The sequence below is a fragment of the Pleurocapsa sp. CCALA 161 genome, from assembly GCF_003003995.1.
GTDB lineage: Bacteria > Cyanobacteriota > Cyanobacteriia > Cyanobacteriales > Xenococcaceae > Waterburya.
In genome coordinates this window covers 1-57,671 of record NZ_PVWF01000011.1, presented here as the reverse complement: position 1 = coordinate 57,671, position 57,671 = coordinate 1, and the positions used below count along the sequence as shown (strand labels likewise).

Annotated in this window: 54 protein-coding genes (1 of these 54 running past the window's edge); 24 read left to right on the top strand and 30 right to left on the bottom strand. The window is 40.3% G+C overall.

Going from position 1 to position 57,671, the window contains the following annotated elements:
- Both C7B62_RS04785 and C7B62_RS04780 read left to right on the top strand, forming a co-directional pair.
- A protein-coding gene (locus C7B62_RS04785) for an AAA family ATPase (RefSeq protein WP_106233475.1) crosses the window boundary here: on the top strand, window positions 1-94 show its final stretch. 1,979 nt of this gene lie to the left of the window's left edge; the window shows 94 of its 2,073 coding nt (coding positions 1,980-2,073); the start codon falls outside the window, past its left edge; it ends in the stop codon at window positions 92-94.
- Window positions 95-195: 101 nt separating this feature from the next.
- Entirely contained in the window at window positions 196-825 is a 630-nt protein-coding gene (locus C7B62_RS04780; RefSeq protein WP_106233474.1) for a DEP domain-containing protein, read from the top strand.
- Window positions 826-932: 107 nt separating this feature from the next.
- On the opposite strand, the gene C7B62_RS04775 is transcribed toward C7B62_RS04780, so the two are convergent.
- From C7B62_RS04775 to C7B62_RS04760, 4 genes are all read right to left on the bottom strand, one after another.
- Window positions 933-2,156, bottom strand: coding sequence for a DUF1501 domain-containing protein (locus C7B62_RS04775; RefSeq protein ID WP_106233473.1), 1,224 nt, complete (start codon window positions 2,154-2,156; stop codon window positions 933-935).
- 51 nt (window positions 2,157-2,207) lie between these two features.
- The gene (locus C7B62_RS04770) at window positions 2,208-3,596 is read right to left on the bottom strand and encodes a DUF1800 domain-containing protein (protein ID WP_233219817.1); all 1,389 of its coding nucleotides are present in this window, start codon (window positions 3,594-3,596) and stop codon (window positions 2,208-2,210) included.
- Window positions 3,597-4,055: 459 nt separating this feature from the next.
- A complete protein-coding gene (locus tag C7B62_RS04765; protein ID WP_106233471.1) occupies window positions 4,056-5,297 on the bottom strand; it encodes a VWA domain-containing protein in 1,242 nt (413 codons plus the stop codon).
- A 249-nt stretch (window positions 5,298-5,546) separates the two neighbouring features.
- Window positions 5,547-6,335 (bottom strand): glutathione S-transferase family protein, encoded by a 789-nt coding sequence (locus C7B62_RS04760; RefSeq protein ID WP_106233470.1) that lies wholly within the window; start codon window positions 6,333-6,335, stop codon window positions 5,547-5,549.
- A gap of 220 nt (window positions 6,336-6,555) precedes the next feature.
- Between C7B62_RS04760 and C7B62_RS04755 the strand changes: the two genes are divergently transcribed.
- The 3 genes from C7B62_RS04755 (at window position 6,556) to C7B62_RS04745 (ending at window position 8,988) form a co-directional block, all read left to right on the top strand.
- Window positions 6,556-7,671 (top strand): succinylglutamate desuccinylase/aspartoacylase family protein, encoded by a 1,116-nt coding sequence (locus C7B62_RS04755; protein ID WP_106233469.1) that lies wholly within the window; start codon window positions 6,556-6,558, stop codon window positions 7,669-7,671.
- A 25-nt stretch (window positions 7,672-7,696) separates the two neighbouring features.
- On the top strand, window positions 7,697-8,653 hold the full coding sequence (gene era / locus C7B62_RS04750; RefSeq protein ID WP_106233468.1) for a GTPase Era: 957 nt from the start codon (window positions 7,697-7,699) through the stop codon (window positions 8,651-8,653).
- Between the two features lie 68 nt (window positions 8,654-8,721).
- Entirely contained in the window at window positions 8,722-8,988 is a 267-nt protein-coding gene (locus tag C7B62_RS04745; protein ID WP_106233487.1) for a MoaD/ThiS family protein, read from the top strand.
- A gap of 32 nt (window positions 8,989-9,020) precedes the next feature.
- On the opposite strand, the gene C7B62_RS04740 is transcribed toward C7B62_RS04745, so the two are convergent.
- Window positions 9,021-9,380 carry a DUF4864 domain-containing protein gene (locus tag C7B62_RS04740; RefSeq protein ID WP_106233467.1) on the bottom strand — a complete coding sequence of 120 codons (360 nt, stop codon included), beginning with the start codon at window positions 9,378-9,380 and terminating at the stop codon, window positions 9,021-9,023.
- 63 nt (window positions 9,381-9,443) lie between these two features.
- Window positions 9,444-10,226: a carbohydrate ABC transporter permease gene (locus tag C7B62_RS04735; RefSeq protein ID WP_370303777.1), complete on the bottom strand. Its 783-nt coding sequence runs from the start codon at window positions 10,224-10,226 to the stop codon at window positions 9,444-9,446.
- Window positions 10,227-10,470: 244 nt separating this feature from the next.
- Between C7B62_RS04735 and C7B62_RS04730 the strand changes: the two genes are divergently transcribed.
- Window positions 10,471-11,358: a DMT family transporter gene (locus C7B62_RS04730; RefSeq protein WP_106233465.1), complete on the top strand. Its 888-nt coding sequence runs from the start codon at window positions 10,471-10,473 to the stop codon at window positions 11,356-11,358.
- Window positions 11,359-11,413: 55 nt separating this feature from the next.
- Here the strand turns inward: C7B62_RS04730 and lipB are convergent, their stop codons facing one another.
- Complete coding sequence (gene lipB / locus C7B62_RS04725; protein ID WP_106233464.1) at window positions 11,414-12,088, bottom strand: lipoyl(octanoyl) transferase LipB; 675 nt, start codon at window positions 12,086-12,088, stop codon at window positions 11,414-11,416.
- Window positions 12,089-12,602: 514 nt separating this feature from the next.
- On the opposite strand from lipB, the gene hpf reads away from it, so the two are divergent.
- Entirely contained in the window at window positions 12,603-13,214 is a 612-nt protein-coding gene (gene hpf, locus C7B62_RS04720; protein ID WP_106233463.1) for a ribosome hibernation-promoting factor, HPF/YfiA family, read from the top strand.
- A gap of 62 nt (window positions 13,215-13,276) precedes the next feature.
- Here hpf and C7B62_RS04715 read toward each other — a convergent pair whose 3' ends face one another.
- The 4 genes from C7B62_RS04715 to C7B62_RS04700 are packed head-to-tail and all read right to left on the bottom strand — an operon-like array spanning window position 13,277 to window position 18,348.
- Entirely contained in the window at window positions 13,277-13,858 is a 582-nt protein-coding gene (locus tag C7B62_RS04715) for a hypothetical protein (protein ID WP_106233486.1), read from the bottom strand.
- A 46-nt stretch (window positions 13,859-13,904) separates the two neighbouring features.
- Window positions 13,905-15,119, bottom strand: coding sequence for a type II secretion system F family protein (locus C7B62_RS04710; protein ID WP_106233462.1), 1,215 nt, complete (start codon window positions 15,117-15,119; stop codon window positions 13,905-13,907).
- 55 nt (window positions 15,120-15,174) lie between these two features.
- Window positions 15,175-16,299, bottom strand: coding sequence for a type IV pilus twitching motility protein PilT (locus C7B62_RS04705; protein WP_106233461.1), 1,125 nt, complete (start codon window positions 16,297-16,299; stop codon window positions 15,175-15,177).
- Window positions 16,300-16,347: 48 nt separating this feature from the next.
- On the bottom strand, window positions 16,348-18,348 hold the full coding sequence (locus C7B62_RS04700; RefSeq protein WP_106233460.1) for a GspE/PulE family protein: 2,001 nt from the start codon (window positions 18,346-18,348) through the stop codon (window positions 16,348-16,350).
- Window positions 18,349-18,795: 447 nt separating this feature from the next.
- Here C7B62_RS04700 and grpE point away from each other — a divergent pair, with 447 nt between their 5' ends.
- From grpE to rsgA, 5 genes are all read left to right on the top strand, one after another.
- Window positions 18,796-19,506, top strand: a complete 711-nt coding sequence (grpE, locus tag C7B62_RS04695; RefSeq protein WP_106233459.1) for a nucleotide exchange factor GrpE — start codon at window positions 18,796-18,798, stop codon at window positions 19,504-19,506.
- Between the two features lie 148 nt (window positions 19,507-19,654).
- The gene (gene dnaK, locus C7B62_RS04690; protein WP_106233458.1) at window positions 19,655-21,649 is read left to right on the top strand and encodes a molecular chaperone DnaK; all 1,995 of its coding nucleotides are present in this window, start codon (window positions 19,655-19,657) and stop codon (window positions 21,647-21,649) included.
- 158 nt (window positions 21,650-21,807) lie between these two features.
- Window positions 21,808-22,947, top strand: coding sequence for a molecular chaperone DnaJ (gene dnaJ, locus C7B62_RS04685; RefSeq protein WP_106233457.1), 1,140 nt, complete (start codon window positions 21,808-21,810; stop codon window positions 22,945-22,947).
- Complete coding sequence (locus tag C7B62_RS04680) at window positions 22,944-23,216, top strand: sulfurtransferase TusA family protein (RefSeq protein WP_106233456.1); 273 nt, start codon at window positions 22,944-22,946, stop codon at window positions 23,214-23,216. Before dnaJ ends, C7B62_RS04680 begins: the two co-directional genes overlap by 4 nt.
- A 47-nt stretch (window positions 23,217-23,263) precedes the next feature.
- On the top strand, window positions 23,264-24,322 hold the full coding sequence (gene rsgA / locus C7B62_RS04675; RefSeq protein ID WP_233219814.1) for a small ribosomal subunit biogenesis GTPase RsgA: 1,059 nt from the start codon (window positions 23,264-23,266) through the stop codon (window positions 24,320-24,322).
- A 120-nt stretch (window positions 24,323-24,442) separates the two neighbouring features.
- On the opposite strand, the gene C7B62_RS04670 is transcribed toward rsgA, so the two are convergent.
- Window positions 24,443-25,357, bottom strand: a complete 915-nt coding sequence (locus C7B62_RS04670; RefSeq protein ID WP_106233455.1) for a lysophospholipid acyltransferase family protein — start codon at window positions 25,355-25,357, stop codon at window positions 24,443-24,445.
- Window positions 25,358-25,742: 385 nt separating this feature from the next.
- On the bottom strand, window positions 25,743-25,997 hold the full coding sequence (locus tag C7B62_RS04660; protein ID WP_106233454.1) for a type II toxin-antitoxin system Phd/YefM family antitoxin: 255 nt from the start codon (window positions 25,995-25,997) through the stop codon (window positions 25,743-25,745).
- Window positions 25,998-26,392: 395 nt separating this feature from the next.
- Here C7B62_RS04660 and C7B62_RS04655 point away from each other — a divergent pair, with 395 nt between their 5' ends.
- The 3 genes from C7B62_RS04655 (at window position 26,393) to C7B62_RS04645 (ending at window position 28,193) form a co-directional block, all read left to right on the top strand.
- On the top strand, window positions 26,393-26,791 hold the full coding sequence (locus tag C7B62_RS04655; RefSeq protein ID WP_146132043.1) for a hypothetical protein: 399 nt from the start codon (window positions 26,393-26,395) through the stop codon (window positions 26,789-26,791).
- Between the two features lie 59 nt (window positions 26,792-26,850).
- The gene (locus tag C7B62_RS04650; RefSeq protein WP_106233452.1) at window positions 26,851-27,489 is read left to right on the top strand and encodes an EcsC family protein; all 639 of its coding nucleotides are present in this window, start codon (window positions 26,851-26,853) and stop codon (window positions 27,487-27,489) included.
- An 80-nt stretch (window positions 27,490-27,569) separates the two neighbouring features.
- On the top strand, window positions 27,570-28,193 hold the full coding sequence (locus C7B62_RS04645; protein ID WP_106233451.1) for a hypothetical protein: 624 nt from the start codon (window positions 27,570-27,572) through the stop codon (window positions 28,191-28,193).
- Window positions 28,194-28,327: 134 nt separating this feature from the next.
- Here C7B62_RS04645 and C7B62_RS04640 read toward each other — a convergent pair whose 3' ends face one another.
- The gene (locus C7B62_RS04640) at window positions 28,328-28,693 is read right to left on the bottom strand and encodes an S-adenosylmethionine decarboxylase (RefSeq protein ID WP_106233450.1); all 366 of its coding nucleotides are present in this window, start codon (window positions 28,691-28,693) and stop codon (window positions 28,328-28,330) included.
- A gap of 241 nt (window positions 28,694-28,934) precedes the next feature.
- Between C7B62_RS04640 and C7B62_RS04635 the strand changes: the two genes are divergently transcribed.
- Complete coding sequence (locus tag C7B62_RS04635) at window positions 28,935-30,416, top strand: FAD-linked oxidase C-terminal domain-containing protein (RefSeq protein ID WP_106233449.1); 1,482 nt, start codon at window positions 28,935-28,937, stop codon at window positions 30,414-30,416.
- A gap of 76 nt (window positions 30,417-30,492) precedes the next feature.
- On the opposite strand, the gene C7B62_RS04630 is transcribed toward C7B62_RS04635, so the two are convergent.
- Entirely contained in the window at window positions 30,493-31,860 is a 1,368-nt protein-coding gene (locus tag C7B62_RS04630; RefSeq protein WP_106233448.1) for an NAD-dependent succinate-semialdehyde dehydrogenase, read from the bottom strand.
- Between the two features lie 189 nt (window positions 31,861-32,049).
- On the opposite strand from C7B62_RS04630, the gene C7B62_RS04625 reads away from it, so the two are divergent.
- On the top strand, window positions 32,050-32,841 hold the full coding sequence (locus tag C7B62_RS04625; protein ID WP_106233447.1) for a Crp/Fnr family transcriptional regulator: 792 nt from the start codon (window positions 32,050-32,052) through the stop codon (window positions 32,839-32,841).
- A gap of 31 nt (window positions 32,842-32,872) precedes the next feature.
- Here C7B62_RS04625 and C7B62_RS04620 read toward each other — a convergent pair whose 3' ends face one another.
- Together C7B62_RS04620 and C7B62_RS04615 are read right to left on the bottom strand one after the other, a co-directional pair.
- Window positions 32,873-33,637, bottom strand: coding sequence for a response regulator transcription factor (locus tag C7B62_RS04620; RefSeq protein ID WP_106233446.1), 765 nt, complete (start codon window positions 33,635-33,637; stop codon window positions 32,873-32,875).
- A gap of 35 nt (window positions 33,638-33,672) precedes the next feature.
- A complete protein-coding gene (locus tag C7B62_RS04615) occupies window positions 33,673-34,281 on the bottom strand; it encodes a DUF938 domain-containing protein (protein WP_106233445.1) in 609 nt (202 codons plus the stop codon).
- A 334-nt stretch (window positions 34,282-34,615) separates the two neighbouring features.
- Between C7B62_RS04615 and C7B62_RS04610 the strand changes: the two genes are divergently transcribed.
- The 3 genes from C7B62_RS04610 to C7B62_RS04600 all read left to right on the top strand — a co-directional run bounded on the left by C7B62_RS04610 (window position 34,616) and on the right by C7B62_RS04600 (window position 37,323).
- Entirely contained in the window at window positions 34,616-35,251 is a 636-nt protein-coding gene (locus C7B62_RS04610; RefSeq protein ID WP_106233444.1) for an L-threonylcarbamoyladenylate synthase, read from the top strand.
- A gap of 160 nt (window positions 35,252-35,411) precedes the next feature.
- On the top strand, window positions 35,412-35,672 hold the full coding sequence (locus C7B62_RS04605) for a hypothetical protein (RefSeq protein ID WP_106233443.1): 261 nt from the start codon (window positions 35,412-35,414) through the stop codon (window positions 35,670-35,672).
- Between the two features lie 193 nt (window positions 35,673-35,865).
- Complete coding sequence (locus C7B62_RS04600; protein ID WP_106233442.1) at window positions 35,866-37,323, top strand: DASH family cryptochrome; 1,458 nt, start codon at window positions 35,866-35,868, stop codon at window positions 37,321-37,323.
- Window positions 37,324-37,575: 252 nt separating this feature from the next.
- On the opposite strand, the gene smpB is transcribed toward C7B62_RS04600, so the two are convergent.
- From smpB to C7B62_RS04575, 5 genes are all read right to left on the bottom strand, one after another.
- Window positions 37,576-38,043: an SsrA-binding protein SmpB gene (gene smpB / locus C7B62_RS04595; RefSeq protein WP_106233441.1), complete on the bottom strand. Its 468-nt coding sequence runs from the start codon at window positions 38,041-38,043 to the stop codon at window positions 37,576-37,578.
- A gap of 586 nt (window positions 38,044-38,629) precedes the next feature.
- On the bottom strand, window positions 38,630-39,016 hold the full coding sequence (gene minE / locus C7B62_RS04590) for a cell division topological specificity factor MinE (protein WP_233219812.1): 387 nt from the start codon (window positions 39,014-39,016) through the stop codon (window positions 38,630-38,632).
- Window positions 39,017-39,096: 80 nt separating this feature from the next.
- Complete coding sequence (gene minD / locus C7B62_RS04585) at window positions 39,097-39,894, bottom strand: septum site-determining protein MinD (RefSeq protein ID WP_106233440.1); 798 nt, start codon at window positions 39,892-39,894, stop codon at window positions 39,097-39,099.
- Window positions 39,895-39,924: 30 nt separating this feature from the next.
- Window positions 39,925-40,758, bottom strand: a complete 834-nt coding sequence (gene minC, locus C7B62_RS04580) for a septum site-determining protein MinC (RefSeq protein WP_106233439.1) — start codon at window positions 40,756-40,758, stop codon at window positions 39,925-39,927.
- Window positions 40,759-40,857: 99 nt separating this feature from the next.
- On the bottom strand, window positions 40,858-42,180 hold the full coding sequence (locus tag C7B62_RS04575) for a four-carbon acid sugar kinase family protein (protein ID WP_106233438.1): 1,323 nt from the start codon (window positions 42,178-42,180) through the stop codon (window positions 40,858-40,860).
- A 240-nt stretch (window positions 42,181-42,420) separates the two neighbouring features.
- On the opposite strand from C7B62_RS04575, the gene C7B62_RS04570 reads away from it, so the two are divergent.
- Together C7B62_RS04570 and cysE are read left to right on the top strand one after the other, a co-directional pair.
- A complete protein-coding gene (locus tag C7B62_RS04570; protein WP_158260625.1) occupies window positions 42,421-44,739 on the top strand; it encodes an IMS domain-containing protein in 2,319 nt (772 codons plus the stop codon).
- A gap of 128 nt (window positions 44,740-44,867) precedes the next feature.
- A complete protein-coding gene (cysE, locus tag C7B62_RS04565; RefSeq protein WP_106233436.1) occupies window positions 44,868-45,644 on the top strand; it encodes a serine O-acetyltransferase in 777 nt (258 codons plus the stop codon).
- 65 nt (window positions 45,645-45,709) lie between these two features.
- Here the strand turns inward: cysE and C7B62_RS04560 are convergent, their stop codons facing one another.
- The 3 genes from C7B62_RS04560 to C7B62_RS04550 form a co-directional block, all read right to left on the bottom strand.
- Complete coding sequence (locus C7B62_RS04560; RefSeq protein WP_233219811.1) at window positions 45,710-47,122, bottom strand: TldD/PmbA family protein; 1,413 nt, start codon at window positions 47,120-47,122, stop codon at window positions 45,710-45,712.
- A gap of 173 nt (window positions 47,123-47,295) precedes the next feature.
- On the bottom strand, window positions 47,296-49,380 hold the full coding sequence (locus C7B62_RS04555) for a M3 family metallopeptidase (RefSeq protein ID WP_199194065.1): 2,085 nt from the start codon (window positions 49,378-49,380) through the stop codon (window positions 47,296-47,298).
- 197 nt (window positions 49,381-49,577) lie between these two features.
- On the bottom strand, window positions 49,578-50,360 hold the full coding sequence (locus C7B62_RS04550; protein WP_106233435.1) for a DUF1206 domain-containing protein: 783 nt from the start codon (window positions 50,358-50,360) through the stop codon (window positions 49,578-49,580).
- A gap of 408 nt (window positions 50,361-50,768) precedes the next feature.
- Between C7B62_RS04550 and C7B62_RS04545 the strand changes: the two genes are divergently transcribed.
- The gene (locus tag C7B62_RS04545) at window positions 50,769-51,335 is read left to right on the top strand and encodes an HPF/RaiA family ribosome-associated protein (RefSeq protein ID WP_106233434.1); all 567 of its coding nucleotides are present in this window, start codon (window positions 50,769-50,771) and stop codon (window positions 51,333-51,335) included.
- Between the two features lie 18 nt (window positions 51,336-51,353).
- Here the strand turns inward: C7B62_RS04545 and C7B62_RS04540 are convergent, their stop codons facing one another.
- From C7B62_RS04540 to C7B62_RS04530, 3 genes are all read right to left on the bottom strand, one after another.
- A complete protein-coding gene (locus tag C7B62_RS04540; RefSeq protein ID WP_106233433.1) occupies window positions 51,354-51,695 on the bottom strand; it encodes a histidine triad nucleotide-binding protein in 342 nt (113 codons plus the stop codon).
- A 135-nt stretch (window positions 51,696-51,830) separates the two neighbouring features.
- A complete protein-coding gene (locus C7B62_RS04535; RefSeq protein ID WP_106233432.1) occupies window positions 51,831-52,271 on the bottom strand; it encodes a DUF309 domain-containing protein in 441 nt (146 codons plus the stop codon).
- A gap of 83 nt (window positions 52,272-52,354) precedes the next feature.
- A complete protein-coding gene (locus C7B62_RS04530; RefSeq protein WP_106233431.1) occupies window positions 52,355-52,720 on the bottom strand; it encodes a ferredoxin-thioredoxin reductase catalytic domain-containing protein in 366 nt (121 codons plus the stop codon).
- A 420-nt stretch (window positions 52,721-53,140) separates the two neighbouring features.
- On the opposite strand from C7B62_RS04530, the gene C7B62_RS04525 reads away from it, so the two are divergent.
- On the top strand, window positions 53,141-55,432 hold the full coding sequence (locus C7B62_RS04525) for a response regulator (protein ID WP_106233430.1): 2,292 nt from the start codon (window positions 53,141-53,143) through the stop codon (window positions 55,430-55,432).
- Between the two features lie 75 nt (window positions 55,433-55,507).
- On the opposite strand, the gene C7B62_RS04520 is transcribed toward C7B62_RS04525, so the two are convergent.
- Together C7B62_RS04520 and C7B62_RS04515 are read right to left on the bottom strand one after the other, a co-directional pair.
- Window positions 55,508-56,299, bottom strand: coding sequence for a superoxide dismutase (locus C7B62_RS04520; protein ID WP_106233429.1), 792 nt, complete (start codon window positions 56,297-56,299; stop codon window positions 55,508-55,510).
- Window positions 56,300-56,453: 154 nt separating this feature from the next.
- The coding region (locus C7B62_RS04515) for an ABC transporter substrate-binding protein (protein WP_199194064.1) at window positions 56,454-57,671 on the bottom strand (1,218 nt) is incomplete at its 5' end.

Below are 57,671 nucleotides of genomic sequence, written 5' to 3'. Positions count from 1 at the left end.
CGAATTAAATCAACAAGATTATCTCTTGGTTAAACCCAGCTTGAATAATTTTGAATATACAAAAATCGTTCCCGTCAAAAGCATAGATCAATAACTGTTTTTCACTGTGATGACTGCAAAACTTAAGTTATAACTGTGTGTAAACAGATTGTTATTTTGCTTAGCTATAGGGGCAGATATAGGAGTGAGAAAAAAATGCTTTTCTTAGATCATACACAGGTACAGTATTGTAAAATACAAAGCGGAGATCAAACATTATCAGGCTTAATCTATAACAAAAATCTGTTTATTAGAGAAAAATCCTTCCCCAAGGAAGAAATAGAGGCTGCAATCAAAGAATGTCGTGAAGAATATCTAGACCATGAAGAGCGATCGCAGATTGCCACCTTACTAGTCAAAGGTAGGAACAGTGTAGGGATCTGGATGCAAAATAACAAGCATAAATCTAATATCATTCCAGGCTCTAGTGAGCAAACAACAGCTAAATCTCAACCCTCTGCTGATAGTTCTCAACCCAAAGGTAATGCTCAAAGAATTAGTCTCAGGCAGTTAGCGATTGAAATGCATTCAGAACGAGGGGTAGAAATTAAAACTCGACGACATAAATTAATGCTGTTTCAACGCTGTTTTTTGGGTAATGAAGCCGTCGATTGGCTTGTCAATCAGGTAAAAATATCCCGAGAAGATGCGATCGTTTTAGGTCAAAAAATGCTGGATAAAGGCATTTTTCAACATGTCACTAATGAGCATCAATTTAAAGATGAGCCTGTGTTCTATCGTTTTAATGAGGATCAGGGCAAAAGCATTTGGAATAGTTCAGTTTAATAAGTAGTCGTGCAAAATTAATTGGATAGTAAAAAAAAGTAGTAGGTAGAAACTAAAAACTAGAAACTAGAAACTAGAAACTAAATAAATATTTCTAGTCAAGAATCCTAAACCAAAAAATCGATTTTGTTAGTTAATTGAAAATTGGGAAAAACTTGATTTAGGCGATCGCCAGGAACAGATAGGTGCTGCTGTAGGATTGAGGAGAATACTTCTCTAAAATCGGTGGTAATAGGTAAATCTCGGTTTTGATATAGTGCCGAGTGATCTAATCCCAACCACTTACCGTAGACATTGCCTCCACGTACTGGGCCTCCTAGAAGCCACATGACGTTGCCGTAACCGTGATCTGTTCCTTTATTGCCGTTTTCTCGTACTGTTCTGCCAAACTCAGACATCACCACAATGACAGTATCGGCAAAAATTGGTTTGAGCCCATGAGCTAAAGTGGCTAGACCTTCACCTAAAGAAGGTAATAAACGGTCTAACAGAGGATTTTGATTCACATGGGTATCCCAACCGCCAATTTCCATAAAGGCTAATTGCGTCTTAGCGTTGCCTACCATCAATTTTGCCACCTCAGCAGCATCATCAACAAAGGCGTTAACGCTTTTTGCTCCCCGTGAAGCCTCGCTCATTTCTTGCCCCAACTCCGCTGTTATTATATCTCTAGCTTTACTGCCAGTTTGATATGCCTTACTCAAAGGATCGCTGCCACTATACAACTTACTAAAAGCTGCTCGAATCAGAGGACGATCTGTGGCAATTGGTGCTGCGGAATTTTTACCTGGTTTGAGACTAGCGATCGCCATTTTACCCTTAAGAATATAAGGGGTAGTTACCCCAACATTAATAGCCTGAGTGGGTGTATCTTGAGGTAATTGGGCTAACAGTCGATTCAGCCAGCCATCAGGGGTATTCTTGACTCCTGGAGTCCCATTTTCTAGATAATCTTGAGCCTGAAAATGAGAACGCTCCAGTACAGGAGAACCGCTAGCATGTACAAACGCCAATTGCTTATTCTGCCAGAAAGGTATCAGTTCTTTGAGTTGGGGATGTAAACCAAAAAAGCCATCGAGATCGATTGTCCCATTGGGCTGCTGTGGATAGGGTACGGCGATCGTTGGTCTGGCTTCATAGTATTCTGCTGCTTGATGGGGAATGACAATATTCAAGCCATCAACTGCACCTCTAAGAAACACCACCACCAAACGCTTGCGGTTATTAGGTTTATTAGTAGTTGGTTGCGCCACCCAGCTATTACACCCGATTGGCAATAACATTCCTCCCGTTGCTAAACTTGCCGCCGTTAAAAAACTTCTTCTTTTCATATATTTTCATATATTATTTTATATATATTTTTTATTTCCTACTGACCTAGTTTAGCGATACATTGCTTCTGGACTGCCCATCATTAAGGCAGTACGTAGCTTGACTGGCGTTTGTTCAATCACCTGTTTTGTCCGCGAAGAAACTACGCCCAAATTTTGTTCTAGTTGTTGCATCTCAACTCGACTGTTTTTATTCAAAACTCCGTTGGCGATCGCCGTAGCTAAACCTGTCCGTTGTAGCATTGCTTGAGGATTTAACCAAACTGATTGAGCATTGCTATACCCGTTAGGGGCTATACATCCATAGGTGGGCATTGATAGCTGAAATAGCATTCCGCGTAATCTCTTGAGGTTAGGCTGTTGAATCTCTCCCCATCGCACCAAGGAGATTAAATATTGGTAAGGGGTTTTAAACTTTTGTCCAAAATATTGGGGATTGTTAAATTCTTGGCTGTGAATCAAAGCATCCATAACTAGCTGGATGTTACCCCTACTATCAAGAAAAATCTTAGCTAGATGATTAACCAAAGATTCGGGGGGGCGATCGGCAACAAAATATTGCGCTAGCTGATAACTAATGTGATGGGCAGTTGCAGGATGATTTGCCAGGATTTTTAGAGCCTTTTCGCCTTCTTCAATACCACTAGCAGAAATTTGGTGTCCTAAAAATAGTTTATTTTGGCGATCGTGACGACTAGCAAAAAAGTAAAAACCTTTTTGTTCTCCTTTTTTCCCCGAACGATCCATACTCCAACCTGTAAATATTCGAGCCAGAACGATGACATCGTCCTGACTATAGCCTCCGTCTACTCCTAAAGTATGTAACTCCATTAATTCGCGAGCATAGTTTTCATTTAGACCCCTGTTGTGCTTTTTGCCCGCAGGGCTATCTGGCGCAGTATTCATTTGATTATCTAAATACATGAGCATCGCTGGATGTTTTGCGGTTGCTAACAACAAATCATAGAAGCTGCCTAAAGCATGAGTCCGAATTTGATTTTCGTATTCGTATAACCAGAACTTGACTGCGTCTTTTTGAGCGTAAACATTAAAATGATTAAACCAAAAATCGACCATCACTTCCTGTAGCTGACGATTAGAGTAAATTGCTCTGAGCAGATGAGCATCCTCAGCTTGATTTACCATTGCAATAGCTAATTTTCTGCTGTCTTGCTGAATTTCTTGCTGCTGTTCACTCGATAGTTGTGAATTTTGCAGCTTTTTGCGCAAAGCAGTAGCCTCTTGATTTAGTTCGATTGGGTTTCGGTTAATTAAATCAAGCTGGTATAAATAATTTTCTAGTTGGGAAGATTCATTAATAGATTGAGGCTCAAGCTGAGACTGTATATAAGCTTCAATTCCAATTTGGGCAACCTGTTTTAGCTCTGTTGAAGTTGTGCCAAAGCTCAATTTGGACAAAATATGTTTTTGGTTTAGCAATTCACTAACTCCGACATTATTGATAAAAAGCGGATCGCAAAATCATTGAGTTAGACGAAGTTCTATGAACAAAAGTTGCAATTATGAGTTTTTTTGATAAATCAAACTAATTATTAGATACTATTCAGATAGATACAAAATCAATTAGAAGCTATTTTTTATAAGTTGTGCTTGATCCCTAATTACCATCGCTAAATTCTGTAGTTTCTAATCAATAGCTGTATTGCGTAATCTAACAACAATATTTAGGAAAAATTTAGGAAAATTAAGCTCATGAAAGTTTCTTCAGATTTAAGTCAATCAATTATATTCGCTTTACTTCTTGCTTTTAGCAGCGTAGCTGTAATTTTACTAATGTCGCTGGTTGGCGGTTAGAACTAACGATTTTTAGAATGTATCCAGATATATCCAGATAAAATATTTGCTTAAAACACTGTGATTAAATCATTTCGCAGTGTTTTAATTTTTTAAAATTGTTTTAGATACCAGTCGCGTCTTTTTGCGATCGCCCTCAGATAAATCTTTGCCGATCTGTAGTCGAGTTGCGTTGGTTTGCAGGATCGTTGCCCCTGAGCGATCTCCTAATTGTAGAGCAGTTTTAGCAGCAGTTTGTAACATCGTAGCTGCTCCAGCGCGATCGCCATCTTTTAATTTAGTTTCAGCAATTTGGGTTTGACGATATTTAGCTAAAGTCAAAATATGATTTTGGACTTCGTCGCTGGGATTAGCCTGATATGAATCTTGAGATTCTAATTCAATCGCCAAAACATCGGAATGGAGATTTTCTTGATTAGTACTAGGATCGTCGTACTTTAGCTGCACTGCTGCAATTTTATGAGTACCTGGGGACAACTGGTTGATATAAAAATTGATTAAAATTACCCGTGGTCGATCCATCATCAGATCTCCCAAACGAACCGTAAAGTAATTACCTTCTAAATGAATTGGTAGTTCAATTGTTTCAGGGGCTACTTGTGCCACTGGTTTTAATTCAGCTAGACGAACTTTAGGCATTAACTCCATCGTTAAAGAGCTATTGGTTAAACCTACAGACTGGGCGCGGGTAAACAGAAGCTCAAACTCAGTCACTGCCTGATTTGGCTGTTCAATATAGGCTATAGTTCCTTGGGCTAAATCGGCAATTTGTTCCAGAATATCCTGATTCCAATGCTCGCCAAAACCTAACGTATCGATGGTTACGTTATATTCTGACGCTAGTTCTGCCAATTTCAGACAACGATTATTGTCGCCGTGTTCATTTTCTCCATCGGTTAATAAAAAAATGCGGGATACACAGTGCAGATTTTGGGACGCTATTTCTTTCAATCCCAAGCGTAGTCCTTCATCAATAGCAGTCCCCCCATCAGCAACCATCAGCTGAATTTTCTGTTTAATAGACTCAATATCAGTTACTGCTTGGTTCGGCACAATTACTTTTGCCCGATGATCGAAGGCGATTACGCTTAGGCGATCTTTTGGCTTGAGTTTTTCGATCAGATTAATCGCAGCTTCTTTCACCATTTCCAGAGGTTTTCCAGACATCGAACCGCTGCGATCTAAAACTAAGCAGAGATTGAGGGGTAGATCTGTTGTCTGATCGTCAGCAATAGCGGAGATTGCCAGAGAAAGTTGACGCTGGCTATTGTTTATCCGAGCATCAAGATGATGATCGCTAAGGTAAGACTGTAGACCGACTCTCATAGCTGTAAGGAAATATAAAACTTATAAAAATTATGACTCTATAATATTGATTATGTTTGTTTTAGGTAATAGTTGCAGGTTGAGAATTAGCTATAGGGTCTGAAATTTCAGCTATCAACTCGAAAATACAGAGGTTTTGATTGAATTAATTAACTTAGTTAAGCTAGTTAAGCTGAATTAAATATTGTTACAGAAAAAAGTAGGGGCATCAATACCCCTAATTATTAATAACTAATAAATAGTCCAAATTTAATCAATGCTGATGGAAGTAGGTGCAGAACTACTAGGAGGAATACTAGAACCTCGGCGAAAATCTGCATAAAGGCGATCGCGCCAGGCAAAGAAAGGCTCAAAAGTAATATTATCAGCTAATCCAGGAATACCTTTTCCTTTAAGAGGATCGGGAATATCCAGATAAGAGCCTGCGGGAAACTTCAGATAAATACTTAATCCCGCCACAGCGAAATCGGCTAAAGTTGGACTGTCTCCTGTCAGATAAGGTTGGTTCTGCAAAATTAGACATAAAGCTTCTAAATCTTGAGTCAAGCTTTTTTTTGCTTCCTTAACAGCACCTCCACCAAAACCCACTCCAGTTCCTAATACCTCTAATACTTCTCCAGGAATAGCTCCCACGGCAGTTTTGACCAAATCAGGAGTGTTAGCTGGTAACAAAGAAGTGCGGAAATTTTGATTTTGATTTAAAGCACCGATAAAAGCCTTGCGTGCCTTTGAACCAATTGAAACATCTGCCCATTCTTCCATCAACAAACACTGTCCCTTTGCCAAAGAATCTGTGGGTAAAATTGGGCGTTCAGGGTACTTGCGTTCCAAATATAAAGCAATTTCTGTAGAGTCAGAAACATAAGTACTACCGTCTTTGAGGACTGGTACTTGACGACTGCCTGACTTTTGCATCAGCTCAATCTGACCCACACCAGGAGTAACTTCAATTTTACGATACTCTAACTGTTTGTAATCTAAAATTAGACGAACTTTTTCGCAATAGTGAGATAGCTCAAATTGATATAGCTCTAGCATTAAAACTCCTTATAATCAGATCAATTTTGATCCTTAATTTACCTTGTTCTTACAATTGATGACATCATTCTCAAGTCTAGGCATTTTGACTTAAATCAGCGTAAAATCTCCTAATTGTCTTTAGATAATCGGGGATCTTAGCTTCCTCAGTTTGAGTAGCATAGTTAGGGTTAATCAAGATAAACTAGGCACTCCAAGGATGCTCAATCAAAGGAGACAGATGATTCCGCAGATTTCTACCATTGATTTACTAAAGTTAGCTTCTGGTGATGTATTATCCCTACAAATCTACAAATTTCAAGGCAATTTCCCTGGCAAAAAAGCCTATATTCAGGCAAACCTTCATGGGGCGGAAATTGTTGGTAATGCGGTAATTCAGCAGCTAATTGAATATTTAACAGCTTTAGATGCTGACCAGCTAGAGGGAGAAATTTGGTTAGTACCTGTCTGTAATCCGTTGGGAGTTAACCAGCGATCGCATTTTTTTTCTACAGGTCGGTTTAATAGCTACGATGGTAAAAACTGGAATCGGATTTTTTGGGACTATGAAAAAGAGGCAGTAGGTTTAACTGAGTTTGCTCAATCTCAGCTTAATAAACCTGTAGCAGAGATTCGCCGTAATTATCTAGAAACCATCAAGCAAGCTTGGACAGCAGAATTAGAGTGCATTAACTCACCTCGCAGCGTTCCCCTGAGTCGACAATATCGCTACCAGCTACAGTCTTTATGTTTGGATGCTAATTATGTGATTGATATTCATAGTTCTAGTAATCAGGCGATCGATTATACTTTTGGTTTTCGAGAAAGAATTGAGAGCATCAAATATCTCTTGTTAGACTATGGCGTGTTAATGGATCAGTATGATGGTGATGCTTTTGATGAGGCATTTCTTAAGCCTTGGCTAGCCTTAGAACAGGAGTTGGCTAACTTAGGTCAAAAAGTTCAGTTCGATCTTGAAGCCTGGACTCTAGAACTGGGTGGGGGAATGATCATCAATCCCGATTCCGTCGCGAGGGGATTGAGAGGAATTAAAAACTACCTTGCCTATAAACAAATGTTGCCTGGGGTAATCCACACGACAAAAACCACCTTAGTATCAAAACAGAACATAAATAGTTACTATGCCCCGACAGGGGGAATGATACAGTCTAGATTACCCTTAGCAACTAGAGTAAAGTCTGGAGAACAAATTTATCAGCTACTCAGCTTTAACAAACAAGGAACGACTCCAGAAATTATTAACGTCCATGCCGAAACATCGGGGATAGTCTTTGATATCTCTACTAACCAATGTGTTAACCAAGGAGAATACGTAATAGACATTCTCGATTGCTAACTCACCTCTTACCTTTTACCTCTTCATGGATTCTCCAGAAAACACAGAAAACATAGAAAACCTTTTCACAACTATTCCCATCGCCCTACCTGATTTTAAATCGGGTTTTATTGCGATCGTTGGTAGACCAAATGTGGGCAAGTCCACTTTAATGAATCATTTGATTGGACAAAAAATTGCCATCACTTCTCCTGTGGCGCAAACTACTCGCAATCGTTTGCGGGGAATCTTAACCACCCCCGATGCGCAAATTATTTTTGTGGATACCCCAGGGATTCATAAACCCCATCATGAATTAGGTAAAGTACTCGTACAGAATGCTAAAACAGCGATTAAGTCGGTAGATTTAGTTTTGTTTGTCGTAGATGGTTCTAGTGAGGCAGGAACGGGCGATCGCTTTATTTTTGATATCCTTAAACGTATTGATACTCCCGTGGTGCTAGGTCTAAATAAGGTCGATCTCCAGCCCAGCAATTATCAGTTTATTGATGATACCTACGCCGATTTAATCGCCGCTACTAATTGGTCTACGGTTAAGTTTTCTGCGACTACGGGAGTCGGCACTCAAGACTTGCAGCAGGCTTTGATCAATCGGCTCGAAACTGGTCCTTATTACTATCCTCCAGATTTAGTCACAGATCAACCAGAACGCTTTATCATTGCTGAATTAATCAGAGAACAAATTTTGCTCCACACCCGTCAAGAAATTCCCCATTCAGTAGCCATTACCATCGAAAAAATTGTCGAGATGCCTAAAATCACCAAAGTAAATGCAGCAATTAATATTGAACGTAGTTCTCAAAAAGGGATTTTAATTGGCAAGCAAGGTACTATGCTCAAAACCATTGGTACAGAAGCTCGTCAGCAGATTCAAAAGCTAATTGCGGGCAAGGTTCATTTAGAATTGTTTGTTAAAGTTGAACCTAAATGGCGACAGTCAAGATTACGCTTGGCAGAGTTTGGTTATCAAGTTGAAGAGTAGGGGCGAATGGCATTCGCCCGTAAAAATTAGGAGCGACTTCGTGAAGCACCCTTGTGAGGGTAATGATCATGATTGAGGACAATCAAAAAATTCAAATTAAAGTTAAGCTGTTTGCGGTCTATCAGGAGGTGTTTGGCACACCAGAATTAGATCTAGTGTTATTACCAGAAACCACTGTAGACCAGCTTTTAACATCTTTGATTGAACAGCAACCCAAATTAACTAAGTGGCGAGATCTCACCCGCTTTGGGGTAAATTTGCAGTTTGTCGAGTCAACTACGGTGCTGCATGAGGGAGATGAAGTAGTTTTAATTCCTCCTGTGAGCGGTGGTTAGTGATGACACGAGCAAAAACACGGGTCTATTATTCACACGATCTTCTCATTAATACCCGCCAGCTCGTAACCATGAACGCGCCAGCTATAGTCCTGTTGATGCTGCACGATAAATATAACTTTAACTAAATTACCTTCTCGATCCATAATCATCGCAATTAAGGCAGGAAAATTATTGACGAGGGTAAAACCACGAAACATAACCGAGCGAGGTTTGAGGAGCGCACCATATTTATCGCTGATGATCTGGCTAAACTCTGGTGGGGTAAATTCATGTTGAATCTTAGGACTAGTCAAAGATAAAGCTGTTGCTAAATCGTTTGCTTGAAATGCCTGTAGTTGATTTTCGATTAGCTGACGAATCAGCATCTTGTCATGTTCAGATATATACATTGGAAACTACTGCAAAAACTAAAAACTACTTTGAAGGCGGTAACTTTAGTAAAGATTGTGAGCTTAACCTTTAACCGCACCTGCGGTTAACCCTTGAACGATCTGACGTTGAAAAACTAGAACGAGAATCACCAATGGTAGAGTACCCAAAACTGTGGCAGCAGCAATAGGACCATAGGGAATATCAAAAAGACTTGCTCCTCCTATTTGAGCAGTAGCTACGGGAATCGTTTTTTTTGCTTCTTCCGTAATAAAGGTTAGGGCAAAAATATATTCATTCCAGGCAAAAATGAAGGTTAAAATCCCAGTGGTTGCCAAAGCAGGTAAAGTCATTGGCAGTAAAATATTTACCAGCATGCCCCAAGTTTTATAGCCGTCCATCTTCGCTGCATCTTCTAAATCCTGGGGAAGTTGCTGAAAAAAGCTTCTCATGACAAGAATGGTCAAGGGTAGGTTAATTGCTGTGTAAGGAATAATTAAAGCCAAGTAGTTATTGCCTAAACCCATCGCCTTAACTAATTCTAGCAATCCTAGAAACAACAGCACGTAGGGAAATAGAGTAATAATCAAAATTCCCGCCAGGATCAATTTTTCTCCTGGCAAATTCATCCTAGTGAGGGTATAGGCAGCAGGAGAACCCAGTACTAAGCACAAAATAGTAGATATGCTGGCTACTAAAGCACTATTAAAGATATAGGTTAAAAATGGACGACGGCTAAATAGCTGAGTGTAATGTTCAAAAGTAAACTCACTGGGTAAATAGACGTTGGGAATGGCGGAAATGTCTTCATTTAACTTAACCGCAGTAAGTATCTGCCAGAGAATCGGCGCCAGAAAAAAAATCATGATTGTCACGACTGCTGACCACAACCAGAATTTGGCAAATAAAACTTTTGGTTTCTGTTCTTTAGGCTTGGCTATCGACATAGAACTGCCTGAATCAAGGTTACCACTGAAACTATGTTACATTTTTTGGGTACAAAATTATTTTTTAATACACAGGACATAAACTTATATATCTTACAGTGTATTTATTTAGAGCAGCTAAAAATTAAGACCTAAAAACAGACATCTTGACAGGGCTGGTTCTATGATTCTTACTAATTATATCGGCGAGATAGCTGCTTTAAGTGCTGCGCTGCTTTGGACTTTATCTTCTTTGGTTTATAGTCGCCTGGGGTTAAAGATTCCTCCGCTACAACTTAATCTCTATAAAGGTATAATTGCGATCGCTTTGATTGTTATTACTCTACTAATCCAGGGTTCAGCTTTTAGTAATTTATCTACTTCAACTGTAGCTTTACTAACTATTAGCGGTGCGATCGGTATTGGTTTAGGAGACACTGCCTACTTTTTAGCTTTAAATAGTTTGGGTGCAAGACGCACTCTTTTGTTAGAAACTTTATCTCCCCCAATGGGTGCATTACTAGCATTAATTTTTATTGGCGAACAGCTAGCCTCTAGTTCTTGGTACGGTATTATATTAACTATTCTGGGGATAGCCTGGGTCATTAGTGAACGTAATCCTGTAGATAATATCAGCATCTCGCGAAAAGGCCTTATTTGGGGGATTCTTGCGGCGATCGCTCAAGCATTAGGGGCAGTCATTTCTAGATATGCTCTAACACAATCGGCTATTAGTTCTCTTGAAAGTACTTTAATTCGCTTAATCGGCGGTACGATAATTGTCATCGGCTTAATGTTTTTACCTGTTGCCAAACAAATTCATCTTCAATGGCAACTATCTAGACGTAGTTTAGGCATAATTGCGATCGCTGCTTTTGGCAGTACTTATCTTGGTATTTGGTTACAGCAAATATCTCTTAAATTTGCGCCGACGGGAATTGCTCAAACCTTCTTGGCCACTAGTCCTTTATTTATCTTGCCGATAGTGGCGTTGCAGGGAGAAAAAATCAGTTTTAGATCAATACTAGGAGTCATAGTTTCTTTAGCTGGAATTGCTCTAATGTTTATCTAATTAAAAACTGCGGTACTTTTTTAATTAGATAGACTACGTGGTTGATTGACTAGTATTAGTTTAAAATATTTTCTTCAACTAATTTTAGTTTAAATACGGAGGCAAAAGCTTGCGCCACATCGACCCGAACTCGCTCTACTGTAAGATCAAGTACAAATTCTTGTAGACTACCGACTGGCTTGTCGGCAATTCCGCAGGGGACTATCTGTTTAAACCCACTCAGATCAGGACAAACATTAATGGCAAAACCGTGCATTGTAATCCAACGTTTAACTTTAATGCCGATCGCAGCAATTTTCTTTCCTTCTACCCAAACCCCCGTCAAATTTGGAACACGATAGGCAGACAAACCATAGTTAGCCACAGTATTAATAATCACCGTTTCTAATTGCCTCAGATACCAATGCAAATCCTGTTGATAGTAGCGCAGATTAAGAATCGGATAGCCTACCAACTGGCCAGGACAATGATAGGTCACTTCTCCCCCTCGCTCAATCCGATGAACTTCAAATTCTCCTGCTTGGGGATCGAAATTAAGAAAATCTAGACTTGAACCTGTGCCTAAAGTATAAACAGGGGGATGTTCTACTAAAATTAAAACATCATTTAAACTGGGATTATTAACTCTTGCTTTTACTAGCGATCGCTGATAGTCCCAAGCTTGGCTATAATCGACTATTCCTTGATTATTTAACCCACAAACTCTACTAACTCGACTATTTTGTGACATAAACTACAGTCTACTTAAAAAAATGTCAACCAATGTAACGTAACATAAAAAAACTGAATGTTTTGCTGTTTTTTAGCAGTTAAAGTGTTAGTCTTGTAGCTATAAAGCTAGAGTAAAGATACAACTGCTTGAGGAAATTGCCAAAATAAATTAAAACTGCAAGCTATCTCAAAGATAAAAATTAAAGTGTAGCAGTTTTGTGATTTGAACAGACCGAATCTCGATTGATAAATTAGTATTGATAGCTCACTCTATGTTAAATAAGAGTATCATGCTAGCACTTTTATGCATTACTAATAAAAAAAGCAAGGCATAGTAATTTATGTGTTGTATATTTGGGTAATGATAATAGTGAAATAATTTATTTTGAACTAAAACATAATTCTGTTTATTTACTACACCATAGTAATAACCAATTTTAAGTTCAAAAGATTCGTATATATAATGACAATTTTCTAGCAAAATCAGATCTTAACTATATGGCCTTAAAACTGTAGATTATGGAGTAGCAAGTATGAAACTTTTGATCCAAGGAAATAACATTGCAGTCACAGAATCAATTCATGATTACGTCGAACAGAAGTTAGAAAAGGCAGTTAAACATTTTCAGAATATAACTAGCAAAGTGGATGTCCACTTATCTGTAGCTCGCAATTCTCGGATCGAAAGAAAACATAAGGCGGAAGTAACGGTATTTGCCAATGGGACGGTAATTCGCGCCCAAGAAGGTAGCGACAATCTTTATGCAAGTATCGACATGGTGGCAGATAAAATTGCGCGTCAGCTACGCAGATATAAAGAAAAGCATTTAGCTAAAAATGCTCATGCTCATATAAGACAAGAAGAAATAGTTGAGGGTGAAGAACTAGTTAAAGTTGATGAATTAAATAGCGATCGCCTTCCTGAATTACCTGCCACAGTAGTCAGAAGTAAATATTTTGCCATGCCGCCCATGACAACGGAAGAAGCATTAGCACAACTCCAGCTCATAGATCATGACTTTTATATGTTTCACAACAGTGAATCAAATGAGATTAACGTAATTTATAGTCGTAATCATGGAGGTTATGGTTTAATTCAGCCTCGTTCAGATAGTAACGCTCGTCAAGGTGATTATTCTCATTAAAAATCGTAGAGGCGATTCGCCCTAAAGGACTAGCTTCGCGTCGCGAATCGCCCCTACTACGATCAAGTCGAAAATGCTTCTGTCTCTGGCTCGATCTCTGGCTCGATTAAAAAATCAAGATCCTGAACAATATAAGGAAAGCCAGCACCAGCCAAACCTTGCTTAATGCGATCGCTTGTTCCGTCAAAAACTACAAATAGAGGATTAATTGCCTCTGCTGCTTCACTAATCATGTGCTGTTCAGTCGGCGGCATTAACCATTCATAGTCTTGATCGAGATAAACCTGAGTTTTACGCCAGCGATTGATCAGATCGGAGAAATCTTCTTCAGGACGATGAATAAAAACAATAATTTCGGCACCCATCTTAATCTTCCATTCTGGGTCACACATCAAAATACCTAAATCACAGGGAAGAGAAGTGGCCACCCGAGGAGTTTTAGTGGTTAAAGGGTCATGAGAATATAGTTCTGGTCGGCGGATGCGAACTACAGGCAGAGGAATCGTAATCAAACTTTGTTCAGGACGACGAATGCTGGGTAATGCCTCAAGGTAAGGGCGATATTGCTTGAGTAAAGCGATCGCCCCGCTACGAGTGCTATACTCTGCCAACAATGTCTCATAGTCAGTTTTTTTGACGGATATCATAAAATTCTTAATGTAGGCAAAACGCTAGTTATAAAATCAACCATTAAGCCAACTGATCGAAGATCGAGAACATTGGTAAATACATCGACATCAAAATCGTACCTACCATCAAAGCAATACCCACCATCATAATTGGTTCAATCATACTAGTAAGAGCTTTAACTGACTGTTCCACTTCATCTTCATAGAAATCAGCCACTTTTTCCATCATGCCGTCTAGTTCTCCAGTTTCTTCCCCGATACTAATCATTTGAATTGCCAAGGCAGGGAAGACATTTTCTTTTTGAATTGCCAAGGAAATCATCCCACCCTGTTGAATATCGCGTTTTGCCGCCTGCACAGCGTTCACTAATACTTGGTTACCAATCGTGTCACAAACGATATCAAAACATTGCAATACGGGAACACCAGAACGAGTTAAAGTACCAAAAATACGACAAAAGCGAGCTACGGCAATTTTTTCGTTCAAGTCTCCAAACAGTGGCATCTTCAGCATAAAGCCATCAATTTGGAGACGACCAGGAGGAGTTTTATAGTAGGTACGAATTAAGAAACTTAGTCCAGTAAATGCAACAATCGGAATTAAAACTTTCCAGCTACGAAGAATACCACTGATATTCAGCATGATGCGAGTTAACAAAGGTAATTCAGCTCCCAATTGTTCAAAAATTCCACCAAATACAGGAATTAGAAAGATTGTCATCCCTAAAAAGGCAATTACAGCAAAAATTCCTACTGTTACTGGATAAGCCATCGCCGATTTGATTTGGTTCTGTAACTTGGCCATGTCTTCCAATAGTTTAGAAAGTCGCATCAGTACTTCATCTAGAACTCCCCCCGCTTCCCCAGCTTCAACCATCGAAACATAGAGGTTATTGAAACATTCAGGGTAGTCTTTCATTGATTCCGACAAACTAGTACCCTGCTGTACTTCTGCACTAATGCCTAATAATGCTCTTTTGAGTTTAGGATTAGGTGCTTGATCCGCTAGAATACCCAACGCCCGAATGATTGCCACCCCGGCATTGACCATTACGGAAAACTGGCGCGAAAATACTGCCTTATCTTTGACCGTTACTTTAGCTAAGGCTAACTGTAATGGTTCTAAATTAATTTCAAAACCAGCTTTATTGATTTTGCCGACTGCCACATATCTGTTTTTGAGTACTAAACGAGCTTGTTCAACCGAAGCAGCATCAATTTTTTGATTAAAGACTTTTCCTGAATGGTCTTTGACTTTTGCTATATAGGTAGACATAAGTAAATTAAATAGTTGAAATTAGTGATTGCAAAATAATTAGTTTAAATAGTAATTAACTGCGTTTAGCGCCTGCTTTAGCATTAGCCATCATCCCCACATCTCCCGCAGCACTACCTACAAGACGCTGTAGTTCATCTGGTCGAGAACTTTTAGCTAACCCTTCTTCCATGCTGACAATGCCTTTTTTAATCAAATCAGCCAAAGCCTGTTCCATAGTTTGCATCTCCATCTTGGCTCCCGTTTGAATCGCTGAATAGACCATGGCAGCCTTACCTTCGCGAATCAAATTAGAAATTGCTGGAGTGACAATCATGATTTCCTGCGCCATTACTCGACCAAATTCGCCTGGTTTGGGACTTTTCTTTTTAACCAAAGTTTGACTAAAAACAGCAATCAACGAATTGGACAGCATGGCTCTAATTTGTGCCTGTTGACCAGCGGGAAAAACGTCAATTATTCGATCCACCGTTCCCGATGCCGAATTGGTGTGGAGAGTTCCAAATACTAAGTGACCTGTTTCAGCAGCGGAAATTGCCAAGGAAATTGTTTCCAAATCTCGCATTTCTCCCACCAGAATAATATCTGGATCTTCTCGCAGTGCAGCTTTGAGGGCATTAGCAAAGCTTTTAGTATCTTCTCCTTTTTGGCGCTGGTGAAACAAACTTTTCTCGTTTTCAAAGACGTATTCAATCGGGTCTTCTACCGTTAAAATGTGTTCCCCCCGACTGCGGTTAATTAAGTCCAACATCGCTGCTAAAGTTGTAGTCTTACCCGAACCTGTTGGGCCTGTGACCAAAACTAGTCCCCTTGGTCTTTCAGTGGTTCTTCTGATGACATCAGGTAAACCTAGCTGATCGAAATTAGGAATCTTGGAAGATAATGCTCGTAAACAAGCAGCAAAACAGCCACGCTCTTTATAAACATTGACCCGAAACCGAGCTAATCCTTTTACCCCATAAGAGCAATCTAGTTCCCAGTGCTGTTCCAGCTCTTTTCTTTGAGTATTGTTAAGCATACTAAAGATTAAGCGTTGACACTCTTGGGGACTTAGCTCATCCCCAATGGGTGTTAATTTACCGCTAATCCGAAAGTAAACTGGTGCGCCAGCTTGGATGTGCATATCAGAGCCACCCATTTCTACTAGGCGCTCCATCATATCTTCGATCATTAAATCCATAATCTGTTCCTGAAATTTTTGAAATTTTTTAACTGTTACAATCTTGATTTAAAAACGGGGAGTCATACAATAAGGGCAATCCAACCACTCAGGCAGCAATTCAGCACTACAGGTGCGACAGACTAAACCACTCTTGCGTTTTGCTTTGAGTTCTGCTTCTAAACCTGAGTCGGTAAATGTTACCCGTTCGACTTCTTCTAAAGTAGTGTGACCTTCTTTAACTAGATTGAGACTATATGCCAGGATTGTAATCATGCCTTCTTCTACGGCAGTTTCTTTGATGCGATCGGTATTTGCCCCTTCGTTGATCAAAGTCTGTAGTTTTTCCGAGTTACGCATTACTTCGTAAACTCCAATTCGTCCTTTGTAGCCTACCCCCAGGCACTTGGAACAGAGGGTACCGTTGGCTTTTGCTTGAGAAAGCTGTTCTACATCAAGCTTATGAGCTTTGTAAAAAATAACCTCTTCCCCTACTGCTGCTGATAAACCGAATCTAGCTAACTCCTCGTGGGTGGGATTATAAGCAATCCGACATTCACTGCAAACTTTGCGCATTAATCTTTGAGCCAAAACTCCGACTAATGCTCCTGAGATCATAAATGGTTCGACACCCATCTCATCTAAACGAGCGATCGCTCCAGCTGCATCATTGGTGTGGAGGGTAGTTAGTACCAAGTGACCTGTTAAAGCTGCTTCAATTGCTGTTTTTGCCGTTTCTGAGTCTCTAGTCTCACCTACCAGAATTACGTCAGGATCTTGTCTTAAGAAAGCTCGCAGGATCGAAGCGAAATCCATCCCCTTTTCGCGAATTACCTGTACCTGAGTAATCCCGTCTAGTGAATATTCAATCGGGTCTTCAGCAGTACAAATATTAATATCAGGACTGTTTCTTTCGGCTAATACTGAATAAAGACTGGTAGATTTACCCGACCCTGTAGGACCTGTAACTAAAATAATCCCAAAAGGTCGTTTTGCCATGTCTCGGACTATTTCCAACGTTCCCTCGTGGGAAATCAGCTTATCTAGACCTAGTTGAGTTGCCGAATTATCGAGAATCCGTAAAACAACCTTTTCTCCATAGCGACTAGGTAGAGTATTGACCCGAAAATCCACCTTTCTTCCCTGAAACATCCGACGGATTTTGCCATCTTGAGGCAAGCGCTTTTCAGCAATATCTAGCTCTGCCATAATCTTAAATCGAGCAATTACCGCTGGGATAATTTTTTTCGGCATCCGATCGAAAGGCTGCTGCAACACACCATCTTTGCGATAACGAATTTTCAACCCTTCTTCCTGGGGTTCGACGTGAATATCAGAAACACCGTCTTGTAGGGCTTTAGCCAGAATTTTATTGACCAAGGTAATAATTGGTGCTGCTTGAGCTTCGTTGGCTGCACCTAAGTCATCGGCAAGTTCATCCTCACCTTCTTCTAAATTAAAGTCAAAGTTATCTAACTCTAAAGAAACATCAACGTTAACCTCTTGTTTCTTGGCAGTTTCTTGTTTGACCTGATCATCCAAAAACCGATCGATTAATTGTTGATAATCGCTTTGAGTTATGACCTGTCGTTCAATGCCAATTCCTTTAGGTCTAAGAATTCGATTGAGATCATCCTGGGCTTCCAGGTTCTCTGGATCGACCATCGCTACCACTAAAATAGGATTGTCTCCATCTTTTTTGTATAGCGGAATTAAACGATAGCGACGACAAAGATCGAGGGGAATTAGGGAATTAATTAATTCCCCCATTTGATTGTTACTAAATTTTTCGGTTTCGATTTCAGGATCGGCCGATTCCACCCCATAAAGGACTTTTAGCTCAAATAAATGGTGTTTTTTATATTGGCGCAATAAATCTGGCGGTAGCTGTTTACCTGTAGCTGATTCTAATACGTCGATCAGCGAATGCCCTGTTTTGCGACTCTCCGCCAAAGCCTTTTGCATTTTATCGCCATCAATAAAACCTTTTTGTACCAATTGATTACCAAAAGGCGACAAATTATTACGTACGGCGATCGCTCGATTTTTTTTAGAGGAAGAATAAGCCATAAAATAGAAAAAATATCTCCTGACGATAGCTAGTGTTCCCTAAACTTGGCGTAAAATTCCTACTGCCCAAAATTAACTATTCCAATTACGATTAAGTAGTTTAATTTTTAAGTACCACAACTAATCTTGAGCGAGAGAAAAATATCTTATGATGACTGTACTATAAGGTTGATGAGGCGATCGCCCTCAAGGACTAGCCGAGCAACGCCGTCTTAGGTCAAGCCCAAGTATGGCGATCTCCGAAGGTGTACCATTTGCGAAGCTTATCCTTTAGGACAAGGGCATAACATATCCTTTAGGACTGCTTGAAGCAGCTTCGCACAGTAGCGAAGTCGATCCCTTGCTAGTTAGCAAGGTAGTTTTAATCAGCTAAAAAAAATTAAAACTGTTAATTCCTTAGCTGAATGCCATATTCTATATTTTGTACGTAAAGAGACAAACATTCCTATGACTGAAGAGCAAAAACAACCTGAAAATCCTGTCGAAAATCCTGAAGTTGCCGTTGATACTTCTTTAGAAAACCAAAATTCTGTGCCAGAATCTGCTGTGGAGCTAGATGAAACTACAGAAATAAATTCAGAGGATCATCAAACTGCTGAAAATGAAGAAATTTTTGCTGCATTCCAGCAAGAAAATGCCAATCTGAAGCAACTTTTAGACGAAAAGAGCCAACAGGCAGATCTAGCCAAGGCGCAATATGCTCGCTTGGCAGCAGATTTTGAGAATTTTCGCCGCCGAACTACCAAAGAAAAAGAAAATTTAGAAGCGCAGACGAAGAAAAACGTCATTGCTGAATTACTACCTGTTATCGATAACTTTGAGCGAGCCAGAACCCAGCTAAAACCAGAGAGCGAAGGCGAAAAAACAATTCATTCTAGCTATCAGGGAGTATACAAAACTTTAGTGGAATGTCTCAAAAAAATGGGAGTTTCAGCTATGCGACCTGAAGGACAAGAATTTGATCCCAATTATCATGAAGCTATGTTGCGCGAACCCACCAATGAATATCCTGAAGGAACCGTGATTGAGCAACTGATGCGAGGTTACACTATTGGCGACACAATTTTGCGTCATGCCATGGTTAAAGTTGCTGTTCCTCAAGAACCTGTGATAACTTCGGAACAGAAAACGACAGAAAACGAAGAAAATGATCATTAAGTAACTGCCTAGTTTCAAACGACTATTAAGTTTGAAACTTTATCGGGGATTTATTAGCTCGGCATTGCAGTATGCCGATGAATACCATTAGCTTCTCTGTCAACATCTTTGTAATTTATACATACATGAAAGTTACTGCCTAAGCACTATGGCAAAAGTTATCGGTATTGATCTGGGAACTACTAACAGTTGCGTTGCTGTACTGGAGGGGGGCAAGCCCATAATTATTGCTAATTCAGAGGGGGCGCGGACAACTCCTAGTATGGTAGCGTTTGCCAAGGGGGATACTCGTTTAGTCGGTCAGTTGGCAAAAAGGCAATCAGTTACCAACGCGCAAAATACAATTCATAGCATCAAACGCTTTATTGGTCGTCGTTGGGAAGACACAGAAGAAGAGCGATCGCGCACGCCTTACAAATGTATTCCAGGTCGAGATGATACTGTTGATGTTCAGATCAAAAACAGGAATTATACTCCTCAGGAGATTTCTGCCATGATTTTGCAAAAGTTAAAGGCAGATGCCGAAAGCTTTTTGGGAGAACCTGTCAAAGAGGTCGTAATTACGGTACCTGCCTATTTTACTGATGCCCAGCGACAGGCTACCAAAGATGCCGGTACGATTGCTGGACTTGAGGTGTTACGTATTGTCAATGAGCCTACTGCTGCTGCTTTAGCTTATGGCTTGGACAAACAAGACCGAGAAGAACACATTCTCGTTTTTGACTTGGGGGGCGGAACTTTTGATGTTTCTGTCCTGCAATTGGGCAATGGTGTATTTGAAGTAAAGTCTACAGCAGGGAATAATCATCTTGGTGGTGATGATTTTGATAACGTAATCGTACGTTGGCTGATCAAAACTTTTTATGCTCAAGAAGAAATTGATCTTAGAACGGATAAGATGGCGTTGCAACGGATGAGAGAGGCTGCGGAAAAAGCCAAAATTGAGCTTTCGGCTACTCCAACTACATCAATTAACCTGCCTTTTATCACTGCCGATGAAACAGGGCCTAAACATATTGAATTAGAGCTAAGTCGAGCTAAATTTGAAGAATTAGCTAAGGATTTAATCCAAAAAACTCTAGACCCAGTTAAGTTAGCTTTAAAAGATTCTGACTTGGAGCCTCATGAGATTGATCGCATTATCTTAGTTGGCGGTTCTACGCGCATTCCCGCAGTCCAGGCAGCGATTAAAACCATCTTTGATGGAATGCAAATAGACCGCTCAGTTAATCCAGATGAAGCAGTGGCAGCAGGGGCAGCGATTCAAGCCGGTGTTTTAGGTGGGGAAGTTGAAGATGTTTTGCTGCTTGATATTACTCCTCTATCACTGGGGATCGAAACTTTGGGGGAGGTTTTTACCAAGATCATTGAAAAGAATACAACCGTTCCTACCAGCAAATCGCAGATCTTTTCTACTGCTGCTGATGGTCAGACAACCGTGGAGATTCATGCCCTTCAAGGGGAAAGAGCCATGGCAAAAGACAATAAAAGCTTAGGCAAGTTTCTTTTAACAGGAATTCCTGTTGCTCCTAGAGGAATGCCTCAGATTGAAGTTGCCTTTGAAATTGACGTCAACGGTATTTTGCAGGTTTCGGCTCAAGATAAGGGTACTGGTAAACAGCAAAGTATCACTATTAGCAATACAGGAGGATTAAGCTCTAGCGAAGTTGAGCGAATGCGTCAAGAAGCAGATAGTTTTGCCGACCAAGATCGCCGTCATGTTGAATTAGTCAAGTTGAAAAACCAAGCTGAGAATTTAATTTACAATTACGATTCAACTGTTAGTGAACAAGGAGACTTGATTCGCGATGAATATAAAGCAAAAATTGCCCGCATTAAAGAGGAGTTTAAGATCGCTTGCAATAATCCTCATACCAGCATCAAAGATATTAGCGATATTTTAGAAAGCTTGCGTCAAACGCTGCTGGAAATTGGTACGGACGTTTATCAACAAAGAAATGTTAACCCTAATGATTCTTTCGTCTTTGATGACTTTGAGGATGACGAGTTGGCTAGCGCTAAAACTGAGATGGATTTAGCGGGCGGCAATAACGTCAAAGCAGTTGTTAGTATATCTAACAATGCCAACGTTGAAGGAGGTGTTGATTTTGGTTTAGACGATGATTATGAATCAGTTGATTAAGTGAATATAGACTGAATTTATGTGGTTGACTATTAAGTAGAGCAAATTACTTAGGGTAAATTTAAAATAATTAGTTCTTAGTAGTAACCGTACTATATTTACTGGTTCTGATTTTGCTACAGTACAATCTATAAACCATAGGAAAAAATTAAGATTTTATGGCAGAGGACTACTATCAAATCCTGGGCGTATCCCGCGATGTAGATAAAGATGAACTAAAGCGCGCTTATCGCCGACTAGCGCGCCAATATCATCCCGATGTCAACAAAGAACCAGGAGCAGAAGAAAAATTTAAAGAAATTAATCGCGCTTACGAAGTTCTTTCTGAACCAGACACTCGCGGTAGATATGACCGCTTTGGCGAAGCTGGAGTAGGTGGTGCTGGCGGGGGTGCGTCAGGATTCGACTATAACGACATGGGTGGTTTTGCCGATATTTTTGAAACTATTTTTAGCGGTTTTGGCGGTGGTACTGGTACTAGCCAGGGGCAGTCTCGTCGTCGTAATGGACCTGTAAGGGGAGACGATCTGCGCTTAGACCTCAAGCTAGACTTTAGAGAAGCTGTTTTTGGTGGCGAAAAGCAAATTAAGATTCCCCATTTAGAATCTTGTCAAACCTGTAGTGGTAGTGGAGCTAAACCAGGCACAGGAGTTAAAACCTGTAGTGTCTGTAGTGGGAGTGGTCAAGTGCGTCGTGCTACTCGAACTCCTTTTGGTAGTTTTGCACAGGTTTCAGCTTGCACTAATTGTAACGGCACAGGACAGGTAATAGAAGAGAAATGTAGCACTTGTCATGGCGCAGGTCGTCTGCAAGAAACTAAGAATCTTAAAATTACTATTCCTCCTGGTGTGGATAATGGTACTCGTCTAAGAGTTTCAGGAGAGGGTGATGCTGGTGTTCGCAACGGTACACCAGGAGACCTATACGTATATCTATTTGTGGAATCTGATAAAGAGTTCACTCGTGAAGGGATTAATGTTAGATCGGAAATTTCGATTAGTTATTTACAGGCTATTTTAGGCTGTAACCTACAAGTTAATACGGTTGATGGTAAGGAAGAATTGACTATTCCCTCTGGCACTCAACCAAATACGGTGCTAACCCTAGAAAACAAAGGGGTGCCTAAACTTGGTAATCCTGTAAGTCGGGGAAACCATCTAATTACCGTTAAGATCAATATTCCCACTAAAGTTAATTCTGAAGAGAGAGAACTCTTAGAAAAGCTAGCGGGAGTTCGAGGTGAAACTGTAAGTAAAGCTAGCAAAGAAGGTTTCTTAGGAGGTTTGTTCCAAAAATGAGCGATCTTCAAAGCTTAAATAGTGATATCTCAAACTGCGCAGATGCTCATTTAGATTTGCGTGGTACTCCTTGTCCGATTAATTTTGTGAGAACCAAGTTGCGTTTGGAGCAAATGCCCCCAGGTACACTTTTAGAAGTCTGGCTCGATCCTGGTGAGCCGATTGAACAAGTGCCTGATAGTCTAAAAATGGAAGGTTATCAGGTTGAGGCGTTGGCCCAACAGCAAGATTTCTTTTCTTTGTTAGTTCGTCGTCCTGTAACTTCGTGAGGGAAGAAGATCATGTCGATGGATTGCTGAATACTGCGACTCGAAATTTGAATCAGTTGTGGGGAACAGTGGTCGCTGTTCAAGCTAATTTTTATCAGGTAAAGTTAGCCAATAATCCAGCAGCTAAGTCTTTACTTTGTACTAGACGTACTCGCCTAAAAAAAATTGGGCAGAGTGTAATGGTCGGCGATCGCGTTTTGATCGAAGAACCCGATTGGCAGGATGCTAGAGGAGCTATAAGTAGAGTAGAACCCCGTCTTACCGAGCTACAGCGACCTCCTGTGGCTAATGCAGAGCTTACTTTGTTAGTTTTTGCTATGGCAGAACCAATCCTCGATCCTTGGCAACTGAGTCGCTTTTTGGTTAAGGCTGAGTCAACAGCCTTGAAACTTTGTTTGTGTCTCAATAAGTGCGATCTAATTACTCCACAACAACAGCAGCAGTGGCAAGAACGTCTATCTACATGGGGATATGATGCTAGCTATATCAGCGTGGCGCAAGGAATCGGTCTTGATGAATTGTCAGCTCGTTTAGAAGGCAAAATTACCGTTGTGGCAGGTCCTAGCGGTGTGGGCAAATCAAGCTTGATTGATGCTTTGATTCCTTCGATTAAATTGCGCGTAGGAGAAGTTTCTGGCAAACTACAGCGAGGTCGTCATACGACTCGCCATGTAGAGTTATTTGAGCTTCCAGGAGGTGGTTTACTGGCCGATAGTCCAGGATTTAATCAGCCCGATCTAGACTGTATTCCCAGCAATTTAGCGCAGTATTTTCCTGAAGCTAGAGCCAGATTACAACAGGCAAACTGCCAGTTTAGCAACTGTCTTCATCGTGATGAGCCAAATTGCGTTGTGCGGGGAGACTGGGAAAGATACGAATATTATCTAGATTTTTTAAATAAAGCGATCGCTCATCAAATAGCATTGCAGCAAAAACCAGACGAAGAATCTAACCTTAAACTAAAAGTTAAGCGATCTGGAAAAAGTCAATATGAACCCAAGCTGCAAACTAAAAAATATCGTCGCACTGCTCGCAATGTTAAACACCAGAATTTGCAAGACATCTACGCCAGACAGCTAGAAGAAGAAATTGAAGATCGGTTTTGAATATAAGATAAATAGGCAGACAGAAAAGCTCTCCAGCATAGTATCTTACTGACAGTGCAACCCGATCTTAGTTCTTTTTTCCTACTAAATAATCGAGTTGAATTTAACTGACTCTAGACTTTAACGCTCTTTTTCTTGAACTAATTGATCTAGTTGCTGCTGCATCTGTTGGCAAACTCGATCGTAGCATTGTTCGACGTATTCGCGATCGCGACTGGCTTCTTGACCATACCGCTCAAAGAGAATCGGTGAACAGACTCTAGTGTGCAGGGGAATAGGCAGAGGAATATTGGGCAAAGGGCCTACTCCAAGACCCCAAGGTAAGCCCAGATAAATAGGAAACACCCCAGGGTCAAAACCTCCCAGCCAGGGCATTCCCCACTTGTGTAGTTGCTGTACTTGAGGATAAATATCGGCTAACACAATTAAGGTTGAATGGGCTCCATGAGAAATAAAAGGAACAATTGGCGCTTTTTCCTGCAAAGCTAATTTGATAAATCCTTTGTGACCATGAAAATAAATTTTGTTGCGCATCGAGTGGGGGCGAAACACATCTTTAGCTCCCCCTGGATAGATTAAAACCGCAGCATCTCGACGCAAAGCAGCCCTGACTAAATCTGGATGGGGTTGAATAGCACCTACTTGTGCCGCTAAACGAGCTAATCCTGGTAAAGCTTGCCAGACTTTGGGTTCCATCAAAGCATAGGCTAAGCGATCTGTACCAAATTGTCGAAACCAATCATAGGTCATCATCACTGTATCAGGAGCAGCCAAACCGCCATTATGAGAACCAATCAGCAGCACTTTACCAGTTGGAGGAATATTTTCCCAGCCATCAGTTTGCACTCGAAAATAATTGTGATACAACCAGCTAACAAACGGCATCAGCTGTTCAATGATCTGAGGGTTACGATCATCTAACGACCAGCCAGTTAGAGTATTAACGTTTGCTACGGATGCTTTAAGAAATAATTCTGCAAGAACTTTCGCTGATTTAATCGTCGAAACTGGATCTTGAGTCTGTCGATAATTCATTAATTGACTGAAAGCTGAACATATCTATTTTACTTTGATGGCAGTATCGCGATCGCGATTTAGCGATTTTGGAGTAAAAGCGCGATCGCATTTTCTAGATTTATGCTGTATATATTGTTCTCACCTATTCTCCGTAATGAGTTCTAGCCGTAATAATTAAAACAGTCTTGTCTTTTTCGTAAATCTCATACAAAACTCGCTCTTGGCGATTCAATCTATAAGAATTTAAACCTTTTAACTTGCCCTTTAAGGCTTTTCCACGATGAGGATTAACAGCAATAACTTGTTCTAAAATTTGCTTGGCTTGGTTTTTTGTTTCTCAGTTAATTCTGCAATATCTTTCTGAGCTTTTTTGCTAAATCGAACTTGATACTTAGGAGTGTCTTCAACCAAATATATCCTCCATGGTTAAAGTTTCTTGCTGTTGATATTCTTTTCTTGCTTGCGATACATCTGTCAATATGTCAGGAAGTTGAAGCAATTCAGCAGTTTCAATCAAGGCTTCTAATTCTTCTTGATCGATTAGTACAAAGCTTTGATTGTCTTTGACTATTGTTACTCCTTCGGCTTCAATCTTGGCTCGTTGAATAATTTCATTAAAGTTTTTACGGGCATAGTCTGCTGTAACGTGATATGACATGGGAGTTTTTTGTTTCTTGCTTAGTTAATTATATGCTGTCTCCAAAAGCACATCTTTTTCATCTATAGACTGTAAGCTGGTTTTGAATGCGATCGCATTTTCTAGATTTAGCGATTTTGGGGTAAAAGCTGAAAATTAGCCGATATTCTGGGATTTATAGATCTGGCGATCGCACTTTGAGATGGCGAATACAATTACGATTGCTGTAGAAAAGGTTGCGAATATGAGCGATTAATTAAGCAATAGAAAAACAAATATGGATTCCACTTATTCAGCTAATACATATTTGTAAATTTTTATTAGTTTTACTTTTTAATCAAATAGAACTGATTCAAATCACTGCTTAATTTAATATTTACAATGAAAATATGATTAATGTATTTGGTTTAAAGATTATGGAATTAACTAAAAAATTTGCTGACTCAGTTGTTAAAGGATTTGAAACTAAAGGTGTAGGAAATAAAGTGGCTTTAAGCTTAACATCTCCTTTATGGTTTACAGGTTTAGTTGTTTCAGGAACACTAGAAGGTGTTATGGATATTGGAAAAGGTGCTGTTGATGCTGTAGGTAATATTAGTGGAACTGTTGGTGAATGCACTTTTAAAAAACTGAAAAATCTTGAAAAAGCGAGAGCAGCTTTAAACTGCCAAGGTGCAGAAATAATGGTGGAGTTTGAAAAAGAAACCTACAAATTTGATGCTACCGTAGATTTGATTAAAAGTAAAATTTTGAGCGCAAAGCAAGAAGAAAATTTATTACAAAACATGGCTATAGCTATTGCCAAGTCTCAATAAATTTATAACAATTACTGTCGTTTTTGTAAACTATTAACTAAGAAATATACTTTAATCTTATGGTTTCAACTAACATAGACAACGATAAAAGCAATCTGATACAGACAACTCTTGAGTGGATTGCCGACGCTGGAATTAATGGGTTGGGAATTTTGCCATCTGCCAAGCAGGTTGCAGAAGACCACTTGAGTAAATCAGCTAGCGTTGAGGAGGCCATTAATTCAGTTATTGCTTGGAGAACTACGTATGCTGCGGGTACTGGTTTTATTGCTGGATTAGGCGGTATTGCTGCAATGCCCATTACCATTCCAGCAGGTGTAGCTACGTCTTACGCGCTAGCAGCTAATACTGTTGCTACAATAGCTTACCTTCGAGGATATGACATTCATTCGGAACAAGTAAGAACAATGATTCTGTTATGCCTGATAGGTGAAGCTGGTGAAGAGATTCTTAAAAATGCAGGAATTGCGATTGGTACAAAGATGTGCCAAAACCTAATCAAGCAAATACCTGGTAAGGTTCTAATTGAAATTAATAAAAAGATTGGATTTCGACTAATTACAAAAGCTGGTGAAAAAGGTGCTGTAAATCTCATGAAAATGGTGCCTTTAGTTGGAGGTGTTGTTGGAGGGACTTTTGATGGCATATTTGTGAATAGCTGTGGAAAAACTGCCAAAAAATTATTTAAAGCTTCGTAAAAAAAAATTACTTGACAATATAAATGCTCAAAATGCTCGCGTGTCAATATCAATAACTATGATTAATAAGGTAACCAAATATGAGTATATTTAACAGACTTAAAACAACGGTTCAAGAATCAAAACAAATTCTTACAGAAATGATCAAAGAGTATATTTTATTTAGTCCAGAAAGTAAGCAATTGATATTAAAGAAAAAAACCGTTTTACTCTTTTGTCAACAAGCTGTTTCTAAGGTTGAACAATTAAAAAGTTTAGAACCTGATTTATCAGAAGGACTAATTGCCACAGTAGAACATAAAAAAGTTCAAGTAAAAATACATTTTACTCCTGAAAAAATAACTCTTAATGAGAATAGTATTGAAGGGGAACTTCGTTTATTAACACCTCCTGAATTTTACACCGATTCTATTATTTACCGTTATCTGATCGCTGGTTGGCAGAACTTTTTAGGTAGCAAAATTCCTAATGGGAAATTACCAGAAGGTGTTAGAGTTGAAGCAGATAAAGTTTACTATGCTCTTCCTAGAAATCAATCACAGCTTATAGAAGCTCTTTTTTCTAGTTTGAAAAATGAGTCAACATTGATAACTAGCCTAAAACAGGGAGAATTAATGATTGAAACTTCAGTTGCTTTGAGTTGGAATGATTTTGATCTGCAAAAACTGTTCCAGCTTTTTAATCAAAAATCGGCTCAAAAATAAAGAAAGTTGTTGTATGGCGATCGCTAGCTGAAATACCCAATTCTTTGAAGACCAATACTCAAACTAACGCGATCGCATTTTGTTCAAGTTGTTTTCTATTCTGATGGCTAGGATGCGATCGCAAATCTATCTAATTAAAAGGAGACACTGGCTATTTCACTAGATACAGCAAAATATTCTCTGGTAAAACCAATTGCTGCTTGCTCATTAAAACCCTTGCAGGTGTATATAACAATTGAAAAAAACTTAGCCTCGCTCCAAAAATAGGTTGAGATGCCAGAGTCAATCAAGGGAATAAATGCATCGTATCCCGTATTTTCCTTTTTACCCATACCTGAAGCAGGCGCAAAGATGATCGGGTTGCCATACGTCTTTAACCCTAAATGTTCGGCGACATTAAAGAGATATTTCTCTATACTCTTTTTGTCAACATCTATAGTGTAGAAACCTTCGATTAGTAATCGCTGTCGAAAAATATTTGGCGCAAGATTCTTGATCATATTTGTGTCAAGGAATTAATAGTTCCTTAACTATAGATAAATTAATCTCAACTATAAATCATCATGATCATCATGAAAAAATTAGAGCAGTTACATATAGTCCTGATAGTTAAATATTAGCTACTGGATGTAATCAAGGAAATATTAGATTATTAAAGCATGAATCAAAATCGCTTGATTCTCTTCAAAAATCATTAAACTGAGGTAAGTAGGGGTAAATTCAGATAATGCAGCAATGGCGATGAGATTAAACAAGCTTTTTTCAGGTACTCAAGACAAATGGCAACCGATTATTAAACAGTTAGAAACTATAGTTAGTAAGGATGGTGTTGTTCGCCGTAGGGAAGAACTGCTGACATATGAATGCGATGGTTTGGCAAGCTATCGTCAGCGTCCTGCCGTGGTAGTTTTACCCCGTACTACAGAAGAAGTGGCTGCTGCGGTTAAATTGTGCCATGACAACAATATACCGTGGGTTGCTAGAGGTGCAGGGACAGGTTTATCTGGGGGTGCCTTGCCTCACGGGGAGGGGGTGCTAATTGTGACAGCGAGAATGAATCAAATCATCGCTCAAGACTTAGATAATCACTGTATTACTGTGCAACCAGGGGTAATTAACAACTGGGTAACTCAGGCGGTAAGTGGAGCAGGTTTTTACTACGCTCCCGATCCTTCAAGTCAGATTATTTGTTCGATTGGCGGGAATGTGGCGGAAAACTCTGGGGGAGTTCATTGTCTCAAGTATGGTGTAACTACTAACCATGTTTTAGGTTTGAAGCTAGTCACTACCGAAGGAGAGATTATTGATGTCGGAGGCATGATCGGTGAGATGCCTGGATACGATCTAACAGGTCTATTTGTCGGCTCTGAGGGGACTTTGGGTATTGCTACTGAAATTACGCTAAGAATCCTCAAGCGCCCTGAATCGGTATTTGTCTTATTGGCGAACTTTCCGACTGTGGAAGATTCGGGGGCTGCGGTAGCCGAAATTATTAGTTCGGGTATTATTCCAGCGGGGATGGAAATTATGGATAACCTGAGCATTAATGCTGTGGAGGATATTGTCAATACAGGTTGCTATGATCGCCAAGCGGCAGCAGTATTATTAGTTGAATTAGACGGTTTAAAAGTAGAGGTGGAAGCTTATCGCACCAGAGTTGAGGCGATCTGCCAAAAACACAATGCTACAGGTATTACTAGTGCCGAAGATCTTGATACTCGCGCCAAACTATGGAAGGGAAGAAAGGCTGCTTTTGCAGCAGCGGGACATATGAGTCCTGATTATTTTGTTCAGGATGGAGTGATTCCCCGTACCAAGCTGGTAGAAGTGCTAGCAGAAATTAATGCCTTAAGCGATCGCTATGGTTATAAAATCGCCAATGTATTTCATGCAGGAGACGGTAATCTTCATCCGTTGATTCTTTACGATAACGCTGTGCCAGGAGCTTTTGCTACGGTAGAGGAAATTGGGGGAGAGATCCTCAAGCTGTGTGTGGATGCAGGAGGAAGTCTATCGGGAGAGCATGGTATTGGTGCAGATAAAAACTGCTATATGCCCTATATGTTCAACTCTACCGATCTAGAAACCATGCAGTATGTACGCACGGCACTAAACAAAAAAGGACTGGCTAATCCAGATAAAATCTTTCCCACTCCTCGTAGTTGTGGAGAAGCAGCTAATGCCCAGAAGATTCAGCAGTTTAAAGATGCGGAACTCTATTAACTTACTCGCATCTTTTACCAAAACAAGCTCTTAGCTCCTTAAGATTACTTAAGTAAATAGCTAGGGCAAAAGCCCTTTACTTAATCCAAACAGTCTTAATATTGACAAATTCGTGAATACCCTGGCTGCTTAATTCTCTACCATAGCCCGAGCGCTTGATACCACCAAAAGGTAAACGAGGATCGGATTTAACCATTCCGTTGATAAATACTGCTCCTGCTTCGATTTCGGCAACTAAACGCTGGCTTTCCTCTGAATTGTTTGTCCAGGCACTAGCACCCAAACCAAAGGGAATATGATTGGCTAAAGCGATCGCTTCATCCAGATTCTGAACCCGAAATAATAACGCCACTGGGCCAAAAAACTCTTCCTGTGCCGTAGCCGAATCAACAGGAATATCTGTCAAAATTGTGGGGGGATAATAATTGCCTGGGCGATCTGTAATTGGCTCTCCACCAGTTAAAATCTTGGCTCCCTGCTTGACTGCTGTTTTGACCTGCTGGTCTAATTCAGCGCGAATAGTTTCTGTGGCTAAAGGGCCAAGATCGGTATCTTTGTGCATTGGATCGCCAATAGTCAAAGCTTGAAACTGCTTTAATAATTGTTCTTGAAAGCTGTCTGCAACACTTTCGGCTACGATAAACCGTTTAGCAGCAATACAAGACTGTCCGTTATTCAACATCCTAGCTTTAACTGCCGTAGTTACCGCCTCTTCGATGTCGGCGCTTTCCATGACAATAAACGGATCGCTACCGCCTAATTCCAAGACTACCTTTTTAATCTGTTGTCCCGCAGCCGAGGCTAAGGCTGCCCCTGCTGGCTCGCTTCCCGTCAAAGTTGCTGCCTTGACGCGATCGTCTTCAATAATCGATTTAACCTGACTTGCACCAATTAATAAGGTTTGAAATGCCCCTGGGGGAAATCCAGCCTGGGAGATAATCGACTCGATCGCCAAAGCACACTGAGGCACATTAGAAGCGTGTTTCAGCAGCCCTACATTACCCGCCATCAAAGCGGGAGCAGCAAAGCGAAATACCTGCCAGAAAGGGAAATTCCAGGGCATTACTGCCAAAATTGCTCCTAAAGGCTGATATGCCACATAACTGTGGCTAGCATCACTCTCTATTGCCACATCTGCTAAGAATTCAGGCGCTTTTTCGGCATAGAAACGACAAACTTTAGCGCACTTTTCTACTTCGGCGATCGCACTAGAAAGCGTCTTGCCCATTTCCGTGGTCATAATCTGGGCAAACTTGAGGGTATCTTGTTCTAAGATCTCTGCTGCTTGGTTCAACCACTGACTACGTTGAGTAAAGCTTGTCTGACGATATGACTCAAAGGTTGATTGCGCTAAATCCAGTTTGCTTTCTATTTCAGAATTACTTAGAGGAGTAAAAGTCTTGAGAGTTTCCCCTGTTGCGGGGTTAATAGTTGCGATCGCCATATGTCTTTTTCTTGGTAGCTATATTGTTTAATCCTACTTTGTGCGGTTTAGTATTACGCAGCTTTTCCTCAGCAGGCAGATATCTCATTATAAAATTTCAAATGTATTAAAATTAAATTTTGAATTACTCAAGGATGATCACAAAGTTGTTTAAACTTTTAAGACAATAGGTCGATAGTAGTCAATTTTATGAAAAAAGTTAATCAGCAATCATCAAATTCAGAGTCAGCAGATAACCTAGAAAATTTAATCAAGCATAATTTTTTATTCAAAGATTTAGATTCAGCTCTAATTACCAAGCATCTTGACTCCCAGCAGCTTGTGGCTGAAAAACTTTATTCTAGTCGTCCTGTTTATACAGCATTCAAGCCTGATTCTAGTTTGGAGCATCTCTATGTAATCATTGATGGTGGTCCTATTATCGTCCGTAGCACTCCCTTAGACCGCATTATTGCCATTACCTACTGCAATAGTTGTTTTGGAATGCAAAATCTTGCCTTCAGCTACGGCAAATTTTCTCGCGCTTTTCCTAGCTTGGTAGAGGCTTATAAAACCACTGACGTAATCAAAATTCCCCTAGAAACTATCCGCTTAATCCATCAAGAATCCGAAGTATTTCGCCAACGCTATGGATTAATGTTTGAGCTACAGGAAAAGTTTCAATATCATCTGCTGAACTGTAGTACTTATCCTCCTCAAGCGGTGGCAGCTTTGCTGCGGGCTTTAATTTATCAAGAAAGAGAATTAGGTAATCAGCCTCAAGGAAATATGTTTGTTTTCGATTTGCCAGTAGAAGTTATTGCTAAGGCTTGTCAATTAAACAACCGCACAGTAGAACAGGTGCTAAAGGGGTTAACCAAAGCGGGAATGTTGAAATCCCACAAGGTGCAAAACGATTTGGTAACAGTAGTGAATCCTGAAGAGTTAAAGGTAGTGTATGGAGCAACTAGGGACAAAGTTGATTGGTGGCCTTTAAAGTAAGTAGTAAAGTAAATTTAAAGTTGAAAAAAGTTTAAAAGACAATGATTGATAAGACAAAGCTGGCGATCGCTATAAGCATTAACATAATGATTTTAAGATAAGCTTGGCGGTTAAATTGTGGTTGACTATAAAATCGGTTATTTGGAAATTTTGATTGATAGAACAAGGAAATGTCTTGAGTTGCAGGAAGATCGAAAATGGGAGCTAAACTAGTCTTATTGATGACAGGGTTGACTGAATTGCGAACTAAAATATTGATAGTATTGGTAGAATTTTGCTGAAGCTTGGAGCGTTGGCTTTTGAGGGCTGGTTGATAAATACTTTTACGATATTTTTGCAGATAAACGCTCTTTTTTTGATATTTAATCATACTTACTATTGGTCTGCGTTTAACTGTTTTGACAGATAGTTTGGCTTCAACGTAGTTAGAACCCTGACCCAGAGAACGAATTGTCCGCTTAAGATCTTCAACTAAACTATCTTTTAAGAGATATGCTGATGCACCTGCCTGTAAAGCCTGTGTAATGTAACTCGGTTGTTTATGACTGGTCAACACAATTACTCTAGTATCGGGCATATATTTGCAAATATATTTTGTCGCAACAATGCCGTTCATTTTGGGCATTTCAAGATCAATTAAAACCAGATCGGGCTGTAATTTGATCACTTGATCGATCGCACTATGACCATCTTGAGCTGTACCCACTATCTCTATTTCTGGCTCGTGTTTTAAAATTGCCTTGATGCCTTCTAACATGAGATATTGATCGTCAGCTAGAAAAAGTTTGATCTTCATAAAATCTGATTGGGCGATAAATTGAAATATTCTATTCAGCGACTAAAGATAACGGATAAATTATTAGCGGGCATTGAAATAACTTGCTGCAATTTTAGGTTGTGCGTTGTTGCTGTCTCAACCACTTCTTCTAAATCCCTCACTCCCCAAAGAGGATTGCGATCGCGTAAAGAACGATCAAAACTGACATTGCTTGGGGCAGTATGCTCGCCATCACGTTTATAAGGACCATAAAGATACAGGATGCCATCATTAGGTAAAATTTGTCCAACCCCTTCAATTAAGCCTAAACAAGCCTGCCAAGGGGCAATATGAATCATGTTAATATTAACGATGGCGTTAATAGCGTGATTTTTTACCTGCTGTTGCCAATTTTTCTGAGTTACATCAATCAGCAAGGGTAACTCTAAATTATCAACAGGACAAGCATTTTTCCAGGCAACAATACTGTCCGTAGCTAAAGAATTAACGTCAGAAGGAATCCATCGACATGATTTTAACTCAGAAGCGAAAAAAATGGCATGTTCTCCCGTTCCACTAGCAATTTCTAGCACATTACTATTGGTTGGCAAAACTTCTGAGAGGATCTTTAAAATAGGTTCGCGATTACGGAGGGTAGCTGGGGCGTACTGTCTGGCATCCATTGGCTTAATGATCTACAACGCAAAGAAGTTGGATTAGCCATTTTATCTAAAAAATTTGCAGCCTGGCTTATTTATATAGAGATTGGTGTTTAATTATCTCCCTAAACGAGAAATATTGAATCCTCACCGATCAACATTAAATATAGGCATTTATGCTTTATAGTCATGATATCATGATAAAAATGCATAAAGTATCTAAAGATACAGCAATATTTAATGACTTACTGAACTTTTGCCGCTCGAGGCGACCGCACTATAGCTGCAATTTTAGATTCTAATCAACTTTGTCAACCAACATACTGTTACCGATAAAATTCTGTAATTATCTCCACTGATGAATAGTAAAGTTCTCAAGCTCAATCGAAATTTAATACCTGAAATAAAGAGTCGCCTCAAAGCAGGGGAAGTCATCATTCTTCCTACAGATACTGTCTATGCGTTAGTCGCTAATGGCAATGATACAAAGGCTGTTACTCTGCTTAGACAAATCAAAGCCTTTTCTTCTCCCCAACCTCTAGGCGTATTTACCCGCAAAGAAAAAGCAGAGCAAGTAGTGAAAGTCGATCGAGCCGCTCTACAGATGATGAATCATTTTCCCTATCCCGTGACGATGATTATGCGCGCCAAACCTACTTTATCCGAGGCGGTAACCAACGGATTTAAAAATGTTTTTGTCACCTGTCCAGATCGATTTATCTACGATCTAGTTATGGAAATACCTTTTCCTATGGTGGGAACTTCTGCTGCTTTTGCAGGCATTCAAGCAACTGATGCCGAGCTTGCGGTCAAATTTTATGGCGACAAAGTTTCTTTAATTATCGATGGAGGCAAGAGTAAACACGGCAGGAGTGGAACTCTATTAGATTTTACAGTGGAAGTGCCAACCATTATGACCTATGGCACAGTTTCTTTAGACGATCTTAGACCCTTACTTCCTCAGATCATTCTTCCTTCCCACATGATGAAATAAAGATGCTGAGTTGACAGTTTCTAAGGGGTCATTTCAAGCGTGGGTAGATTAAGTTATGAAACGTTAACTTGACCAGAATACGCATATTTTTGTAACTTTAAATACAGAAAATTTTTTTTGTTTGTGGATCTGAGTGCGGAAAAATAATGAGAAAAGAATTATGACGATTCAAAAACTAAGAGAACAAAATTTAGCAGTGCAATGGTGTTCAGTTCCTCTTGATCGAAAAGAAAGAACAACGATTCCCCAACCTCAGTCAGATACTTGGGTGCAACTATTAGAACCAGAATCATTTAGTCCTCTTTGTCACGATGAAGCTTTGCTGCTTTGTCAAATATCAAACTGGGAATGGGCTGCTTGGATTCCCAGCCACGGAGAAGCCGTGATTAATATTGAGCAATTTTGTTTTCCTAATAGCTAAAGTTTAGCGATCGCGATTTTAGTTATGACTTACACAAAAGAAAAATTTGATTAATTGAGAGCTAACGAGTCAATATCTATATTTTTATACTTTCATTCTTGAAGTTAGTTTAACCTGCAAGTACTTTGAGTGGTTCTGAGCGTGATTAATACTACTTTATATTTTAAATATATATAAAATATAAAGAAAAGATATGACTCAAAGAATTTTAATTTGGTATCGCAACGACTTGAGAGTTCACGATCTTCGGGCGCTAGATGAAGCAGTGAAGCAAAAAGCTGAGATTACTCCCCTCTACTGTTTTGATGAGCGCAATTTTGGCGAGACTTCCTTTGGATTTCCCAAAACGGGTAACTATCGGGCTCAGTTTTTAATTGAATCTGTGACGGATTTGCGTGCTTCGCTCCAGAAATTAGGCAGTAATTTAATAGTACGTCGAGGTTTACCTGAAGAAATCATACCAGCGATCGCCGAACAATTAAACATAGATTACGTGTGTTACAGCCAAGAGGTTACTGCGCAAGAGCAGCGAGTTGAGCAAAGGCTTAGGCAGGCTTTATCAGCGAAAAATATTCAGGTCAAGTCTTACTGGGAAGCAACGCTATACATGCCAGAAGATTTACCCTTTAAAATTGAACAAACTCCAGAGTTGTATACCAATTTTCGTCAACAAGTAGAGAAAAAGTCGCAAATTAATCAGTCTTTGACTGCACCAAAGCAATTACCGCCTTTACCAGAAATTGAACCAGGAGAAATTCCTACTCTAGCTGATTTTGGTCTATCTATTCCCGAAGTTGATCGGCGCGGGGTATTAAAATTTAAAGGAGGAGAAACTGAAGCAATCAAACGGCTAGATCAATATTTTTGGCAGCAGGATTGTTTGCAAGAATATAAAGAAACTCGCAACGGGATGTTGGGGGCGAATTATTCTTCTAAGTTTTCCCCTTGGCTAGCTTTAGGCTGTATTTCTCCACGGTATATTAACGATCAGGTGATTAAATATGAGCAAGAAAGAGTCAAAAACGACTCAACCTACTGGCTGATCTTTGAACTGATCTGGCGCGACTTTTTTCGCTTTATTGTCGCTAAACACGGTAATCAGGTATTTAAGATTGCGGGAATGCGGGGAGTTGAAATTCCCTGGAAACAAGATTGGCAACGCTTCGATCTTTGGCGCAGTGGCAAAACTGGCTATCCTCTGGTTGATGCTAATATGCGAGAAATAGCAGCCACTGGTTTTATGTCTAACCGTGGTAGACAAAATGTGGCTAGCTTTTTAACTAAAAATCTGGGTATCGACTGGCGTATGGGCGCAGAATGGTTTGAGTCACTACTGATTGATTACGATGTCTGTAGCAACTGGGGTAACTGGAATTACACTGCGGGGGTAGGCAACGATGCGCGAGGCTTTCGTTATTTTAATATTGCCAAGCAAACAAAAGACTATGATCCTCAAGGAGAATATCTTAAGCATTGGTTACCAGAATTAGCTTCTCTGCCTGGGGATAAAGTTCGCGCTCCTGACAAATTGACTCAAGACGAACAGAGCCATTATGGAGTCAAGCTAGGAGTCGATTATCCTCGCCCCGTCGTCGACTTTTTCAAGTCGGTTAAAGCTAACGAAAAGATCTATCTAGCAAGTAGCAGGTAGCGCGAAATTCTTTTGCGCGGGCGACGCGAAGGACGTGAAATCCGAAGGTGTCCTAAAGGATAAGCTTCGCAAATGGTACACCTACGGATATAACCTTTAGGAAATCCTTTAGGGCTAGCACTTCAGTGTTCCTTGCGTTGAGGAAATTTCGTAAGACGAAAATAGAAAATAAGGAAGTAGGGAGATAATTATTGCCCAAGTCTCTAAATCTCAAAAAACAATCTTTAAGCCAACAGCATTGATAAAATAGGTTTATTCTCGCTTCATTGCTCTGGCCATATCTCGTTGATCATCACGCTTTTTAGCAGTTTCTCGCTTATCGTGAAGTTTTTTGCCCTTACCTAAACCAATGGCAATTTTCACTCTCCCCCCTTTAAAATACATCCTGAGAGGAACAAGAGTTAAACCTTTTTGTTCTGTCTGTCCGATCAGTTTATTAATTTCTTTGCGGTGTAGCAACAATTTACGAATTCTTAGAGGCTCATGATTAAAATGACTGCCTCCTGCTTCGTAGGGTGAAATATGCACATTGCTTAACCAAGCTTCGCCATTTTTAATAAAGGCATAGCCGTCTCTAAGATTAACCTTGCCTGCGCGAATTGATTTAACTTCTGTGCCGACTAGTTCCATCCCCGCTTCGTAGGTTTCAAGTATTTCGTAAAGATAACGAGCCTGACGATTATCACTAATTATTTTAACGCCTGCTGTTTTTTCCACCATGCTAATTTTTTTCGAGCTTGCTGAGGATCTATTAGTATATCATTTGACTTTTACTTGATTTGGTGGGCAGAAAAAAACAGACATATGCTCGCATGTAGTCAGAAATTAACAACTAAGTAGCTGGGTGGAATTAAATATAAAATAACGGATTCTTATTTTTCTCCCCTACTCCCCTATCTCCACTACTCCACCACCTCATATCAGTCTTTAAATTAATTATGCCTAGCTACTTAGTTGTTGTTATAGCTTCTGTTTTCAATACAGGTTTAAGGAGCCAGTTAACAACCGATCTAAAAAATATCGCCCCATCAACCCCAAATTTGAGGGTAGAGCAGAGCGAACTGAAGCTATTGATCTATATGCTTAACTATAAAGTTATTCACTAGACTATATTTTTAATTATTTTCAGGCAAACATATATTTAGTATTTAGCAACATTAAAATAACCAAATATAAGTATTAATAATAATTTTCCACAGCGTTACAGCCACTAAATTGCTTGAGAATTACTGGCTATCTAGCTAGATCTTGACAAACAAAATCTAACCAACGTTGTGTTTGATAAAAAAACAGGTTCTAACTATCGTCAACTGTTAGTTTTATTGGGTTTGACCTCAGCCTCCAACTCAATTTCCGTAATTTCGATCTGCTGTAAATCTATGGATTTATTTTCTTTAATCTGCTCTTTAAGCTCACCCATGCGCTTAATTTGACGAATTGGTAAATTAGCCGTCAAGGAAGTCATGCGTTGGTCGTTACAAAGAGAAAATTCCATTTCCTCGCGATCTACCTCAACATAGCGGGCTACTACGTCGAGGATTTCTTCGCGCATGGCCTCCATCATATCGGGATTAATGCTGGCGCGATCGTGAGCAATAATCAGCTTCAAGCGGCTTTTAGCGTGACTTCGACTGTTGGTGTTATTATTCCAGGGAAAAAGCATTTCCAGCAACCTTTTAATCATGTTTAACATGGTCTACATTTGAAGAACAGACGCAATTGGTTGCGTTGTTCATGAAAGTATCGAGAAAATTTCAAGTTAGTTGTGCCTGGTTAACCACCAAACATGCGACGTAAACGAGTCAAAAGATTACCTTGATTCGCCATCAAGTCTAGAAACGGTACTTTTTCGCCTTCTAAACGCCGAGCTATATTAAGATATGCTTGAGCAGGAAGAGAATCATATTCTCCTAACACTAAAGGTTCTCCCTTATTGGTGGCGACAATTACTTTCTCATCATCAGGAACAACGCCAATTAATGGCACGCCTAATAGTTCCAGCACGTCTTCGACGCTCATCATTTTATTTTCCTCAACCATCCAGGGTTTGACTCGATTAACAATTAGGTTAATTTTGTTAACCCCTTCTGCTTCGAGTAAGCCGATTACGCGATCTGCATCCCTGACCGCTGCAACCTCTGGAGTTGTGACGATTAAAGCTTCTTTAGCAGCAGAAATGGCGTTACGAAAACCCAATTCAATACCTGCGGGACAATCGATCAAGATATAATCATAACCCTTCGCCAAGGCAGTGGCGATCTTCTTCATTTGTTCGGGTTGAACTGACTCTTTATTGCGATTTTGTGCTGCGGGAAGCAAGACTAAACCTTTGAGACGCTTATCTTTGACTAGAGCCTGTGCCAGACGACACTCTCCAGCTAAAACGTCGATCGCCGTATAGACAACTCGCTCTTCTAAACCGAGCAACAGATCTAAATTTCTTAATCCAAAGTCAGCATCGATCAAAGCAACAGAACGGTTCTGTTTAGCAATCGCGGCTCCTAAATTAGATGTGGTAGTGGTTTTACCCACGCCTCCTTTGCCTGAGGTAACAACAATTATACGACTCATATTGCTTGTTTACGATTTGTGTAGCTGTAGTTATTTTGCTTGATTTTGATCAATCCATGCGCCATTTGGGGGCGAATAAACATAGTGTTTGGCAAACTCCGAAGTTTTGGCTAAACGGATTCCCTCTGTAGTCATGAAGGCCAACTCTGGGGATAAACGCCTAGGTCTTAATTTAGGCGCTCTAGCCACAGCGTCAGCAATCCGCAACTGGGTAAATTCCATCTGTAGTGCTGTAATTCGACATTGAGTATTCCCTTGCGCTCCTGCGTGGGCAATTCCTCGCAAACGACCCCAAACCAAGATATCTCCTGCGGCGATCGCTTTTCCACCTGGATTTAGATCGCCAAAGATGACAATAGTTCCTGGATGACGTATTTCCACCCCCGAACGAACGGTACTTTGTAAATACAGCGGATCTGCTAAAGGAGAAATTTCTTCTGAGTCAGTCGCTGCTTTAATCAAAGGTTGGGCAACAGCTTGTTGCTGGACGGAATAACCGCTAGTTGCCGCTGCCACTGCCGTTTGCCGCCGATTGGTACTCACTGTCAAAAGTGATAGTTTTACATCATCCAGAGTTTCGGCAATGGTTTGTAACTGTCTGGCATCAAGCAGCCGATCTTTGGCAACCAAGCACACATTTGCCCCTACTTGCCAAGACTGCTCCTTGGTTTGTAACAGATGTTTTAGCTCTTGCCAAGTTTCTGACCAAGGTAAATCGGCACTAATTTCTGCTTGACTGGGCAGTACCAACAGCATTTGCTCGTCATCGTGCTTCAAATAAATTTGAGCATAACGATTGACGAGAGGAGACGAATCGGGCTGATCGTCGTTTTTATCCAGGGAGATAGTAGGCTCGAAAGTCATGCAACCATCCTGATCATCCGTATATCTACGTATATCTACTTTCTAAGTATTTCTGTTTTTACGCTTCACATACTAACGTAAGTTTCCGTCAATGAAAGATTACGAAATTGTTAAGCGTTGCCAAGTAGCAACTAAACTGTGTTGATCGCCGACGTTACCTGGAAATAAAACTACTGGTAAATTAGGAAATTGAGGATGAGTAGGTTCGGTACGAATTACAGAACAGCCTGGCAGAATCTGCCCTAAAAGTCTGGCTTGAGTTAAGTTTAGACCAACACTAAGAACATCGTTTGAAGTAATACCGCCTTTACTAATTAAAAAACTGATGGTGGGTGGTAAACCCTGAACTATTTCCATCAATAAAGCAGAAACGGCTACGCCAAATTCTAATCTTTGCTGTATGTCATCAAAACTTAATTCTGCTCTACTGGTATATATTACCGCCGTTTGATCTTGGTCAAAAGCCTTTTCGACAGCAGCTAAAACCGACTCTAGAATCTCTGTTTTAGCTTGAGGGCAATCGCGTAAAGCCACCACATCAACCTCTATTCCTACCACCTGTTCTTTGAGCAACTGATTAAGCTGCTGGGTGGTTTTTTGTACATGAGAACCGACTAAAACTACCCCAGGTCGCTCCGTTGGTCGGTAACGTGCCATATTTTCGGCAGCAATGGGCTGTTTTCCTAATTGTGCCAAGGAGGTCAGCAAGCTAGCAGCCGAGCGAAAGAGAAAGCGTTTGCCCTGAGCCGTTGCCTGTAAAATTGCCTCTGCTAGTAAATCAAAGTCCGCTTGACATTCGCCATCAACCACCACACACTGATTATGCTTAAGCTCAAGCAAACGAGAGCGAATTTTCCCTGTACGAATATCAGACAAAGAAAATCTAACTACCTGTTCTGGGGCAATCTTACCCTGAGTTTTTTCAGCAACATAGTCAGGCAGATAGCTATGACTATAGCCAAACACTGAATCGCGGGCGAATTCCGTCTCGGCGACAGGAGTTTTAACCCCGTCAATCAGCAGATAGTGAGTCTGGTCGACGGTAATCCTGCCTCCTTCAAAAAAGGCAGGGGTGAGAAAATGAGCATCAAAACCGCCCAATTCTTGAGCAATTACATCAGTTTCAACAGGATAATGTCCTCTGAGAGTAGAATCAGAGCGACTCACTACCAAAAAATCTTGAATTTCCGCCTTGGCGATCGCAATTTTGAGATTATGGCAAATTGACTGGATAGTAGCAATGGCTTGTTCGGGATTCATTGCTCTGGTGTTACTCAGAATAAAGAAAATTGGGGCGCTATCCTGTAAACCTTGCATGAGGGTATTCACATCCCACTGCATCAGTAATAGGCAACTGTGTACTGTTTGAGAGCCTGTGGGGTCATCGTCAATTACAATGATTTTCGGCTGTGTTTTATTCATATTTTTTCAGCAAAGTTTACAGATGTTTGTATTTTCTCAAATAAATCTGTTTATTTGATGTGGTTTAAATAAACTTGAGTTAGAATGCTGGCAAAAAGCGCAACATGGGATGTTCAACTGGACTAGATTGTTGAAATCTCCTTGAAACCCCAATAAAAGAGTTCAGCTAAGTATATTTTCTATTCTTTCACTTATTTGTCACTTACCAGGATGTTAAAGCCGTCCAGAGGAATCATCATCGTGCGAATCCCCCTCGACTACTACCGTATTCTCAGTGTTCCTGTCAAAGCTAACTCGGCACAGTTGGAACAAGCTTATCACGATCGCCTTTTACAGCAACCTCGCCGTGAATATAGCGAAGAGACGGTTAAAGCTCGTCAACAACTAATTGAGTATTCTTATCAGGTGTTGTCAAATTCAGAACAAAGAGCTAGTTACGATGCTCAATTTTTGCTGAATATGCAGCCAGCAACTCCAGAAGCGATTAAAGATAAAGATGATCACTCAACAGTTGATGAACCAGATCTAGCCGCTCAGATCAGCCCAGAGGAAGAGAATATTGTCTTGGCTAACCCGACTATTGAGATTTCCGCAAGCCAAATTGTCGGGGCTTTATTGATTTTGCATGAATTGGGGGAGTATGAAACAGTTCTCAGGCTGGGAATAGATGAATTTAATCGTCGAGAACTAGAACAGCAAAAACACCGAGCCAGTGAGCTTTCTCTCGACAAGACTCAAGAAGATTTGATTTTAGTTTTGACTTTAGCCTATATGGAGTTGGGCAGAGAGCAGTGGCATCGTCGGGAATATGAAAGTGCAGCTTTGTCGAGTCAATTGGGAATCGAGCTACTCCACCAAAAAAGCTTGTTTCCCCACTTGCAGACAGAATTAGAACAAGATTTATGTAAACTTCGTCCCTACAGAGTTTTAGAATTAATTTCGCGCAATCCTGGCAAGTCAGCCGCTAGGACAGAAGGGCTGAAATTGTTGCAGTCGATGTTAATTCAGCGTCAGGGAATTGAGGGGAAAGGAGAAGATCGCTCTGGTCTAAATTTCGATCAGTTTTTATGTTTTATCCAGCAGCTAAGAACATATCTAACTTCTGACGAACAACAAGAGCTGTTTGATAATAAAAGTCAGTCACAATCGGCGATCGCTAATTACTTGTCAGTTTATGCCTTATTAGGACGAGGATTTAGTCTCAAAAGACCAGAACTAGTTTCCCGCGCCCAGAGAAAATTGGATTATCTTAGTGAAAAACAGGATGTTAGCTGGGAACAGGCGATCGCCGCTTTATTGTTGGGACATATCGAAAAAGCAATTAATCAACTAAAAAATTCTGCCGATCCTAGTCAACTCCAACAGGTGCAGCAGCACGCTATAGACAATTCAGAAGATAGTTCGGATTTGTTACCAGGATTATGCTTTTATGCTCAACAGTGGCTCTTACAAGATGTTTTGGCACAATTTGTCGATCTAGCACCTATTGAGCTAACCCTCAAAGAATATTTTGCCGATCCACAAGTTCAAGCCTATGTAGAACAGTTAGCTCCACCTACCATGGCAGAAAACGCTCTCAACCGAGAAGGGGTGTCCCAACCAAGAGCGAAAAGGAAGACAGATGCAAATTCAAAAATTAGGGCTTTATGGCGTAATTTATTTTCTGGAGAAAAGTCAACCGTCAGTGCTGCCCAAGTTGAGTTTGTTGCGAAAGAACTGGGAGGATCTAGCGCTAATCACCAGAGTTCTGCTACTGCCACGATGGAACGAGAGCAAGCTGCTGCTTTTTCAGGATTTAAGCCTGGTGAACCAATTTCGGCTCAAACTACTCATCAATCTAGTCCCAAAAAATCTCTGTTATTGCCTTTAGAGCCTAAAAACACCAGAGCAGTACCAGAATCTGTCATCCACAAGGCGCAGAAAAAAGCTAGGGGCAAAAAAGCTGGTCAGAAAAAACGCAGTCCTAGAACAATTTGGCAAGGCTGGCTATTTATCATCAGCTTGATTTTAGGCATTGGCACAGTTAGCTATTTAGGGATGAAGCTGTTTCTGTCTCCAGCCAACAAAACAGCTAGCCAGGAAGAATTGGCGATCGCGCTTAACCAACCCTCGGTAGAAATTCCGCCACAAAAGACTCAATCTGTCACGAAAAAACCCGCTCCTCAGTTAACCTTAACTCAGCAATCTCAGCAGGCAATTCAAGCCTGGTTAAGCAGCAAATCGGCGGCTTTCGGCAAGGAGCATCAAATCGATCGCTTAAACAGCATTTTAGCAGAGCCACTTTTAACTACCTGGCGAGCAAGCGCAAAGATATATCAACAAGAAAATATCTATCGAGAGTATGAACATTCTCTAGTCATGCGCTCGGCCAAAATAGACCCTAATAATCAAAACAAAGCAACGGCGGAAGCAGAAATAAAAGAAACCGCCCAACATTATCAGTCGGGTCAGCTAAATAACGCTGAATCCTATGACGACAAACTGTTAGTGCGTTATCAATTGATTCGCCAAGGAGAAAAATGGCTGATTCAACAGGCAGAAGTTTTAAAAACGCTTTAGTTGACGTGGGCATAAATAAATTAAAACTGGTGTGATATTACACCAAATTATAGAGATCACAAACGCCGTGAAAAAGATAGAATAGTTTCGTTCATCTTAAACATTAATCAAATAAAGGATAATAACTGATGCTTTCCTCACTAGTCGCTGACTTTCGCATCATTTTTGAGCGCGACCCCGCAGCCCGCAACTGGCTTGAGGTTTTAGTTTGTTATCCTGGTTTACAGGCTTTATCTTTCCATCGTATTGCCCATTGGCTGTATAAAATTGGTATTCCTTTTTTTCCGCGCTTTATTTCTCATCTGGCTCGTTTTTTGACAGGCATTGAAATTCACCCAGGAGCGCAAATTGGTCAAGGGGTCTTTATTGACCATGGCATGGGGGTGGTGATTGGTGAGACTGCAATTATCGGCGACTACTGCTTAATTTATCAGGGAGTTACTTTAGGCGGAACAGGCAAAGAACTAGGTAAACGTCATCCAACCTTGGGAGAAAATGTTGTTATTGGCGGTGGGGCAAAAGTTTTAGGCAATATCCAAATTGGGAATGATGTGCGTATCGGCGCAGGTTCGGTCGTATTGCGCGATGTGCCTTCTAACTGCACGGTAGTGGGTATTCCAGGCAGAGTAATTTACCGTTCGGGGGTAAAAGTAGATCCTTTAGAACACGGTAATCTACCCGATTCAGAAGCAGCGGTAATTCGTACTTTAGTCGATCGCATCGAGTCTTTAGAACAAGAAGTAAAACAGTTAAGATCTCAATCGGCAAGAAAATACTTAGTTGCAGCAGCATTATCTGAGTCAGGGGAAAAAGAATTATGTCATCAAGTCGAAGATAGCTGCTTATTACGAGACAAAGAGATTAGAGAGTTTTTAGGTGAAGAGTTATTGAGAGAAAATACTTAACCTCAGTTCGAGTTAAACAGTAGCTCTACTTTCTTAACCCGAACTTAAGTTAAATATAATATTTTTTATCTGCCACCGACCACAACATTTCTGATGCGAATATGAGGGCCACCAACACTAACAGGCAAAGGCATTTGTCCCCCTTTACCGCACCCCCCATTGGTATAGAGAGTGTCGCTACTGATTGCATCTATGTCCTGGAGAGTTTGAAAGACATTACCTGATAAAGTTACGTCACTGACAGGTTCAGCAATTTTGCCATTACGGATCATATAGCCTTCGGCTGCTGCAAAGGTAAACATTTCCCCATTAGTTTGTCCTCCCAGCATTCTGACGGCATATACCCCTTCTTCGATTCCTGCAAACATCTCTTCTAGAGAAGTATCCCCAGGTTCGATCGCTGTATTAGTCATCCGTACAATGGGAGGATAGTTAGCCCGAATTGCTCTAGCGTTCCCCGTAGGTGCTTCAGCCATCTTGCCTGCTGTCTCACGGGAGTGTAATCTTTCAGTTAAGACACCGTTTTTAATTAAATACTTGCGTTGTCCAGGTACTCCTTCATCATCATACTTCATCGATCCAGGCAGATTTTCCATCGTGGCATCATCAACTACGTTTAACTGTTTAATGCCCATCGGTTTACCCAGAGTTAATAATTCTTGCATCTTGGGGTTTTCATAGACAAAATCAGCCTCAGAAAGGTGTCCAAAAGCCTCGTGAATAAACACTCCAGCAAGATAGGGATCGAGAATTACTGTATATTGACCACCTTTGACAGATTTCGCTTCTAACTGTCTCACTGCTCTTTCGGCTGCACCTTTAACCCGATCTTCAATCCCCACTAGAGCATCAAAATCATTACGCGAATGAACCGATTCAAAACCCTGACGGACAACTCCATCCTCTCCTTTGGCGATCGCTGCAAATCGCCCGTTGATATCCAGCCTCTCTTGCACAATACAGCTACCAGTAGAGTTAATTAAGGTTTTGGTCGCAAAGCGATCGCCAATACTCGCCATAGTAGTTTGGATACGTGGGTCAAAATTAAGCAAGATCTCGTTATAAGCTTCCAATAATTCACGCTTATCTTTGAGGGACACCGTACGCGGATCGCGTTTAATCTCTTCGGGAACATAGTCTTCAATCGGTTCAACAGTGGCTAGCTGTGTCTCTTCTTTACCCACCAACTTTGCTTGTGAAATCGCCTCTTCAATTCTTGCGTTAAGCTCGTGCAAACCGTTAAAAGTAACAAAACTCCAGCCTCCCTTATGGCAGGCGCGAATGCCCCCTCCTAAAGAAAAACTACGATCTACCGAGTCTAACTGTTTGCCGCGAAAAGAAAGCCTTGTGGATTCACTTTGTTCCACGCGAATTTCTAAATAGTCTACTTGATCTTGATAAGTTGCGACTGCGCTTTTTAACTGTTCTGTTGTTGCTGTACTTGCTGTAGCTGTCGTCATCATTTTAGGTACTTGCATATTTGCTGTTTGTTCGATCTTAACTGAATTTAAAAGTAGAAATTTATAGGAAATTTAATCTGGAATTCTCATCTCTTCAGATAAATTCCTCAGAAAAATCCATCCCCAACTATAAAAGTATGTCAGGAATGGATTTGCGATTAATTAAAATATAAATTGTTTCAAAAAGCCATTTAAGCAGCTTCTAACAAACCACTATGTCTCAATAGAGGTTCAGTTTTGGGTTCTCTACCTCGAAATGACTGAAATACGTCCATTGGGTGTAAGCTACCACCAAGAGATAATACAGTATCCTTGAAGCGTTTACCGACAGTCTGCACGGCTGCTTCATCTTCCAAACCAGCTTCTTCAAAAGCAGCAAAGGCATCGGCACTAAGAACTTCAGCCCACTTATAGCTATAGTATCCTGCGGCATATCCCCCAGCAAAAATATGTCCAAAAGAGCAGAGGAAATTATCTTCAGGAATAGGCTGTAGGACGCTAGTAGTTTTGGCCAAGCGATCGCGCACATCATTAGGAGTTTCTGCTCCTCCTGGCTGATAATTAGAATGAAGTTCCATGTCTAACATCCCAAAATGTAGTTGGCGTAGCATTCCTGACCCACTCATATAGTTTTTCGCTGCGACTAACTTTTGATAATACTCTTCTGGAAGAGTTTCACCAGTTTGATAGTGTTTTGCCATCCCAAAAAGAGTTGCGCGATCATAACACCAGTTTTCCATAAACTGACTAGGTAACTCGACTGCATCCCATTCCACATTATTAATCCCTGCTGCACCAGGATAATCGATGGTAGTCAACATATGCTGTAAACCATGCCCAAATTCATGAAAGAGGGTAGTTACCTCCCCAAAGGTCATTAAGCTAGGCTTATCGTCGACAGGGGGTGTTTGGTTACAGGTGAGATATGCCACAGGTAAACGAGTTTCTGTCTTACCTTCTCTAGTTATTTTGGCTCGCCCGATACAGTCATTCATCCAAGCACCACCACGTTTTTCGGCGGGACGAGAATAGGGATCGAGATAGAAAAAGGCAATTTCTTGCCCATTTTCATCCGCTATTTGAAAATAGCGCACATCTTCATGCCATACAGATACTTGTCCATCGGCAGCCTTAATAGTTACGCCAAAGATACGGTTAGCCAAACTGAATAAACCGTCTAAAACTTTAGGGAGAGAGAAGTAAGGGCGTAATTCTTCCTCATTAAAGTCAAATTTAGCTTCCCGTTGCTTTTCTGCCCAATAACTTACATCCCAATGCTTGAGATTTTCTTGTCCTGCAAAGGTTTTTAGTTCCTCAAACTCCTTAATTGCTGCATCATAGCTAGCACCCCGCAGATCTTCTTGTAGTTGCTGCACCGCTGCTACGTCCGTTGCCATCTTTTTCGCTAGACTTAATTCAGCAAAGTTAGCAAAACCCAAAATATTCGCCTTCTCTTTTCTTAAGGCTAAAATGCGATCGATATTGCCTCGATTATCAAAGTCACCATCAGCAGCACGCGAAACAAATGCCTTATAAAGTTTTTCCCGTAGTTCCTGATTAGTAGCATATTTAAGATAAGGAACATAGCTAGGATAATCTAAAGTGACCACCCAAGGACCATTTTCTAGAGTAGCGTCTTCATTACCTTCTGCCTTAGCTGTTTGCGCCATCAAGCCTAAAGCACTCGGAGGTAAACCTTCTACGTCCTTTTTATCTGTCAATTTTAGTTTAAAAGCCTTAGTAGCATCTAAAACATTATTAGAAAACTTAGTGGATAATTCCGCCAACTCAAGCTGAATTTGATTAAATCTATCTCTAGCTTCTCCTGTTAAACCAACTCCAGATAGTTCGAAATCTTGAATGGAAGACTCGACAATCCGTTTTTGTGCAGGTTCTAATCTCTCCCATTCTGTACTTTCTTTGATTCCTTTAAATGCTTCGTATAAAGGCTTACTTTGGGTTAACTTATTATAAAACTTGATGATCTCTGGCTGCATCTGCTCATAAGCTTCTCGCAACTCAGGACTATTTTTGACCCCCATCAGATGTCCTACAATCCCCCAACTCCAGCTTAAACCCTCTTCCAATTCAGTGAGAGGTTCTACTAAACCAGACCAGGTAGGTGTAACATTCTCTTCGAGTTTGCTAACCCCCTCGTCTAACTCCTGTAACAGTTGATTTATAGCAGGAACAACCTGTTCTGCTTTGATTTGATCAAAAGGTGGCAGTCCCTTACCAATTAGTAAAGGATTTTTGGTAATAGTTGCGTCTGTCATGTAAATAGATAATTGTCGCTTGTATTTTATGTTCACTTACCCTAGCGCTTTCTCTAGCAGTCTTGCAGCATTACAGAGGTTGGGATTACCGAAATTTCAAACATTTCCCCGGCATTGTTGCATAAATAAAAAAACAAAGCTAAAAAGAGCAAGAGTGTACAGTGAGCAATAAATAGTTTTTATTGGCGGGATTAATTTTAGTTGATTTTAATTCGGCGAAAACGAGCCTGTAGCAGCAGATATATAGCGTAGGATAACAGTCCAAAAGCCATTAAAGCCAGCAGAGCTTTACCAAAAGGTTGTTGAGTTAAAGTATAAAGCACGCCGTCTAATCCTTGAACTTTCTGGGGATTATATTGATGAGCAGCCTGTAAAACAAAAAAGCCAATCATAATAAATACCACGCCTCTAGCAGCTATGCCGAAGCGACTAATATTCACCAACCAGCTTTTCTGTTGTGAGTCGAGTTGGCTAAGATTTAATTCCTGACGAAATTTAGTTTTGTAAGCTTGATAAATTCGATAACAGCCAATACCCATAACTAGCGCTCCCCCCAATCCCACGATCCATCTACCTAAAGGCTGCTGCATCAAAGTCGCTGTCCAATCTTGTTGAGAACTATTTCCTCCTGCGCTCTTGCTAGAACCAAAAGCTAGTAATGCAGCATTGCTAGCTACTCCCATATATGCTGTGGCAGTCAAAGCATAGCCTAAACGAGAAAATATACCCTTGGCGTCAGTTCCTTGATGTTCAGGATCTTTAATAGCCTGAATTAAAAGCCACAGCACATATCCTACTAAACCGATAGCGATCAAGATCAACAAGAGTTTACCAAAAGATTGCTGAGAGATTGTCTGTAAAGCTCCAGTCGTATTAGTCGTTTTGCCACCGATGCTAAATGCAGCTAGTAATGCCAAAATAGCGATCGCTCCATAAACAAAACCCTTGGCAGCATAGCCAAATCTTGCTAATGTTTCCATTATTAATTAGTTATAAAGATACTTTGAATTCTCTTTATTTACTATAATTACTATTACTTAAACATCTATCTAAGTATGTGTATTTGAATTAATAATAAATGCTCTAATAGAGTTTAAATTACTGTAGTGAAGATTCAATCCCATCCAATTAAAAATAAGAGTTTTGATTGCAAAACTCGTTACTGAAAATAGTTAGCTAAAAAACTATGAATCTCCCCAGCTTATTCCACGCAGTTTTAAGCACTTTTAACTAGATGCGGTTTAGTCTATTTCTAAAGACAGATGTATGAAAATCCATAAATGTATAATATGGATCATAATTTTCCCCTATAAGCAATTAAAAACTATCTGCCTTGCATTTACTATTACTGAAAAAATCATTTAACATATTCAGCATAATTAAGATTCATGAAAATCAAGCCAGAAATAACTTATCGTCACTTAGAAAAAACCGCTGCAATTCAAAGTTTGGTTGAAGAAAAGATTGCCAAATTAGAACAGTTTTGTGACTATATGAATAGCTGCCATGTAGTCATTGAAAAAGACAACGATCACCCTAGCAGTGGCTCACCTTATCGAGTCAGTATTGATATTACTATTCCTCATGGTCGTGAACTCGCAGTAGTAAAAAGCCCCGATGTAGGCAAACAATATCTTCCTTTAAAAACAGTAATTCGTGATGCTTTTGAAGCAGCACGTCGTCAATTGATTAGTATCACTACTGAACAAAAAGGAGAAAGAAAAATACACCCAGAACAGCAGGTGAGCGCCATGGTAACCAAGCTATTTGCCGAACAGGGGTATGGTTTTATTCAGGAAATTAGTACAGGAAAAGAAATTTACTTTCATCGTAACAGCGTAACTAACAATGATTTTGAGCGCTTAACCGTAGGTAGCGGAGTAAGATATAAAGAAACTATGGGCGAAATGGGACCTCAAGCCACGACAGTACAGCTTTTAGACCCAGGTGTCTAATTATATTTAACAGCGTTCTTATCCTGGTGGCCAACCCATAAAGCGATCGCCAAGCAGATGAAGATGCAGGTGATCTACAGTCTGTCCGCCGTGTGTACCATTATTAATCACAACTCGATAGCCGTTGCTCAGATTTTCCTGTTCAGCAACCTTTTTGACAGTCATTAGCAAGTGTCCCATTAGCGCAGTATCTGCTTGAGACGATTCTGATAGGCGAACAATAGGCTTTTTAGGAATAATTAAAATATGGGTTGGGGCTTGAGGATTAACATCCCTAAAGGCTAGAGCTAAATCATCTTCGTAGACAATATCGGCAGGAATTTCGCGACGGATAATTTTGCCAAAAATAGTATCTGTCATAGGTATAGCAGTCGCAGTAAAGGGTAAAACTATAAGCAATTATCTCGCGCCGAGGCGCAAAGAGGCAAAAAGATTAAGAGATGTCCTAATTTATTTCAATTGCTTATCTTTTAAAAGTAAGACGAATTAAATTAATTAATCTAATACTCTATTGATATAGGGCAGTTGGCAACTAGCAACTAAATCTGCAAGATCAGCATCCTGCTCTTTCATTGTTGGCGACTGCTTTTGCAATAGCTGCTGCCAAAATTCACTAGTTTGTTCTGGAGGAAGTTGCTGGAGTGTCTGGAGTAGAGTAACAGACTGTGCTAATAGCTGTTCGACATCAACTTCTTGATAATCTGGCTGGTAGTCACATAGTCTTCTTACCGCCTCCCCTAAAAGGATAATAGCTCCACGTAAATTATCGTTGCTGAGATGATAGCAACCTACCGCTACTTGTAATATCCCCTGATAAAAACGCTTGTCTGTTTCAGGAGCATCAACCCAAATTGCTTCTAAAGTATCGTGACAGGCGTAAAACTGCTGTTGGTTAAATTCAGCAATTCCTTGTTCAAATTCAGGAGAAGCAACCATAAAGCATACTCAGTGTGAATTGGTTTGTTTCAAATTTACTTATAAAAGCTTTAAGCTATAGCTTTAATTCGCGCGTTTACTAATTACTCCATTTCACTACAAAGCTGAGTAATTTCCTCAGTTGTGATAGATTGGGTATTGCTGGCGAAGGCGTTGTCTGGGGTCAAAAACAGCAGACAATGACATTTCTTCTCTTCTCGCATTGGTACACAGGGACAATTCCAGTAAGCTTTTTTAACTTCTGCTGCCTTGTCTTGATAGTGGCGACAAGGGCAAAGTGGAGAACCAAATTCCTGCTTATGTTCAGCTAATCCCTTGATTACCGCAGCAGTAACCGATAAATTGCTGCAAAAGTAAGTATCTGTGCGTTGGGCGTATTTTTCGGCAAATTTCCTCATAGATTCCAGGGCTTTGTCGGAACTTTGACTAGTTGATTTGGCTGTAGTCATAAATTATAAACATGAAAATTTATCTTATTATAGGTTTTTGAATCATAATCCCGTAGTGGTGGGAATAATATAGTTAGCTGTTTCAGCATTATAGTAGTAACTAATTAAAGGAGAAGGCTTGAAAATCCAAGATTTAACAGTAGCAATATAGATAATTAAGACTTGATGATGTCTTATCTTCTAGCGATCGCCAACTTCTTACTAAGGCGAAATCTTTCTAACCGCAAATAGATCGGTTATTAATGTTTAATCATGTACACAATCACTCTTATGTTCAGCTAACCTTAATTATGGTTTTGTTAAAAATAATTCAAAATGCTTATGGATATTCTCTAAAACCTAATTAACCATAATTCTAATGCTTCTTGCAGAAGCTAGCTCACAACCTAATATTTGAAGCAGTTACTAAATATTTAAATCATGAATTCATCCAGCAATGGCAATGGTAATTACCCATCGGTTAGTAATTTGTCCTTTGATCCAGGAATCAAAAGTTCCCCAAATAACGATCTGACTCATTCTTTAAATTCCCAGATTCGTATTTTAATCGTAGACGATCAAAAAATGATTCGGGAAGGATTAAAAGCTTTAATCAAAACAGAAAGCGATCTTGAGATAGTTGGGGTTGCTGAAAATGGAGAACAGGCTCTTAAGCAGGTAGAATCTTTGAGTCCAGAAGTAGTTCTGATGGACATGGAAATGCCAGGGCTGAGCGGGGTGGATGCCACGAAAATAATTTGTCAAAAGTTTTCAGATGTTAAGGTGCTGGTGCTTAGTACTTTTGATAATCAGGAATATGTAGCTAAATCCCTTAATTCTGGAGCAATGGGTTACTTGCTCAAGGGTACGCCAGCGAAAGAATTAACTGACGCAATTAGATCGATTCATCGTGGCTATGCGCAAATTGGACCAGGAATTTATCGAAATTTATCTTTACCACAGGCAGAAGAAGTAGAAAAACTGCCGATTATGTCTCCTCTGGCTACGCGTATTGCCGACACAACAGCGCCAGCGCCAGCAAAATCTTATCCCCCTGGACAACTAGTTACGAGCAGAGTCAACAGCGATGATGCTGCCTTGGTCAAGCGTAAACCAGCATCGATAGAAATGCGCAAATTTGAGCAGACGGTGATGCTGCGCCCTTCTCCTAGATGGTCGAGACTGACGATGGCCTGCATCATGGGAGTAACGGCATTTACGCTCATCTGGGCTAAATTTGCCAAGATCGAGCAGGTAATTCCCGCTCAAGGAATGATCCAACCCATAAGCAAAACTCAGGAGATTCAAGTTCCCACCAACGGTGTCGTTAAAGATGTTCGAGTCGAAGAGGGCGATCGCGTTGAGGAAGGTGATGTTTTGATGGTTTTAGACACCACCACTTCTAAAGCCCAGGTAAATTCTTTAACTCAGGTACGGAATACTTTAAAACAGGAGAATAAATTTTATCGAGCTTTGCTAGCTGGTAAGGTTAATGCTAACAATCTTAGTAGCACAGTTGCCGCTTTAAAAATTGCTCCAGAAGTAGCTTCATTGTCTCGCAACCGAGCCGAATTGAACGAAGAAAATGCCTTGTTTGATAATCTTTTAAACGGTTCTGGAGGTAACTTTAATCCCGATCAACTCAAGCGCTTACAGGCTTCTAGATCTGACTTGAGTGAACGCACCGCCTCCGCTGAATTGGAGGTAGAACAGCTAGAAAAACAGCTAGAACAAAATGAAATTCAGCTTCAAGATACCAGAGCGCAGTTGGCAACTGGCAGACAGAATTTAACCGAAATTATTAACCGTAATCAGGAGTCTAGAACACAGGCTGAAGAGAGTCTTAAAATTGAACAACAAACCTTAGCCTCAATTCTCCCCGTTTATAAAGAAGGTGGTATTGCTAAACTTCAGGTCGATCAACAAAGGCAAAGAATCAACGATCGCAATGCTTCAATGGTAAACGCAATGAAACAGGGCAATCTAGAACGAGAGCGTCAGCAACAGGATATAACCACTTTACAAGCAGAAATTAATCGTTTAATACAAGAAGGAGAAAGATTATCTTTAGATATCTCTCAGGCAAGAGAACAGTTGAGTAATACTACTTCAGTATCTACTAAAGACCTTTATGATAGACGAGCAGCTAACCGCATTCAACTCTCGGAAATTGATAGTCAACTAAATAAAACCATCGTCGAAAACGAGAAGCAGATTGCGGAAATTAATAGTCAAGTTGCAGGGGCAGAGCAAAACTTGAGATATCAAACTATTGTCGCTCCTGTTACTGGAGATGTGTTCGATCTGACTGCTTATCCTGGCTATGTTCCTCCCTCTGGTCAAGCAGCTAAACCAGTCTTGCAAATTGTGCCGACAGAAGACTTAGTGGCAGAAGTGTTTGTGACGACTGACAAAATTGGTTTTGTGGAAAAAGGGATGCCAGTTGATGTGCGCATTAGTGCTTTTGACTTCGGCGAGTATGGTGGTATTGATGGCAAAGTTCAATTTATTAGCGCCAGTTCACTTGCACCCGAACCACCCTATGATTTCTTCCGCTATGCTGTCAAGGTTAAGCTAGATCAAGATTACCTGATGGTCGAAGGAGAGAAGAAATATATCCGCCCAGGGATGGAGGTTCAAGCCAACGTCAGAATCAATGAAAACCGTACTGTCTGGAATCTGATGACGGATGAATTCTTAGGTGGAATCAAAAACTTCCAAAAACTTAAATAGTTAATCTTAAATACTTAATCGCCTTGGCCCCCAAAAATTGGGGGAAATAAGCAATTTTTTGTCTGCTCAAACTATTTATTCAAAAAAACTATTAGCTGCTTTAAATCGGTTGTTTACTTCATCCCAATTAACCACATTCCACCATGAGCTTAAATAGTCTTCTCTCTTATTGCGATATTTAAGATAGTAAGCATGTTCCCAAACATCATTACCCATAATCGGGTACTGATTTTCCATCAGCGGGCTATCTTGATTAGCAGTACTGGTAACTTCCAGTTCTTTGCGATCGTTCATTACTAGCCAAGCCCAACCACTACCAAAGCGTTTTTTACCCGCATCATTAAATTCAGTTTGGAAAGTAGCAAAGTCACCAAAAGCGGAATCAATTGCCGCAGCAATTTCACCAGTCGGTTTACCGTTGCTGTCAGGAGTCATAATTGACCAAAACATAGTGTGATTGGCATGACCACCACCATTGTTTTGTACAGTAGTCATGATATCTTCTGGGAGAGTATCCAGATTGAGCAACAGATCCTCGATTGATTGCCCTTGGAGATCAGGATAGAGGGCGATCGCTTCATTGAGATTTTTGACATAAGCAGCATGATGTTTATCATGGTGCAAAGTCATTGTTTCAGTGTCGATATACTCATCTAAAGCATCATAACTATAGGGCAAAGGCGGTAGGGTAAACTCCCCAGTTGAGGCTTGAGCAACTAGGGTGTGGTGGGGAGATAATCTTTGACTAGTCTTAGTAATGCTTGTCCCATGCTCAGAGGCATTTGCCGCACGAATATTAGACTGGGAAATTAAAAAGATGGCGATCGCGATCGTCGTAATCAAACGGTAAATTTTTTTGAAGTACATCTGAGATAGTTAATGATTATTTGGTTTTACTAAGCTTATCTGAAAATACACTTAGACTCAATTTTAAGTCACTCAAAAACCGAAGTTGATTAAGTTTTACCGCAGATTAATCATAGGGGCGATCGCCCCTTCTCCCCTACGATATCGTATGTTTTTATTTGGAATGACTGTAGCTTTTCTGTTCAACGGGAACGATTTTATTCCCCTGCCAATGCACCATGATGTAATCATCTTCGGTTAGAGCATCGTGATTATCTGCTGTGAAGGGTTTATCATAAGTTTTAATCAAACCTTTATATTGAGGCAGATTCTCAAAAGCAGCTTGTAGTTTTGCACCTTCAGTAGAACCAGCTTGCTCGATCGCTTTAGCCGTCAACATTAGAGCATCATAAGCGTTGGCCGTCCCTATAGGAGCGAGAATTTCACTCGGCTCTTTTAGTTGGAATTTATTATTTAATGCTTGAAGAACTTTTTGACCCGTCGGCGATTGAGGACCAAAAAAGCTATAGGTTTGCACAAATTCAACTTGACTAGCAAGATCTCCAGCTAATTCGGGGAAACGTCCTCCAGAAATACCCCAGTGAGAAACAATCGGCACGTCCCAATTAATCCGAGTCAGCGATCGCATTACCTGAGCAGCAGGAGCAGCATTGGCAACCAACATCAACGCCTCCGCACCAGAGTTTTTTAGTCTAGTAAGCTGTGGGGTAACATCGGTATCTTCTTCATTAAATTTTTCGATGCCAGAAATTTGAATTTTAAATGCTTTCGACCATAATTCAAAGCCCTTTTGATTGGACTCTCCCCAGGGATTGTTAATTAGTATTAAGCCAACTTTACTGACTTGATACTTATCTTGGGCATGTTGTAGTAAAAATTTATCGACTAAGTTATCATTTGCCGAAACGCGGAAGGCATAGTTGGGTTGGAAATCATTTTGGGTAATATTTGTGGCTGCTGCCCAAACTCCCATATAAGGAGTAGTTAATTCATGAAACACAGGCAGCATTGCCAAAGATACAGGAGAATCAAGTCCGCCAAAAACTACTGCCACATCCTCTTGTTCGATCAGTTCTCTAGCAGCAGCAACTCCTTTAGCGGGGTCGGATTCATCATCACGACTGACTAATTCTAAAGGTTTCCCCCCCAGTACTCCTGCTGCATTCACTTCATCAATAGCAACTTTCAAACCGCGAGTAATCGCTTCTCCCGATAAAGCAGATTCCCCTGTTAAAGCAGCCACTAAACCTATTTTCACTGGTTCTTGCTTGGCTTGTTGGCTGTTTCCGTCTGCTGAACCCGTTCTGGTTTCTGGATCAGCAGCTTGTTTTTGGGGAGTACAGCTAGCTAATTGGGAAACAGCTAATCCCGT

What these genes read in the sequence shown, in the direction of transcription:
- C7B62_RS04780 (WP_106233474.1), top strand. Translation starts at nt 196, where the DNA reads ATGCTTTTCTTAGATCATACACAGGTACAGTATTGTAAAATACAAAGC.
- C7B62_RS04775 (WP_106233473.1), bottom strand. Translation starts at nt 2,156, where the DNA reads ATGAAAAGAAGAAGTTTTTTAACGGCGGCAAGTTTAGCAACGGGAGGA.
- C7B62_RS04765 (WP_106233471.1), bottom strand. Translation starts at nt 5,297, where the DNA reads ATGAGAGTCGGTCTACAGTCTTACCTTAGCGATCATCATCTTGATGCT.
- C7B62_RS04760 (WP_106233470.1), bottom strand. Translation starts at nt 6,335, where the DNA reads ATGCTAGAGCTATATCAATTTGAGCTATCTCACTATTGCGAAAAAGTT.
- C7B62_RS04755 (WP_106233469.1), top strand. Translation starts at nt 6,556, where the DNA reads ATGATTCCGCAGATTTCTACCATTGATTTACTAAAGTTAGCTTCTGGT.
- era (WP_106233468.1), top strand. Translation starts at nt 7,697, where the DNA reads ATGGATTCTCCAGAAAACACAGAAAACATAGAAAACCTTTTCACAACT.
- C7B62_RS04745 (WP_106233487.1), top strand. Translation starts at nt 8,722, where the DNA reads ATGATTGAGGACAATCAAAAAATTCAAATTAAAGTTAAGCTGTTTGCG.
- C7B62_RS04740 (WP_106233467.1), bottom strand. Translation starts at nt 9,380, where the DNA reads ATGTATATATCTGAACATGACAAGATGCTGATTCGTCAGCTAATCGAA.
- C7B62_RS04735 (WP_370303777.1), bottom strand. Translation starts at nt 10,226, where the DNA reads ATGATTTTTTTTCTGGCGCCGATTCTCTGGCAGATACTTACTGCGGTT.
- C7B62_RS04730 (WP_106233465.1), top strand. Translation starts at nt 10,471, where the DNA reads ATGATTCTTACTAATTATATCGGCGAGATAGCTGCTTTAAGTGCTGCG.
- lipB (WP_106233464.1), bottom strand. Translation starts at nt 12,088, where the DNA reads ATGTCACAAAATAGTCGAGTTAGTAGAGTTTGTGGGTTAAATAATCAA.
- hpf (WP_106233463.1), top strand. Translation starts at nt 12,603, where the DNA reads ATGAAACTTTTGATCCAAGGAAATAACATTGCAGTCACAGAATCAATT.
- C7B62_RS04710 (WP_106233462.1), bottom strand. Translation starts at nt 15,119, where the DNA reads ATGTCTACCTATATAGCAAAAGTCAAAGACCATTCAGGAAAAGTCTTT.
- C7B62_RS04705 (WP_106233461.1), bottom strand. Translation starts at nt 16,299, where the DNA reads ATGGATTTAATGATCGAAGATATGATGGAGCGCCTAGTAGAAATGGGT.
- C7B62_RS04700 (WP_106233460.1), bottom strand. Translation starts at nt 18,348, where the DNA reads ATGGCTTATTCTTCCTCTAAAAAAAATCGAGCGATCGCCGTACGTAAT.
- grpE (WP_106233459.1), top strand. Translation starts at nt 18,796, where the DNA reads ATGACTGAAGAGCAAAAACAACCTGAAAATCCTGTCGAAAATCCTGAA.
- dnaK (WP_106233458.1), top strand. Translation starts at nt 19,655, where the DNA reads ATGGCAAAAGTTATCGGTATTGATCTGGGAACTACTAACAGTTGCGTT.
- dnaJ (WP_106233457.1), top strand. Translation starts at nt 21,808, where the DNA reads ATGGCAGAGGACTACTATCAAATCCTGGGCGTATCCCGCGATGTAGAT.
- C7B62_RS04680 (WP_106233456.1), top strand. Translation starts at nt 22,944, where the DNA reads ATGAGCGATCTTCAAAGCTTAAATAGTGATATCTCAAACTGCGCAGAT.
- C7B62_RS04670 (WP_106233455.1), bottom strand. Translation starts at nt 25,357, where the DNA reads ATGAATTATCGACAGACTCAAGATCCAGTTTCGACGATTAAATCAGCG.
- C7B62_RS04660 (WP_106233454.1), bottom strand. Translation starts at nt 25,997, where the DNA reads ATGTCATATCACGTTACAGCAGACTATGCCCGTAAAAACTTTAATGAA.
- C7B62_RS04655 (WP_146132043.1), top strand. Translation starts at nt 26,393, where the DNA reads ATGGAATTAACTAAAAAATTTGCTGACTCAGTTGTTAAAGGATTTGAA.
- C7B62_RS04650 (WP_106233452.1), top strand. Translation starts at nt 26,851, where the DNA reads ATGGTTTCAACTAACATAGACAACGATAAAAGCAATCTGATACAGACA.
- C7B62_RS04645 (WP_106233451.1), top strand. Translation starts at nt 27,570, where the DNA reads ATGAGTATATTTAACAGACTTAAAACAACGGTTCAAGAATCAAAACAA.
- C7B62_RS04640 (WP_106233450.1), bottom strand. Translation starts at nt 28,693, where the DNA reads ATGATCAAGAATCTTGCGCCAAATATTTTTCGACAGCGATTACTAATC.
- C7B62_RS04635 (WP_106233449.1), top strand. Translation starts at nt 28,935, where the DNA reads ATGAGATTAAACAAGCTTTTTTCAGGTACTCAAGACAAATGGCAACCG.
- C7B62_RS04630 (WP_106233448.1), bottom strand. Translation starts at nt 31,860, where the DNA reads ATGGCGATCGCAACTATTAACCCCGCAACAGGGGAAACTCTCAAGACT.
- C7B62_RS04625 (WP_106233447.1), top strand. Translation starts at nt 32,050, where the DNA reads ATGAAAAAAGTTAATCAGCAATCATCAAATTCAGAGTCAGCAGATAAC.
- C7B62_RS04620 (WP_106233446.1), bottom strand. Translation starts at nt 33,637, where the DNA reads ATGAAGATCAAACTTTTTCTAGCTGACGATCAATATCTCATGTTAGAA.
- C7B62_RS04615 (WP_106233445.1), bottom strand. Translation starts at nt 34,281, where the DNA reads ATGGATGCCAGACAGTACGCCCCAGCTACCCTCCGTAATCGCGAACCT.
- C7B62_RS04610 (WP_106233444.1), top strand. Translation starts at nt 34,616, where the DNA reads ATGAATAGTAAAGTTCTCAAGCTCAATCGAAATTTAATACCTGAAATA.
- C7B62_RS04605 (WP_106233443.1), top strand. Translation starts at nt 35,412, where the DNA reads ATGACGATTCAAAAACTAAGAGAACAAAATTTAGCAGTGCAATGGTGT.
- C7B62_RS04600 (WP_106233442.1), top strand. Translation starts at nt 35,866, where the DNA reads ATGACTCAAAGAATTTTAATTTGGTATCGCAACGACTTGAGAGTTCAC.
- smpB (WP_106233441.1), bottom strand. Translation starts at nt 38,043, where the DNA reads ATGGTGGAAAAAACAGCAGGCGTTAAAATAATTAGTGATAATCGTCAG.
- minE (WP_233219812.1), bottom strand. Translation starts at nt 39,016, where the DNA reads ATGTTAAACATGATTAAAAGGTTGCTGGAAATGCTTTTTCCCTGGAAT.
- minD (WP_106233440.1), bottom strand. Translation starts at nt 39,894, where the DNA reads ATGAGTCGTATAATTGTTGTTACCTCAGGCAAAGGAGGCGTGGGTAAA.
- minC (WP_106233439.1), bottom strand. Translation starts at nt 40,758, where the DNA reads ATGACTTTCGAGCCTACTATCTCCCTGGATAAAAACGACGATCAGCCC.
- C7B62_RS04575 (WP_106233438.1), bottom strand. Translation starts at nt 42,180, where the DNA reads ATGAATAAAACACAGCCGAAAATCATTGTAATTGACGATGACCCCACA.
- cysE (WP_106233436.1), top strand. Translation starts at nt 44,868, where the DNA reads ATGCTTTCCTCACTAGTCGCTGACTTTCGCATCATTTTTGAGCGCGAC.
- C7B62_RS04560 (WP_233219811.1), bottom strand. Translation starts at nt 47,122, where the DNA reads ATGCAAGTACCTAAAATGATGACGACAGCTACAGCAAGTACAGCAACA.
- C7B62_RS04555 (WP_199194065.1), bottom strand. Translation starts at nt 49,380, where the DNA reads ATGACAGACGCAACTATTACCAAAAATCCTTTACTAATTGGTAAGGGA.
- C7B62_RS04550 (WP_106233435.1), bottom strand. Translation starts at nt 50,360, where the DNA reads ATGGAAACATTAGCAAGATTTGGCTATGCTGCCAAGGGTTTTGTTTAT.
- C7B62_RS04545 (WP_106233434.1), top strand. Translation starts at nt 50,769, where the DNA reads ATGAAAATCAAGCCAGAAATAACTTATCGTCACTTAGAAAAAACCGCT.
- C7B62_RS04540 (WP_106233433.1), bottom strand. Translation starts at nt 51,695, where the DNA reads ATGACAGATACTATTTTTGGCAAAATTATCCGTCGCGAAATTCCTGCC.
- C7B62_RS04535 (WP_106233432.1), bottom strand. Translation starts at nt 52,271, where the DNA reads ATGGTTGCTTCTCCTGAATTTGAACAAGGAATTGCTGAATTTAACCAA.
- C7B62_RS04530 (WP_106233431.1), bottom strand. Translation starts at nt 52,720, where the DNA reads ATGACTACAGCCAAATCAACTAGTCAAAGTTCCGACAAAGCCCTGGAA.
- C7B62_RS04525 (WP_106233430.1), top strand. Translation starts at nt 53,141, where the DNA reads ATGAATTCATCCAGCAATGGCAATGGTAATTACCCATCGGTTAGTAAT.
- C7B62_RS04520 (WP_106233429.1), bottom strand. Translation starts at nt 56,299, where the DNA reads ATGTACTTCAAAAAAATTTACCGTTTGATTACGACGATCGCGATCGCC.